The 57337-nt window shown below is 69.4% G+C and carries 49 protein-coding genes (2 of these 49 running past the window's edge); 27 read left to right on the top strand and 22 right to left on the bottom strand.

Annotation, left to right across the window (positions count from 1 at the left end; genetic code table 11):
• From ACQP2E_RS30315 to ACQP2E_RS30330, 4 genes are all read left to right on the top strand, one after another.
• A protein-coding gene (locus tag ACQP2E_RS30315) for a GH1 family beta-glucosidase (protein WP_433826352.1) crosses the window boundary here: on the top strand, window positions 1–1120 show its 3' portion. It extends 197 nt beyond the left edge of the window; the window shows 1120 of its 1317 coding nt (coding positions 198–1317); its start codon lies off the left edge, out of view; the stop codon is at window positions 1118–1120.
• The gene (locus ACQP2E_RS30320; protein WP_433826353.1) at window positions 1117–1944 is read left to right on the top strand and encodes a class I SAM-dependent methyltransferase; all 828 of its coding nucleotides are present in this window, start codon (window positions 1117–1119) and stop codon (window positions 1942–1944) included. Before ACQP2E_RS30315 ends, ACQP2E_RS30320 begins: the two co-directional genes overlap by 4 nt.
• A gap of 45 nt (window positions 1945–1989) precedes the next feature.
• Window positions 1990–2196 carry a hypothetical protein gene (locus tag ACQP2E_RS30325; protein ID WP_433826354.1) on the top strand — a complete coding sequence of 69 codons (207 nt, stop codon included), beginning with the start codon at window positions 1990–1992 and terminating at the stop codon, window positions 2194–2196.
• A 100-nt stretch (window positions 2197–2296) separates the two neighbouring features.
• Window positions 2297–3271, top strand: a complete 975-nt coding sequence (locus tag ACQP2E_RS30330; RefSeq protein ID WP_433826355.1) for an aldo/keto reductase — start codon at window positions 2297–2299, stop codon at window positions 3269–3271.
• Between the two features lie 264 nt (window positions 3272–3535).
• On the opposite strand, the gene ACQP2E_RS30335 is transcribed toward ACQP2E_RS30330, so the two are convergent.
• From ACQP2E_RS30335 to ACQP2E_RS30345, 3 genes are all read right to left on the bottom strand, one after another.
• On the bottom strand, window positions 3536–6055 hold the full coding sequence (locus ACQP2E_RS30335; RefSeq protein ID WP_433826356.1) for a DNA gyrase/topoisomerase IV subunit A: 2520 nt from the start codon (window positions 6053–6055) through the stop codon (window positions 3536–3538).
• Between the two features lie 10 nt (window positions 6056–6065).
• Complete coding sequence (locus tag ACQP2E_RS30340; RefSeq protein WP_433826357.1) at window positions 6066–8123, bottom strand: DNA gyrase/topoisomerase IV subunit B; 2058 nt, start codon at window positions 8121–8123, stop codon at window positions 6066–6068.
• A 116-nt stretch (window positions 8124–8239) separates the two neighbouring features.
• Window positions 8240–8848 (bottom strand): adenylate/guanylate cyclase domain-containing protein, encoded by a 609-nt coding sequence (locus ACQP2E_RS30345; RefSeq protein WP_433826358.1) that lies wholly within the window; start codon window positions 8846–8848, stop codon window positions 8240–8242.
• 177 nt (window positions 8849–9025) lie between these two features.
• On the opposite strand from ACQP2E_RS30345, the gene ACQP2E_RS30350 reads away from it, so the two are divergent.
• Window positions 9026–11857 (top strand): ATP-binding protein, encoded by a 2832-nt coding sequence (locus ACQP2E_RS30350; RefSeq protein ID WP_433826359.1) that lies wholly within the window; start codon window positions 9026–9028, stop codon window positions 11855–11857.
• Between the two features lie 176 nt (window positions 11858–12033).
• Entirely contained in the window at window positions 12034–12804 is a 771-nt protein-coding gene (locus ACQP2E_RS30355; protein ID WP_433826360.1) for a DUF5995 family protein, read from the top strand.
• Window positions 12805–12944: 140 nt separating this feature from the next.
• Here ACQP2E_RS30355 and ACQP2E_RS30360 read toward each other — a convergent pair whose 3' ends face one another.
• Genes ACQP2E_RS30360 through ACQP2E_RS30370 form a run of 3 tightly spaced genes read right to left on the bottom strand, consistent with a single transcriptional unit; the run spans window position 12945 to window position 15551 of the window.
• Window positions 12945–13439, bottom strand: a complete 495-nt coding sequence (locus tag ACQP2E_RS30360; protein WP_433826361.1) for a hypothetical protein — start codon at window positions 13437–13439, stop codon at window positions 12945–12947.
• 56 nt (window positions 13440–13495) lie between these two features.
• Window positions 13496–14851: an ATP-binding protein gene (locus ACQP2E_RS30365; RefSeq protein ID WP_433826362.1), complete on the bottom strand. Its 1356-nt coding sequence runs from the start codon at window positions 14849–14851 to the stop codon at window positions 13496–13498.
• Window positions 14844–15551, bottom strand: coding sequence for a response regulator transcription factor (locus ACQP2E_RS30370; RefSeq protein ID WP_433826363.1), 708 nt, complete (start codon window positions 15549–15551; stop codon window positions 14844–14846). Before ACQP2E_RS30370 ends, ACQP2E_RS30365 begins: the two co-directional genes overlap by 8 nt.
• Window positions 15552–16484: 933 nt before the next feature.
• On the opposite strand from ACQP2E_RS30370, the gene ACQP2E_RS30375 reads away from it, so the two are divergent.
• A complete protein-coding gene (locus ACQP2E_RS30375; RefSeq protein WP_433826364.1) occupies window positions 16485–17498 on the top strand; it encodes a glutathione S-transferase family protein in 1014 nt (337 codons plus the stop codon).
• Window positions 17499–17763: 265 nt separating this feature from the next.
• Here ACQP2E_RS30375 and ACQP2E_RS30380 read toward each other — a convergent pair whose 3' ends face one another.
• On the bottom strand, window positions 17764–18408 hold the full coding sequence (locus ACQP2E_RS30380; protein ID WP_433826365.1) for an epimerase: 645 nt from the start codon (window positions 18406–18408) through the stop codon (window positions 17764–17766).
• Window positions 18409–18458: 50 nt separating this feature from the next.
• Between ACQP2E_RS30380 and ACQP2E_RS30385 the strand changes: the two genes are divergently transcribed.
• From ACQP2E_RS30385 to ACQP2E_RS30405, 5 genes are read left to right on the top strand one after another with little or no spacing between them, the layout of a single operon-like run.
• Window positions 18459–21245: a DUF5691 domain-containing protein gene (locus ACQP2E_RS30385; RefSeq protein ID WP_433826366.1), complete on the top strand. Its 2787-nt coding sequence runs from the start codon at window positions 18459–18461 to the stop codon at window positions 21243–21245.
• On the top strand, window positions 21242–22303 hold the full coding sequence (locus ACQP2E_RS30390) for an ATP-binding protein (RefSeq protein WP_433826367.1): 1062 nt from the start codon (window positions 21242–21244) through the stop codon (window positions 22301–22303). The genes ACQP2E_RS30385 and ACQP2E_RS30390 overlap by 4 nt, the downstream gene beginning before the upstream one ends.
• Window positions 22296–24557, top strand: a complete 2262-nt coding sequence (locus ACQP2E_RS30395) for a DUF5682 family protein (protein WP_433826368.1) — start codon at window positions 22296–22298, stop codon at window positions 24555–24557. The genes ACQP2E_RS30390 and ACQP2E_RS30395 overlap by 8 nt, the downstream gene beginning before the upstream one ends.
• On the top strand, window positions 24554–25711 hold the full coding sequence (locus ACQP2E_RS30400; RefSeq protein WP_433826369.1) for a VWA domain-containing protein: 1158 nt from the start codon (window positions 24554–24556) through the stop codon (window positions 25709–25711). The genes ACQP2E_RS30395 and ACQP2E_RS30400 overlap by 4 nt, the downstream gene beginning before the upstream one ends.
• 14 nt (window positions 25712–25725) lie before the next feature.
• The gene (locus ACQP2E_RS30405; protein ID WP_433826370.1) at window positions 25726–26505 is read left to right on the top strand and encodes a class I SAM-dependent methyltransferase; all 780 of its coding nucleotides are present in this window, start codon (window positions 25726–25728) and stop codon (window positions 26503–26505) included.
• A gap of 91 nt (window positions 26506–26596) precedes the next feature.
• Here ACQP2E_RS30405 and ACQP2E_RS30410 read toward each other — a convergent pair whose 3' ends face one another.
• Window positions 26597–26821, bottom strand: coding sequence for a hypothetical protein (locus tag ACQP2E_RS30410; RefSeq protein WP_433826371.1), 225 nt, complete (start codon window positions 26819–26821; stop codon window positions 26597–26599).
• Window positions 26822–27084: 263 nt separating this feature from the next.
• Between ACQP2E_RS30410 and ACQP2E_RS30415 the strand changes: the two genes are divergently transcribed.
• Entirely contained in the window at window positions 27085–27798 is a 714-nt protein-coding gene (locus ACQP2E_RS30415; RefSeq protein WP_433826372.1) for a hypothetical protein, read from the top strand.
• A gap of 54 nt (window positions 27799–27852) precedes the next feature.
• Here the strand turns inward: ACQP2E_RS30415 and ACQP2E_RS30420 are convergent, their stop codons facing one another.
• Window positions 27853–29880, bottom strand: coding sequence for a S8 family peptidase (locus tag ACQP2E_RS30420; protein WP_433826373.1), 2028 nt, complete (start codon window positions 29878–29880; stop codon window positions 27853–27855).
• Between the two features lie 201 nt (window positions 29881–30081).
• On the opposite strand from ACQP2E_RS30420, the gene ACQP2E_RS30425 reads away from it, so the two are divergent.
• Together ACQP2E_RS30425 and ACQP2E_RS30430 are read left to right on the top strand one after the other, a co-directional pair.
• Window positions 30082–30861 (top strand): hypothetical protein, encoded by a 780-nt coding sequence (locus tag ACQP2E_RS30425; RefSeq protein ID WP_433826374.1) that lies wholly within the window; start codon window positions 30082–30084, stop codon window positions 30859–30861.
• 31 nt (window positions 30862–30892) lie between these two features.
• The gene (locus tag ACQP2E_RS30430) at window positions 30893–31678 is read left to right on the top strand and encodes a hypothetical protein (RefSeq protein ID WP_433826375.1); all 786 of its coding nucleotides are present in this window, start codon (window positions 30893–30895) and stop codon (window positions 31676–31678) included.
• Window positions 31679–31812: 134 nt separating this feature from the next.
• On the opposite strand, the gene ACQP2E_RS30435 is transcribed toward ACQP2E_RS30430, so the two are convergent.
• Window positions 31813–33411 (bottom strand): IPT/TIG domain-containing protein, encoded by a 1599-nt coding sequence (locus tag ACQP2E_RS30435; protein ID WP_433826376.1) that lies wholly within the window; start codon window positions 33409–33411, stop codon window positions 31813–31815.
• Window positions 33412–33676: 265 nt separating this feature from the next.
• Between ACQP2E_RS30435 and ACQP2E_RS30440 the strand changes: the two genes are divergently transcribed.
• The 7 genes from ACQP2E_RS30440 to ACQP2E_RS30470 all read left to right on the top strand — a co-directional run bounded on the left by ACQP2E_RS30440 (window position 33677) and on the right by ACQP2E_RS30470 (window position 38793).
• Window positions 33677–34429, top strand: a complete 753-nt coding sequence (locus ACQP2E_RS30440; RefSeq protein ID WP_433826377.1) for an NUDIX hydrolase — start codon at window positions 33677–33679, stop codon at window positions 34427–34429.
• Window positions 34426–35394 (top strand): molecular chaperone DnaJ, encoded by a 969-nt coding sequence (locus tag ACQP2E_RS30445; RefSeq protein WP_433826378.1) that lies wholly within the window; start codon window positions 34426–34428, stop codon window positions 35392–35394. The genes ACQP2E_RS30440 and ACQP2E_RS30445 overlap by 4 nt, the downstream gene beginning before the upstream one ends.
• A 19-nt stretch (window positions 35395–35413) precedes the next feature.
• Window positions 35414–36373: a hypothetical protein gene (locus ACQP2E_RS30450; RefSeq protein WP_433826379.1), complete on the top strand. Its 960-nt coding sequence runs from the start codon at window positions 35414–35416 to the stop codon at window positions 36371–36373.
• Window positions 36370–37560, top strand: a complete 1191-nt coding sequence (locus tag ACQP2E_RS30455) for an adenylosuccinate synthetase (RefSeq protein WP_433826380.1) — start codon at window positions 36370–36372, stop codon at window positions 37558–37560. The genes ACQP2E_RS30450 and ACQP2E_RS30455 overlap by 4 nt, the downstream gene beginning before the upstream one ends.
• Before the next feature lie 194 nt (window positions 37561–37754).
• Entirely contained in the window at window positions 37755–38048 is a 294-nt protein-coding gene (locus tag ACQP2E_RS30460; protein ID WP_433826381.1) for a DUF1540 domain-containing protein, read from the top strand.
• Window positions 38049–38149: 101 nt separating this feature from the next.
• Window positions 38150–38407: a type II toxin-antitoxin system Phd/YefM family antitoxin gene (locus tag ACQP2E_RS30465; protein ID WP_433826382.1), complete on the top strand. Its 258-nt coding sequence runs from the start codon at window positions 38150–38152 to the stop codon at window positions 38405–38407.
• Window positions 38392–38793 carry a PIN domain-containing protein gene (locus ACQP2E_RS30470; RefSeq protein WP_433826383.1) on the top strand — a complete coding sequence of 134 codons (402 nt, stop codon included), beginning with the start codon at window positions 38392–38394 and terminating at the stop codon, window positions 38791–38793. Before ACQP2E_RS30465 ends, ACQP2E_RS30470 begins: the two co-directional genes overlap by 16 nt.
• Window positions 38794–38857: 64 nt before the next feature.
• On the opposite strand, the gene ACQP2E_RS30475 is transcribed toward ACQP2E_RS30470, so the two are convergent.
• The 5 genes from ACQP2E_RS30475 to ACQP2E_RS30495 form a co-directional block, all read right to left on the bottom strand.
• Complete coding sequence (locus tag ACQP2E_RS30475; RefSeq protein WP_433826384.1) at window positions 38858–40060, bottom strand: hypothetical protein; 1203 nt, start codon at window positions 40058–40060, stop codon at window positions 38858–38860.
• Window positions 40057–40572, bottom strand: coding sequence for a SigE family RNA polymerase sigma factor (locus tag ACQP2E_RS30480; RefSeq protein WP_433826385.1), 516 nt, complete (start codon window positions 40570–40572; stop codon window positions 40057–40059). Before ACQP2E_RS30480 ends, ACQP2E_RS30475 begins: the two co-directional genes overlap by 4 nt.
• Window positions 40573–40682: 110 nt before the next feature.
• The gene (locus ACQP2E_RS30485; protein WP_433834098.1) at window positions 40683–41435 is read right to left on the bottom strand and encodes a 3-keto-5-aminohexanoate cleavage protein; all 753 of its coding nucleotides are present in this window, start codon (window positions 41433–41435) and stop codon (window positions 40683–40685) included.
• On the bottom strand, window positions 41432–42514 hold the full coding sequence (locus tag ACQP2E_RS30490) for a DUF5925 domain-containing protein (RefSeq protein WP_433826386.1): 1083 nt from the start codon (window positions 42512–42514) through the stop codon (window positions 41432–41434). The genes ACQP2E_RS30485 and ACQP2E_RS30490 overlap by 4 nt, the downstream gene beginning before the upstream one ends.
• Before the next feature lie 43 nt (window positions 42515–42557).
• On the bottom strand, window positions 42558–42992 hold the full coding sequence (locus tag ACQP2E_RS30495; protein ID WP_433826387.1) for a nitroreductase family deazaflavin-dependent oxidoreductase: 435 nt from the start codon (window positions 42990–42992) through the stop codon (window positions 42558–42560).
• 120 nt (window positions 42993–43112) lie between these two features.
• Between ACQP2E_RS30495 and ACQP2E_RS30500 the strand changes: the two genes are divergently transcribed.
• Genes ACQP2E_RS30500 through ACQP2E_RS30515 form a run of 4 tightly spaced genes read left to right on the top strand, consistent with a single transcriptional unit; the run spans window position 43113 to window position 46402 of the window.
• Window positions 43113–44762, top strand: coding sequence for a S8 family peptidase (locus ACQP2E_RS30500; protein WP_433826388.1), 1650 nt, complete (start codon window positions 43113–43115; stop codon window positions 44760–44762).
• Between the two features lie 36 nt (window positions 44763–44798).
• Entirely contained in the window at window positions 44799–45398 is a 600-nt protein-coding gene (locus tag ACQP2E_RS30505; protein WP_433826389.1) for a sulfite oxidase-like oxidoreductase, read from the top strand.
• A 24-nt stretch (window positions 45399–45422) separates the two neighbouring features.
• Window positions 45423–46148, top strand: a complete 726-nt coding sequence (locus tag ACQP2E_RS30510) for a ferredoxin reductase (RefSeq protein ID WP_433826390.1) — start codon at window positions 45423–45425, stop codon at window positions 46146–46148.
• A complete protein-coding gene (locus ACQP2E_RS30515) occupies window positions 46148–46402 on the top strand; it encodes a DUF6510 family protein (RefSeq protein ID WP_433826391.1) in 255 nt (84 codons plus the stop codon). The genes ACQP2E_RS30510 and ACQP2E_RS30515 overlap by 1 nt, the downstream gene beginning before the upstream one ends.
• Before the next feature lie 1028 nt (window positions 46403–47430).
• Here ACQP2E_RS30515 and ACQP2E_RS30520 read toward each other — a convergent pair.
• The 5 genes from ACQP2E_RS30520 to ACQP2E_RS30540 are packed head-to-tail and all read right to left on the bottom strand — an operon-like array spanning window position 47431 to window position 54616.
• Entirely contained in the window at window positions 47431–49503 is a 2073-nt protein-coding gene (locus ACQP2E_RS30520) for an alpha-galactosidase (protein WP_433826392.1), read from the bottom strand.
• The gene (locus ACQP2E_RS30525) at window positions 49500–50831 is read right to left on the bottom strand and encodes an ABC transporter substrate-binding protein (RefSeq protein WP_433826393.1); all 1332 of its coding nucleotides are present in this window, start codon (window positions 50829–50831) and stop codon (window positions 49500–49502) included. Before ACQP2E_RS30525 ends, ACQP2E_RS30520 begins: the two co-directional genes overlap by 4 nt.
• A gap of 52 nt (window positions 50832–50883) precedes the next feature.
• Entirely contained in the window at window positions 50884–51720 is an 837-nt protein-coding gene (locus ACQP2E_RS30530; RefSeq protein WP_433826394.1) for a carbohydrate ABC transporter permease, read from the bottom strand.
• A complete protein-coding gene (locus ACQP2E_RS30535) occupies window positions 51717–52586 on the bottom strand; it encodes a carbohydrate ABC transporter permease (RefSeq protein WP_433826395.1) in 870 nt (289 codons plus the stop codon). Before ACQP2E_RS30535 ends, ACQP2E_RS30530 begins: the two co-directional genes overlap by 4 nt.
• On the bottom strand, window positions 52583–54616 hold the full coding sequence (locus tag ACQP2E_RS30540; protein ID WP_433826396.1) for a beta-galactosidase: 2034 nt from the start codon (window positions 54614–54616) through the stop codon (window positions 52583–52585). Before ACQP2E_RS30540 ends, ACQP2E_RS30535 begins: the two co-directional genes overlap by 4 nt.
• A gap of 142 nt (window positions 54617–54758) precedes the next feature.
• Between ACQP2E_RS30540 and ACQP2E_RS30545 the strand changes: the two genes are divergently transcribed.
• Window positions 54759–55778 (top strand): LacI family DNA-binding transcriptional regulator, encoded by a 1020-nt coding sequence (locus ACQP2E_RS30545; RefSeq protein ID WP_433826397.1) that lies wholly within the window; start codon window positions 54759–54761, stop codon window positions 55776–55778.
• Window positions 55779–56349: 571 nt separating this feature from the next.
• On the opposite strand, the gene ACQP2E_RS30550 is transcribed toward ACQP2E_RS30545, so the two are convergent.
• Both ACQP2E_RS30550 and ACQP2E_RS30555 read right to left on the bottom strand, forming a co-directional pair.
• On the bottom strand, window positions 56350–56643 hold the full coding sequence (locus ACQP2E_RS30550; protein ID WP_433826398.1) for a PLD nuclease N-terminal domain-containing protein: 294 nt from the start codon (window positions 56641–56643) through the stop codon (window positions 56350–56352).
• A gap of 652 nt (window positions 56644–57295) precedes the next feature.
• Window positions 57296–57337: the final stretch of an SGNH/GDSL hydrolase family protein gene (locus tag ACQP2E_RS30555; protein ID WP_433826399.1), read on the bottom strand. 738 nt of this gene lie beyond the right edge of the window; 42 of the gene's 780 nt are visible here — the last part of the coding sequence; its start codon lies beyond the right edge, outside the window — the gene reads right to left on this strand; its stop codon occupies window positions 57296–57298.

The raw sequence follows: 57337 nt of genomic DNA on the forward strand, positions 1-57337 counted from the left end.
TTTCTCGGTCTCCTGGACCCGGGTGCAGCCCGGCGGCCGCGGTCCGGCGAACCCGGCCGGGCTGGATTTTTACGACCGGCTGGTGGACGAGCTGCTCGCCGCCGGGATCGACCCGTGGCTCACGCTGTACCACTGGGACCTGCCGCAGGAACTGGAGGACGCCGGCGGCTGGCCGAACCGGGACACGGCGTATCGGTTCGCCGAGTACTCCGGCCTGGTCTTCTCCAGACTGCAGGACCGGGTCCGCAACTGGGGAACCGTCAACGAGCCGTGGTGCGTGGCCTATCTCGGCTATGAGCACGGGGTGCACGCGCCGGGCCGTCGCGACTTCGGGGCGGCGCTCGACGCGACGCACCACCTGCTGCTTGGGCATGGGCTGGTTGCCGGACAAATCCGGAATGAAAGAAATATCGTAGGACCGGCCCTCAACATCGGCACTGCCACACCCGCTTCCGACGATCCGGTGGACATCGCGGCCGCCCGGCTCGCCGACGGGATGGGCACCCGGATCTTCCTGGACCCGATCGCCCGCGGCAGTTACCCCGACGACGTGCTCGCCCATCTGGACGCGCGCGGTTTCGCCCTGCCGATCCGGGACGGCGACCTGGAGATCATCTCGGCGCCGATCGACATCCTGGGCGTCAACTTCTACTTCGGACAGGACTTCTCCGGGTACGACCTGAACGGCAACGCGGTCGACGAGGCAGGGCTGCCCGTGGTCCGGGAGATCTACCCCGACGTTCCGCGGACCGCTCTGAACTGGCCGATCACGCCGGACCGGTTCACCACTCTGCTGCGGCGCCTGCACGACGATTACGGCATCCCGCTCGCGGTCACCGAGAACGGCGCCGTCTACGACGACGTCCCCGACGCGACCGGATTCGTCGCTGATCACGAACGGACCGCGTACATCGCGGCCCACGTCGACGCGGTCTTCGCGGCTCGCGCCGCCGGCGCGGACGTGCGCGGTTACTTCGCCTGGTCGCTCATGGACAACTTCGAATGGGCCGAGGGGTACGCGAAACGGTTCGGCCTGGTGCACGTCGACTACGAGACCCAGGTACGCACGCCGAAAAGGAGCGCGCTGTGGTTCCGTGACCGCGTACGCTCCGGCGCATGACCGAGTATCTCGACGTCAACCGGGCGAACTGGGACGAGCGCGCACCCGCACACGCCGCCTCCCCCGACTATCACGTCGAGGACTTCGCGAACGATCCCGCGTACCTCAGCGAGGTCGTCCGGTTCGATCTGCCCCGCCTCGGTGACATCGCCGGGCTGCGCGGCGTGCACCTGCAGTGCCACATCGGCACCGACACGGTCTCGCTGTCGCGGCTCGGCGCCACCATGACCGGCCTCGACTTCTCCGGCGCCTCGCTGGAGCAGGCCCGGATCATCGCGGAGCGGGCCAAGGCTTCCATTCCGTACGTGCAGAGCGACGTCTACGCCGCCCGTGATGTGCTCGACGGCGAGTTCGACCTGGTCTACACCGGGATCGGCGCGCTCGGCTGGCTGCCCGACATCCGGCGCTGGGCGCGGACCGTGGCGTCGCTGCTCGCCCCGGGCGGACGGTTGTTCATCCGGGAAGGTCACCCGGTGCTCTGGTCGCTCGACTATTACCGTACCGACGGGGTGCTCGCCATCTCCGAGCCGTACTTCGAGCAGGCCGAGCCGCAGATCTACGACGAAGCCGGCACGTACGTGGCGACCGAGAGCGAGTTCCAGCACACCACGACCCACGAGTGGAACCACGGACTCGGTGAGATCGTCACCGCGGTCCTCGACGCCGGCCTGGTGGTGACCGGTCTGGAGGAGCATCAGTCGGTCCCGTGGGACGCGCTCCCCGGCCGGATGCACCCGATCGGCGGCGGCGAGAACCAGCTGATCGAGAAGCCGGAACGGTTGCCGCATTCATACACGTTGCAGGCGCGCCGTTTAGGGAACTGACGCTGCGGGGTATCAGCCGCGCATCCCCGGCTGAGGAGGTCCCCGATGCGTATCGGTGCGGTCATAGTTGTCATCTGGCTCGTTCTCGGTGTCGTTGCGGCATTCGAACGTGGCTACTTCAAGGACTCCGGCGACGCGAGCTGTGCGGAGGCGGGCACCGTCATCGTCACCACGCTTGCCGGGCCGCTCAACTGGATGGGCGTCAACCCTAAGATCACCTGCGATGTTGATGTTCCGGCGCCCAGCGAATAGGCGTACCCACGCTTGGAGAGCGGAAGGCGCGGCAGAAGCCCGCGTTTTCCGCTCTTTTGGTCTGGACCTGGAGTGCGCTCCAGGTTCTAGCGTCGGGGTCATGGAACGCAGAGATTTCGGCAGGCTCGGGCAGATCAGCGCTCTCACCCTCGGTGGTGGCGGGCTCGGCGGCGTCTGGGGAAGCACCGACCGTGACGAGGCGGTGGCGACCGTGCACGCCGCTGTCGACGCGGGGATCACCATGCTGGACGTGGCGCCGAGTTATGGCGACGACTTCGAGGCGGAGCGGGTGGTGGGTGCGGCGCTGCGGGCGCGGCCGGCGCCTGATGTCCTGGTCACCACGAAGGTGCAGGTCCACGATGTGCCGCCGGGTGGCGACTTCGACGGGCTGATCCGACGCAGTGTTCAGGGGAGCCTCTCGCGGTTGGGGCGCTCGCATCTCGATCTTCTGCTGCTGCACACCCAGTTGCTGCCCCGGGACGGGTCGGCCACGGCTGCTGGGACGATCCACTTCTCGTCTTATCAGGATGCCGTGGTGCCGGTCTTTTCTCGTCTCCGGGACGAAGGGGTGATCCGGGGATGGGGTATCACGGCGGTCGGGCATCCTGCGTCGGTGCTGGAGGCGCTGACGTCGGCGCCGCAGCCGGATGCCGCCCAGGTGATCGTGAACGCGCTCGACCTGAACGGCGACATGTGGATTTATCCGGATGTAGCGCCAGCAAATGAGGCGCTGGTCTCCACGGCGGTTTCGCAGGGCGTGCCGGTGCTGGGCATTCGGGTGGTGGCGGCGGGTTCGCTCGCTGACTCGCTGGATCGAGAGCTTCCGGCTGACCACCCGGCCGCTGTGGATTTCACCCGGGCGGCGGGGTTCCGCAAGCTCGCGGCGGAGTGGGGGTCGTCGGCTGCTGTGCTCGCGCATCGTTATGCGCTGAGCGTGCCGGGGGTCTCCAGCGTGGTGCTCGGCGTCAAGAACCGTGCCGAGTTGGCGGAGTGCGTCGCGGCGGAGTCCCGGGAGCGGCTGACGGCGTCCGAGCTGGCGGCGATCCAGGCGCTCGCGGGTCAACGCTCTTTCTGACGGCGGCACGCTGTGGCCAGCCGAGTCCAGCGCATGTCATGTCCGCTTGTGCGGACTTGGGTAGCCGAGCCGTAGCCCACGTAGGTCATCAGCGTGAATGACCTCCATGAGCTACGGCCGGCGGGTGCGGTGTGGCGAAGCAAGGCCGCGGAGCGGGATCGCACGCCGGGCCGAGAGGGTGCCAACGCCAGGCGAGGCTGTGTGGGCGGGGATGGCGGTGCTGTGGCCGCCGGGTGCACCCACCCGGCGGCCGCGAAGGGCAGGTCAGTCGCGTTCGATCAAATGACCGATCAGCTGTGGGCCCATGATTACTGCCGTCCCTGAGCCGTCCCGGCGCGCGTCTGCCTCGGGCAGCTCCACCGGGTCGCCCGTGGCTGACGCTCCGACCGGGCGCGGGCCGACCCACGCCACGGCCAGCTGCGTCTCGCCCTTGAGGAATCGCTGCACCCGCACACCGCCGGTCGCCCGGCCCTTGGCGGGGTAGGACGCGAAGGGTGAGACCTTCACCTGGGTGCCGGTCGAGGTGACAACCATCGGTTCGCCGTGCTGGGGGTCCGACGTGGACACCGCGTTGAAGGACAGCACCTCGGACTCGGCCCCGAGGCTGATGCCGGCCATGCCGCCGCCCTTGAGGCCCTGCGGGCGTACCAGTTTGGCCGGGAAGCGGAGCAGCGACGCGTCGGAGGTGACGAAGACCAGGGCTTCGGCGCCGTCGGTGAGCCAGGTCGCCTGCAGGAGTTCGTCGCCCTCTTTCAGCGTGATGACCTCGAACTCGTCGGAGCGGACCGGCCACTCCGGTGCGCACACCTTCACGATGCCGAGTTTCGTACCCATGGCGAGGCCCGGCGAGTCGCCGGGGGTGAGCGGGGCCATGCCGACGACTTTCTCGCCCTTGTCGAGCGGCACCAGCTCGGAGGCGGACATGCCGCCGCGGATCGAGACGGTGCCGGACTGCTCAGGGAGGACCGGCAGGGTCAGCACGTCGGTCTTGAACGCCCGGCCACGGTTGGTGACCAGCAGGATCCGGCCGCGGGCGGTGGAGTGGATGACAGCGCGGACCGCGTCGTGCTTGACCCGGCCGCTGCGCTTGCGTGCCTCGGTGCTCTCCTCGCTTTCCGCGGCGGTCCGGGCGATCAGCCCGGTCGCGGAGAGGATCACCTGGCAGGGGTCGTCGGCGACCTCGAGCGGGCCGGCCGGGACCGAGGCGGCGAGGACCTCTTTCAGGTCGCCGTCGATGAGCGTGGTGTGCCGGGGCCGGCCGAACTCGGAGGCGACCTCGGCGAGCTCGTCGGAGACCAGCTGCTTGAGCACGTCCTCGTTGTCGAGGATCCGGGAGAGTTCGGCGATCTCGCTGCGCAGGCGTTCCTGCTCGGTCTCCAGCTCGATCCGGTCGAACCGGGTGAGCCGGCGCAGCGGGGTGTCCAGGATGTACGTCGCCTGGATCTCGGAGAGCCCGAACTCGCTCATCAGGCCGGCCTTGGCGGCCGTCGCGTCGTCGCTGGACCGGATCAACGCGACCACCCGGTCGATGTCGATCAGGGCGATGAGCAGGCCGTCGACCAGGTGCAGACGGTCCTCGCGCTTGGTACGCCGGAACAACGTCCGCCGCGTCACCACCTCGTAGCGGTGCTGGACGAACACCTCCAGCAGCGCCTTGAGACCGAGCGTCCGCGGCTGGCCGTCCACCAGCACCAGGTTGTTGATGCCGAACGAGGTCTCCAGCGGGGTCAGCCGGTAGAGGTCGGCGAGCAGCGCCTGCGGGTTGACGCCGATCTTGCACTCGATGACGAGCCGGGTGCCGTGCTCGCGGTCGGTCAGGTCCTTCACGTCGGAGATGCCGACCAGCCGGGCCGCCTGGCGCTGGCCGCGGCGGGGGCCCGAGGTGATCAGCTTGCCTTTCACCTCGTCGGTGATGGCTTCGATGATCTTCTCGGTGCCGATGCCGTAGGGCAGCTCGGTCACCGTGATCGCCTGACGGCCGCGGCCGCCCTCCAGCAGGCCGGTCTGCGCGCGAGCACGCATCCGCACCACGCCACGGCCGGTCTCGTACGCCCGCCGCACCTCGTCGAGCCCGAGCAGCTGACCGCCGGTGGGCAGGTCGGGGCCGGGCACGAAACGCATCAGCTCGTCGAGATCGGCGTCCGGGTTGGTGATCAGGTGCCGGGCGGCGGCCACGACCTCGCCGAGGTTGTGCGGGATCATGTTGGTCGCCATCCCGACCGCGATCCCGGACGTGCCGTTCACCAGGAGGTTGGGGAAGGCCGCCGGCAGCACCTTGGGCTCCTGCTCGGAGCCGTCGTAGGTGGGCTTGAAGTCGACGGTGCCCTCGCCCAGCTCGCCGACCAGCAGCATCGCCTCGGGCGACATGCGCGCCTCGGTGTACCGGGCGGCGGCCGGGCCGTCGTCGGGTGAGCCGAAGTTGCCGTGGCCGTCGATGAGCGGCGTGTTGAGCGAGAAGTCCTGGGCGAGCCGCACCAGGGCGTCGTAGATCGCCACGTCACCGTGCGGGTGGTATTTACCCATGACGTCGCCGACCACCCGGGCGGACTTCACGTACGGCCGGTCGGGCCGGTGGTTCTGCTCGGACATCGACCAGAGGATCCGCCGGTGCACCGGCTTGAGGCCGTCCCGGGCGTCGGGCAGTGCCCGGGAGTGGATGACCGAGTACGCGTACTCCAGGTAGGAGTCCTCGACCTCGGTGGTCAGCGGGTTGTCGATGACCCGGGCGCCTGCCTGATCGAAAGCGGACAGGTCGACGCGGTTCTCGGACTTGCGGCGTGCCATCAAAAACCTCTCAGGCGTCGATCGTCTCCTGGTCGATCCGGCCGGCGGCCTCGATCAACCAGTTCTTGCGGGGTTCGACACGCTCACCCATGAGCAGTTCGAGGGTGGCCTCGGCGCGTTCGGCGTCCTCGATGGTGATCCGCCGGACGGTGCGGGCCGCCGGGTTCATCGTGGTGTCCCAGAGCTCGTCGGCGTCCATCTCGCCGAGGCCCTTGAACCGGGGCACCGGTTTCTGCACCTGGCGGCCGGCGCGCTCGATCTTGGAGACCGTGCTTTCCATCTCCTGCTGGGTGTAGGTGTAGAGCGTCTCGCCGTTGCGGCCCTTGGTGACCACTTTGTGCAGCGGCGGCATCGCGGCGAAGAGCCGGCCGTGCTCGATGACCGGCCGCATGTACTTCGCGAAGAGCGTGATCAGCAGGGTCCGGATGTGCGAGCCGTCGACGTCCGCGTCCGCCATGATCATGACGCGGCCGTACCGCATCGCGCCGATGTCGAAGGTGCGGCCCGAGCCGGCGCCGAGCACCTGGACGATCGCCGAGCACTCCACGTTGTCCAGGACCTGCTGGAGGCTGGCCTTCTGCACGTTCAGGATCTTGCCGCGGATCGGCAGCAGCGCCTGGTATTCCGAGGAACGCGCCATCCGGGCGGTGCCGAGGGCCGAGTCACCCTCCACGATGAACAGCTCGGAGCGGTCGATGCCGATGGCCCGGCAGTCGACCAGTTTGGCCGGCATCGACGCGCCCTCCAGGGCGGTCTTGCGGCGCGCGGCGTCCTTCTGCTGTTTCTGGGTGAGGCGGACACGGGCCGCGTCCACCACTTTCTGCAGGACGGTACGCGCTTCGGCCTTCGTCTTCCGGTTCTCGATCCACTCCTTGACGTACGCCTCGACCAGGCTCTGCATCACCCGGGTGATGCCGGCCGTGGAGAGCTCGTCCTTGGTCTGCGAGGTGAACTGCGGCTCCGGAACCCGCACGTGGATGACCGCGGTCATGCCCTCCAGCAGGTCGTCCAGGACCGGTGGCTCCTCCTTGGGCTTGAGCAGGCCACGCGTGTTGCGGATGGCCTCGGTCAGCGACCGGACCAAGGCACGCTCGAAACCCTTGCGGTGGGTGCCGCCGTGCAGGTTGCGGATCGTGTTGGTGAACGTCTCGACGGTGCGCTCATAACCCGTACCCCAGCGGAACGCGACCTCGATCTGCGCCTGGCGAACGACGTTCGACTGCATGACGCCGTTGGCGTCCGCGGCGTTCTCCTTGTAGGTCCCCTCGCCGTTGACCATGAGGATGCCGGAGACCGGTTTCTCGTTGGACGGCGTGAGGAACTCGACCATGTCGGTGAGCCCGTTGGGGTAGTGGAACGTCTCGGTGGCCGGTTCCTCGGCGGTCGCGTCGAAGATCGTGTATTGCACGCCGGGGACCAGGAACGCGGTGTTGCGCAGCTTGGCGCGGACGGCGTCGACGTCGAGGCGGGCGCCGGTCTCGAAGTAGCGGGCGTCGTACCAATAGCGGATCGACGTGCCGGAGGGCTCGCCGCGTTTCATCCGGCGGGCGACGCGCAGGCCGGGCTCGCGGGTGAACGTGGCGTCCGGGCCGGGGCCGTCGAAGACGCCGGGCACACCTCGCTGGAACGAGATCTCGTGGACCTTGCCCTCGCGCTTGACGGTGACGTCGAAGCGCAGGGCCAGGGCGTTGACCGCGGAGGCGCCGACGCCGTGCAGACCGCCGGAGGTCTTGTAACCGGAGCCGCCGAACTTGCCGCCGGCGTGCAGCCGGGTGAGCACCAGCTCGACGCCGCTGAGGCCGGACTTGGCATGCACGTCGGTGGGGATGCCGCGGCCGTCGTCGTCGACCTGGAGCGAGCCGTCGGAGTGAAGGGTCACCGCGACCTTGGTGGCGTGGCCGGCGACGCCCTCGTCGGTCGAGTTGTCGATGATCTCGTTGGCGAGGTGGTTGATGCCGCGGCTGTCCGTGGAACCGATGTACATACCTGGGCGTTTCCGGACAGCGTCCAGCCCTTCCAGGTGCGTGAGGTCGTCAGCCCCGTACAAGGTCTCTGGCTGTGCGGTCACGAGGCAGTACTCCCGATCGGCCCATGGGTGGTCAAGACGGCGCGAGCCTACCCGTCGCCTGTGACACTTCTGCCCCAGGCGAGCCAGGTCTCAACCACACCGTGGCCTAAATCAGCCTAAACCGGGGCGTAAACCGAAAGAGTCTGCGGCTGGAGCGCTCGGAACAAATCAAGAGGGTACGGCTTGCCGGGAACCGACACGGGCGGAAGCTCCTGATAGGCGATCAGCGTGTCCGTCACCTCTCGTGTCGCCGCGCAGACCACGACGGTGTCGTGCGGCGCGTACGCCTGCAGCCGCGCCGCCGTGCTCACCACGCTCCCGCTGACCATGGCGTAACCGCCGTCGAAGGCGGCCAGCGGATCGACGATCACTTCGCCGGTCGCCAGGCCCACCCGGGTACGCACCGGGAACCTGCCGGCCAGGAGACGCCCCCTCAACGACTCCTGGACCGACAGGCCCGCCCGTACGGCGCAGGCGGCGGCGTCCGGCCCGAAGCCGTCGTCCCCGGCGCCGAACACCGCCATCACCGCGTCACCGACGTACTTCTCGACGATGCCGCCGCACTCACGGACCACTGCGGACACCGTGGAGAAGTAGTCGCGTTGCAGCGCACGGACGTCCGCACAGTCCAGCCGGTCGACGAGCGTGGTGAAGCCCACGATGTCGATGAACAGCACGGTGACGGTCTGGCGCCGCTCCTGTCCGGCCATGGTGATGGTGGTCATGCGTCTCACGCTCCCCCAGATCACTGCGTTGACCGGGAGTACGGTGCCAGCCCTGGTGAAGACGCGGATCCGCAGAACGACGTATCTCTGACAGCATCGTCACTCGTCGTTTTTGTGACGCAGAACAGGCCGAACCGACGACAACGTGCTACGCCGTTTCGCATTAGGCTGCCGGTCATGGCCAGCCAGGGGGACGACGGGCCGCTTGTCGGACGCACCGACACGCTGACCGACATCCAGTCCGACCTGCGCAACGTCGGTTCCGGTGGAACAGCCGCGGTCTTCGTGACCGGGGAGAGTGGTGTCGGCAAGAGCCGGCTGCTTCGCGAGACCGCCGACGCCTTGCGCGAGACGGGCTTCGCCGTGCTGTCCGGCACCTGTTTGGACATCGGCGACGCCTCGCCCCTGCACCCGGTGCTGCAGGCCCTGCGCCGGCACGACAGCACCACGAAGACCCCCGCCACCAGCACCGCCGCGGCCGGCGTGGACGACGCCGGCGCCCTGCTCGACCGGGTGTCGCACGACCTGCGCGCGATCGCCGGCGACAAGCCGCTGCTGCTCGTGCTCGACGATCTGCAGTGGGCGGACCGCAGCACCCGGCAGTTGTTGCTCTACCTATTGGCCGGCCTCGGTGACGTACGCATCTCGGTGCTCGCCGCGATCCGGGCCGAGGCCCTGCACGGCACCCACCCGTTGCGCCGGGTCCTGGCCGAGCTGCGCCGCCTGCGTTCGGTCCGGGTCGTCGACCTGGCCCCGCTCAACCAGGACCAGACCCGCGAGCTGGTGACCGCGATCGTCGGCGGCAACGTCGCGATCGAGGACGCCGACCGGGTCTACAAGCGCAGTGGCGGCAACCCGTTCGTGGCCGAGGAACTCGCTCGTGACCTGCGCGACGGCCAGGTCGAGCTCTCCGACACGCTCCGCGAGATCTTCCTGACCAGGGTGGACGAACTCCCGCCGAACGCACACCAGGTCGTGCACGCGATGGCGGCCGGTGTGGAGCCGGTCGACCACGCGGTGCTGGCCCGGGTCGTGAAACTGCCCGAGGACCAGCTGCTCGAAGCGATCCGGGTCGCCGTGGCACACCGGTTCGTGTCGAGCGACGGCGACGGTTACCGGCTGCGTCACCGGCTGGTCGCCGAGGTGCTGGAGCAGGAGGTGCTGCCCGCCGAGTCCGCCGCGCTGCACCGGCGTTACGCCGAGTCGCTGGAGTCCGAACCCGGGGAGCCGGACCACGCACGCCTGGCTCACCACTGGCAGCGTGCGGGCGTACCCTCGCGGGCCTTGCCTCCGGTGGTGGCCGCCGCGCACTCCGCGGAGGCGATGTACGGCTTCGCCGAGGCGCATCGTTACTGGAGCATCGCGCTGCAGCTGGTGGGTCAGGAGGACGCGGACCGCACGCCGCTGCTCGGCAACGCCGCGGAGTCGGCACACCAGTGCGGCGAGCACCTGCTCGCACTCTCCCGGCTGGAGGAGCTGGCCGGCCGCACCGACGCGCCCGGTCAGGGCGAGCTGCACCTGCGCCGGGCCCGTTACCTGGCCGCGGCGGGCCGCACGGCGACCGCCGAGACCGAGTACGAACTGGTCCTGGAATCCCCGGACTGCACCCCGCAGCTGCGCGCCTCGGCCGCCGCGTTCCTGGCCGAGCTGCTGGTCCAGCTGGCCAGGTACGCGGACGCCCACGAGCGCGCCCGCGAGGCTCTCGAGCTCGCCGCTGTCCAGGGCACCACTGCCGACCTGGTCCGGGCCAGTGCGGCTCTCGGTTTCAGCGCTGCATTCCGGGAGGACCCGGACGCCGGGCTCGCGGTGATCCGGCACGCCGTCGAGATCGCCGAGCGCTCCGGCCACCCGGACGACCTGGGCGTGGCATACCTGCACCTCGCGGAGCTGCTGACCGGCCCGCTGAACAGCATCGAGGAGGGCGTCCTGGTGGCCCGCCGCGGTGCCCAGCGACTCTCCACGCTCGGCGGCGGCCGTGCTCACCAGAGCCGCCTGCTGGCGATCGCGGCGAACGGTCTTTTCCGGATCGGGCAATGGACCGAGGCGGACGCTGTCCTGGAAGCCGCCATGCGGCACCGCCCGTCCGGCGCCGAGGCGGTCGAGCTGCTGCTCGCCCGCTGCCGGCTGCTCGTCGGTTACGGCGATCTGGAAGACGCCGCCCGCGACCTGGACTCGGCCGCGACCCTGCTGGCCGGCGGCGGCGCCCGGCACGTGCTGCCGATGCTGACGCTGCGGGCCGGCCTGGCGATGTGGCTCGGTGAGCACGCCGACGCCCGGGCCGCGGTGCAGCGCGGGCTGACCGAGACCCGCTCCGACGACCTGGTGCTGCTCGGCGTCCTGGCCTGGCACGGCCTGCGCGCCGAGGCCGAGGCGCACGTGGCCGGCAAACCGGTCGATCCGGGCGCGATCCGCCGGCTGCTGATGGTCCGCGACCGGATGGCCTCGGGAGCCGGCAACGCAGGCCCGGCCGCCCGCGCGATCATCGACGCCTATCTGGATCTCTGCGCCGCCGAGCTGAGCCGGATCGAAGGCCGCCACGACCCGGAACCGTGGGCGCGAGCAGCGGCGATCTGGGATCGGCGGCAGCAGCCGTACCCCGCCGCTTACGCGCGCCTGCGGCACGCGGAGGCCTCCCTGCAACGCAAGGTCCGTCGCGCGGCAGCGGTCACCGGGCTGCGCCAGGCGTACGCGACAGCGACGGCGATGGGCGCCCGCCCGTTCGCCGCCGAGATCGTCGGGATCGCCCACCGGTTCCGCGTGGTGCTTGCCGACGACATGCCGACCGTGCCGATGTCCCTGCCCGACCAGCCGGTCGACGAGCTGGCCCTGCTGACCGGCCGGGAGCGCGAGGTCCTGGCCGCGGTGGCCGAGGGTCTCACCAATCGTGAAATCGGCGAACGTCTTTTCATCAGCGAACGTACCGTCGGTGTCCACCTAGGACATATCTTCGACAAGTTGCAGGTACGTACCCGGGTGCAGGCGAGTCGCGTCTACTTAACAGCGGCCTGAGCAGGCATTCGTTATCCGCGCGTGACATACGTACGCAGAATACGTCGTTCTACCGATCCGCCGGCTCGGCCCCGGTGGAAGGGTGGGCGTCACGGGGGAGCACCACCCGGCGGCATAACCGCCGGGTGGTGCTGGGGGCCCTCCGCTGTTCTGCATTACCCGTGGAGGATCCGAAAATGACCCAAGCCATTTGGGGCCCCGTCCAGCAGGAGATGTCCGACCTGCTCAAGCGGCACCCCGACGACGTGCCCGGCGTCGTCGATCAGCTGACGAAGCTGCAAGAAGTCCTGTGCCGAGTGCCGCCGCTGCTGACCAGCAACCCGCTCGCCGACTTCAACCAGCTGTACCTGACGATCACCGAGAACGTGCTGGAGCGCCTGTACGACGGCAAGTTCAAGGACCCGGGATTCCTGTCCCGGCTGGACGTCGAGTTCGCCGCGCGGTACTTCGACGCGCTGCGGTACTGGACCGACGGGAGCCCGGCGTGCCCGGGCGTGTGGGCCGGCCTGTTCGGCCGCATCCCCGGCCCGGACGCCCGTCCGCTGCCGTCAGCCGTCGCCGGCGTCAACGCGCACATCAACTTCGACCTGCCGTTCGCACTTGTCACCACGTTCGACCACCTCGGCACCGACCCGATCGACGGCAGCGACCAGCATTACGACTACCTGCAGGTCAACGACATCTTCAACGAGGAGATCCCGGGCCTGCGCCGCGGTTACCTGGACCGCTGGCAGCTGCTCATCGACACGATGAACGGCGAGCTGGACGACTGGTGGCAGGGCGAGATGGTGGAGTACACCCGCAACGTCGCCTGGCGTAACTCGCAGAAGATCTGGGCGATCCGGCACGACATGATCGCGCTGGACAAGCAACGCCGTCGTCTCGACGACACCGCGACCGGACTCGGCAAGCTGCTGCTGTCACCGTTCGCTGATTTTCTCCAGTGACACCGTTCTTGCAGTGAAACCCGCTGATCCTGGGGGCAGGATCAGCGGAAAGTCACTGCGTGGGCGCCCATTTTCCGGCCTTGGGGGCAAGGCCGGCCGGGCGTTGCTCCACCGTCGTCCGCTGGCCCTGGGGGGCAGGGTCAGCGGACGACGACGAGCCGGGCAGTGGTGACCGCACCCTCGCTCGCTCCCCCGACAGCGACCTGCACACCGGTGGTGACCGCACTGCGCTCGGCCTTCTTGCGGTCCTGCACCACCCGCAGCGGCTCGCCGAAAGTCCAGGTCAACTCGAAGCCGTCGGTGGATTTCACGGTGAATCCGGCGGCGTCCGCGGCGGTGACCTCACCCCGCTGCACCACGATGGTGCGTTCTTCCCCGTCGCGGCCCTGCACCACGACCTCGCCGTGCAACGTGTTCTTGCGCAGGAGTTTGCGAACGGCTCGCGGCCGCAGCTTCTCGGCGGCCGGCGTTGACGGTGTCGACGGTTCGGCCTCGTCCAGGCCCTCCGCGAATCCGACGGCCCGCAACGCGACCGCCTCAAGACCGCTGTCCGGCGCGGCCTCGGCGACCCCACCCTCGGCGCATCCGCCGAGCGCGAGCACCACACAAATTCCCAGAGCCACTTGGGTACGCACAAAGCCAGGTTGACGTCTCATACCGGTGAGTCTCGGCCCGCGCCGATCGACGAACGTCAGCCCGATGTTCGCGTTGTGTAAGGGAGCTCGACGGTGAACCGGACCCCTCCCTCCGGGGCGTGACCCGCGGTGATCCGCCCGCCGAGCCGGCCGACCAGCCGTGCGGCCAGTGCCAGCCCGAGCCCGGAACCGGTGGCCCGCACGTTGCGGTAACGCCTGTTCAGCTCGCCGCGCTGGAACGCGACGGCGAGGTCGTCGTCGGTGAGCCCCGGCCCGCCGTCGCGTACCTCGACGACACCGGACGATGCGCCGGCCTGGACCGACAGCACCAGCGGGGCGCCGGGCGGGATCACGCGCAGCGCGTTCTCGCAGAGCCCGTCGACGACCTGCCGGATCCGGCCCGGATCGGTGTCGACGGTGACCGGCACCTCCGGCAGCTCGACGATCAGGCGCGGGCCGCCGGTTCCGCACCGGGCCCGCCACGCCTGGCCGGCCTCGGTGACCAGCTCGGTCAGGTTCACCGGTACCACGTCGAGCGGCAGGTCGGCCGCTTCCAGCCGGGCCAGCACCAGCAGGTCCGAGACGAGCCGGTCGAGCCGGTCCGCCTCGGCGAGCATGGTGCTGCCGGCCTCGGCGGCGCCGTCCGCCTCGATCACCCGGTCGGCGAGCGCCTCGGCGTACCCCCGGATCGTCGCGAGTGGCGTACGCAACTCGTGCGAGACCGACAGCAGGAACTCCCGCTCGCGTCCCTCGCTGGTCCGCAGCGCCTCGGCCAGCTGGTTGATCGCGTCAGCGAGGCGGGCGGCTTCGGCCGGTCCGCGCCGGGAGATGCGTACCGTCCGGTCGCCGGCGGCGAGCCGCCCTGCCGCGGCGGCGGCCCGTTCGATCGGCCGGGTGACGAACCGGGCCAGCAGCGCGCCGGCCACGATCCCGCCGAGCAGGCCGGCCAGCAGCGCCACCCAGATGCTGCCGAGTACCCGCCCGGCCGTGCCGCTGGATGCCTGCTGGGTCAGGATCACGCCGGCGTCGCGGCCGGTCAGCGGGCGGCCCGCGACGAACGAGGACCGCCCGCCCACCAGGGCACGGGTATCCACGAGCGTGCCGCCGGCGACCGCGCGCACCACCCGGTCGGGCAGACCGGGCCGGTCCGGGACACCCCGCCGGATCAGGTAGATCTCGATGTCGTCCTCGCGCAGCCGGGCCGCGATCCGGGCCCGCGCGGCGGGGCGCTCGTCGGCGAGGAGTTCCTCCGCCAGGGTCGTCTTGTCCATCAGCTCAGCGCGGCTCTGCTGGTTCACCGAGCGGACCGCGACCGGCACCGCGACGAGCGACGTCACGATCACGGCGATCACCGCGGTCGCGGCGGTGACCAGGACGGCGCGGCCGGTGAGCGTACCGAAGAAGTCACGCATCGGCCGTGTACCCGACGCCGCGGACCGTTCTGATCAGCGCGGCCGCACCGCCCAGCTTGGAGCGCACCTGCGCCACGTGCACGTCCACGGTCCGGGTTCCGGCGGCGGACGCGTAACCCCAGACCGCGGCGAGCAACTCCTCCCGGGTGAAGACCCGGCCGGGCCGGCCCAGCAGGTGTGCGAGCAGATCAAATTCGGTCGCGGTGAGGACGAGCGCCTGCCCGTCCACGGTCACCGCACGACGTCCGGAGTCGAGCGTCAGCGGGCCGAGTACGCGTACCCCAGCGGTGTCGCCGGCGGAAACGGCCGCGCGGCGCAGCAGCGCCTTGACCCGGGTCACAAGCTCGCGGGGGCTGAAGGGCTTGGTGACGTAGTCGTCGCCGCCCAGCTCCAGGCCGAGGATCCGGTCGACCTCGTCGTCGCGCGCGGTGAGGAAGATGACCGGCGTCCAGTCACCGTCGGCGCGCAGGCGGCGGCAGATCTCGGTACCGTCGAGACCGGGCAGCGCGATGTCCAGCACACAGGCGACGGGCCGCAACCGTCGCGCCGCGGCGAGCCCGGCCGTGCCGTCGTGCTCGACCTGTACGCCGAAGCCCTCCCGGCGCAGATAAAGCCGCACCAGGTCGGCGATCGGCCGCTCGTCCTCGACCACGAGGACGAGCCCTTTGCCTTTCTCCGGCGTGTCGGTCACGGCGTTCATCATGCCGCCGTGCGCCGAGCGGCGGTGTTCGAGGAAGGTAAAGGCGCCTGTCGCCCGATCGGAGGTTTGTCCGGGAACGCTCCCATAATCCGGAAAGCGCTCTCCGAAACGTGCTATAAAGGCGAACGTGCACGCTGCCGGCGGGTGCCGGCCATGGTTTCCCACGGGTTTCGAGGTTTCGAAGCGCCGGCTTGTGAACGTGCGCCGGGCAGAGTTGTCGCCCCGAGAGCCGGGCGAGGCGTCACACACGGGGGGATGCCTCGCCCTCCCTCCCCCCACAGCGCTCCCCGTGACGACGCCGGGGTGACCACCGCTCGCAGATCTTGTGAGCTTGCGCCGCCCCGACAGCCGCAAACTCACAAGAAGCTCCACGCCCGAAGTCCACACGCCTGCCGGAAATCGCGCGCCTGCGTCGACTCCGGGCCCGAGCCGCACGCCTTGCCGGGTCGCGCTGACCCGCCATGCCCGGGATCAAGTCGCACGTAACGGACGGGCAGCGTGGATGAGGTCGCACACGACTGCACTGTGCGGCTTTGTCTACGCCAGGGCCGGGACAGGAGCGCACACATGCAATCGGTGAGACCTCATCAACGTGGCCGGTCCCTTACGTGCGCCCGCGTCGAGGTCGCGCCGACCCGCGAGTGGCGACAGCCAGTTGACTGCCCCGATCAACCGCGCGGCTGCCCCCGTCAGCCGGGCGACCGCCCATTCAGCCGGGCGACCGCCCATTCAGCCGGGCGACCGCCCATTCAGCCGGGCGACTGCCCGCCAGCCGGGGCTGCCCTGCCAGCCAGGGGGCTGCCCCGATGCTGGGCGACCAGCCCCCCGCCGGGGACGACGGCTTGGACGGCGGCCCTCGGCGTCGGCGACCTGGGAGAGGGCGAGATGGCGAGATGGGCGAGATGGCTGGGGGTTTGGGGGTATGGATGAGGCATGGCCTATGTGAATCCGGCGGGGGAGTTCACCCGCGACCAGCGTTACATCGCCACCCGGATCACCGCGGACGGTCGTGACGGGTTCCCCGTGGAGGCGGGGCGGTATCGGCTGGTGGTGAGCCGCGCGTGCCCGTGGGCGAACCGGGCGATCATCGTGCGCCGGCTGCTCGGGCTGGAGGACGCGCTGTCGATGGGCATCGCCGGGCCGACGCACGACGAGCGGAGCTGGACGTTCGACCTGGATCCGGGCGGCCGGGATCCGGTGCTCGGCATCGAGCGGTTGCAGGAGGCGTTCCTGGCCCGGTTCCCCGAGTACGACAAGGGGATCACCGTGCCGGCGATGGTGGACGTGCCGACCGGCCAGGTGGTGACGAACGACTTCGCGCAGATCACCATCGACCTGTCGCTGGAGTGGACGGCTCATCATCGGCCCGGCGCGCCGCAGCTCTACCCGGAGCACCTGCGCGCCGAGATCGACGAGGTGAACAAGGGTGTCTTCACCGAGGTGAACAACGGCGTCTACCGTGCCGGTTTCGCGGGGTCACAGGAGGCGTACGACCAGGCGTACCAGCGGCTTTTCGGCAAGCTCGACTGGCTGTCCGAACGGCTCGCCGGCCAGCGGTACCTCGTCGGCGACACGATCACCGAGGCGGACGTCCGGCTGTTCACGACGCTGGCCCGGTTCGACCCGGTCTATCACGGCCACTTCAAGTGCAACCGGTCGAAGCTGGCCGAGATGCCGGTGCTGTGGGCGTACGCAAGGGATCTTTTCCAGACGCCGGGCTTCGGCGACACGATCGACTTCGTGCACATCAAGCAGCACTACTACCAGGTCCACCGCGACATCAACCCGACCGGCGTCGTCCCGCAGGGCCCTGACCTGGGCGGCTGGCTGGAGCCGCACGGCCGCGAGTCGCTGGGCGGCCGCCCCTTCGGCGACGGCACTCCCCCGCCCGCGCCCAAACCCGAGGAGACCGTCCCCGCCGCCCACGGAGCTATCAACGGCCGGTGAGGGCGGCCTGGAGCAGAGCGCTCAGGTCGGCCTGCTGCCGGGACGACAGGTGGGCGATCAGCTTCTGCTGCTCGGCCCAGGCCGGCGGACACCGCGGCGTCCGCTATCGCCCGGCCCTTGTCGGTCACGTTGACCAGGACGCCCCGGCGGTCGTCAGGGTCGAGGGTTGCTGCTGGTCCCGGTCGTGCTGGTCGCGGAAGGGTCGCTGACGCCGGTCCAGCTGGCCGGGATGACGATCGCGTTCGCCGCGGTGGTCTGAGGTCGGTCAGTGCATGTCCGCGTTCGTCACGATGCGGCGCGGGAAACCGGTGCGGGCCGCGCGCAGCATCGCCCGGCCGATCGCGTCGGTGGTGGTGACCTGGCCGGGAGCGACCCTGCGGAAGAACGGCACGAGCGGGGCGGTGAGCGCGTAAGCGGTGTTGTACCAGCCGGTCTTCGATCGAGCGCCGTGCGTGGGCTGGATGAAGCCGGGACGGAACGCGTACCCGTTCGGGAAGGTCTCCATCACCTCGTTCTCGGTGCGGCCCTTGACCCGCGACCACATGATCCGGCTGTTCGCGTCGGTACCGGCACCCGAGACGTAGATGAAGACCATGTCCGGATTGAGCGGAGCGAGGGTACGCGCGGCGGCCATCGGATAGTCGTAGGAGACCCTGGTGTACGAGGCCTCGTCCATGCCCAGCGACGAGACGCCGAGGCAGTAGAAACACGCGTCGTACCCTGACAGCTCCCCCTCGATCCCGCTGAGGTCGGAGAAGTCGGCGAGCGTGACCTCGCGCAGTTTCGGATGGTGCACCCCGGTCGGTGTACGCGTCACCACCAGCACCTCGGTCACGTCCGGCGCGAGCAGGGACTCCCGCAGCACACCCTGACCCACCATTCCGGTCGCTCCGAAAACAATCACCCGCATGCCCGCTCCTCAGCGCCGGAAACGTCGTACCCCCGGCCTAGGGTCTCACCGTGGGATTGGAACGATGGTCAACCGCCCAGGTCGAGGCTCTCGCACCCGACGCGAGTTCGCTGCGTAACGCCCGCGGCGTCACCAGCCAGATCACGTCGTCAGGCCGGATCGACGACATCGTCTGGGGTGTCTGCCGGGGTTATCAGGTGGCGGCCGACCTGGCCGGGCCGGCGTTCACGTGCTCCTGCCCGAGTCGCAAGATCCCTTGTAAGCATGTGCTGGCGTTGCTGCTGCGCTGGTCGTCCGATGGTGTTTCCGATCGGGCGGCGCCCTTGTTCGTGACGGCCTGGCAGACCGCGCGTGCCCGGCCGGCCCGATCCGGCCCTCCCGATCCGGTCGCCGCCGCCAAACGGGCGCAGGATCGCGCCGAGCGGGTCGCCGGTGGCATGGCTGAGCTGCGGCGCTGGCTCGACGACCAGGTTTCCCAGGGTCTTGCTTCGTTCGCGCGCAACGGCCGGCAGGCCTTCGAGTCGATGGCGGCCCGCCTGGTCGACGCTCAGGCGCCGGGCGCGGCCAGCGCGGTGCGGCGGCTGGCCGGCGTCGCGGGCGCCGGCCCGCACTGGGCCGACCGGGTCCTCGGCGAGCTGGCCCTGCTGCGCCTGCTGGTCGACGGCCACGCCCGGCTCGCTGAGCTCGATCCCGCCCTCGCGGCCACCGTCCGCTCCCGGATCGGCTTCCCCACCGCGACCGACGACGTGCTGGCCGGCCCCCGGCTCACCGACCGCTGGCAGGTCCTCGGCCAGGTCGAGTTCGACGAGGGCGCCCTGACCACCCGCCGCACCTGGCTGCACGGCACCGGCTCCGACCGGTTCGCGCTGGTGCTGGCGTTCGCCGCGCCCGGCCAGCCGCTCGTCTCCGATCTGGTGCCGGGCACCGAGTTCCGCGGCGACCTCTGCTTCTATCCCGGCTCGGCCCCGCTGCGTGCCCTCGTCGCCGACCGCGCCTCGGCCGCCGAGCCTTTCGGCTCGCCATCGGGCGCCGGCTCCATCAAGGCGGCTCTCTCCCGCTGGGCGGGCCTGCTGTCCACCGAGCCATTTCGGTACGACGGACCGATGCTTCTCTCGGGCGTCCGTTTCGGTGAGGGTTGCCTGGTCGACGAGGAGGGTTCGGCGTTGCCGCTCGCTCCCGGCCACCGTGAGCCGTGGTGGCTGCTGGCCGCTGCCGGTGGGCGACCGGCCGATGTGGCGGCGGAGTGGTCACCGGCCGGGTTGCGCCCGCTGGCAGCCTGGGCCGGCGGCGATTTCGTGGTGGCCGGCGGCCCGGTGCCGGACCCGGGGGCGCGCGGTGAGCCGGAGCTCCCCGCGGAGCTGCTGGCCGCGGCGCTGGTGGGGACAGCGCGGAGGCCCTGGGCGGGCGAGTCGGTCGCGGCGGGCTCGCTGCGCATTTCGCTGGGGGCTCCCGCCGAGCTTCTGGAGGCGGCGGCTGTCGCGCTGGTCAGCCGGCGGGCCGGGGTTGAGCCGGTGGCCGGGCGGCAGCCGGTGAGTGCGGCGCCTGAGGAGGTTGTTCCTGCTCTGCCGGGCGCTGCCTCGCTGCGCCTGGCCCGGATTCTCGCCGGCGGGGCACCCGGTGGCGGCCATCTGGAGCAGGAGCTGCTCACCCAGTGGCTGGACGCCGCGGCCGCCCGGGGCGGGCTGGTCCGGCCGGCGCTGCTGCCCGCGCTGCTCGACGCCGGGCGGCGTAACACGACGATCCGTGGTTCCCTCGCCCAGGTCGCGGGCGCTCGCGGGGTGTGGCTGGCCGGGCAGCGCGGCGACTGGCGGTGGCTGCTCGACGAGGCCGTTCCGGGCAGCCTGCCACTCTCCGGGGTCGGCGACGAGTGGCGGACCGGCACCGGCAGCGTCCGGCTCAACCTGCTGGTCACGCTGCGCCGGGCCAGTCCTGATCGGGCACGCGAGCTCCTGGAGAGCACCTGGGACCAGGAGTCGTCGGACGACCGGGCCCGGTTCCTTCAGACGTTCGGGACCGGACTGTCCCTCCGGGACGAACCGTTGCTGGAGCGCGCCCTCGACGACCGGCGCAAGGAGGTCCGCGAGTCGGCGCTCGACCTGCTCCGCGGGTTGCCGGGCGCGGCCCTCGGCGTCCGGATGGCCGCGCGGGCCCAGGCGGCGGTGCGCTGGGACGGTTACCGGTTGACGGTCGAGCCGCCCGAGGAAATCGACACCGGCCTGCGCCGCGACGGCGTCAGCGCGGCGCCGCCACGGGGTGTCGGAGCGGGCGCGTGGCTGCTGGAGGAGGTCGTGGCAGGCACTCCCCTGGACACCTGGACCGGGCTCGACGCCGCCGGGTGGGTCGGGGTGGCCCGGGGGCACGACTGGGTGAACCCGCTGCTGCACGGCTGGGCCAAGGCCGCCATCAGCCGGCGTGACCCGGTCTGGGCGGCCGCGCTGCTCGCTTCGGACGCGGCCGCGCTGCGCGAGTCGGTGCGCTGGGACCTGCACCTGGTGCTGCCGGCCGGCCAGCTGGCGCGGCTCGCCGCCGAGGCGCTGCGCACCGAGGACGGCGCCGCGCACCGGCTGCTCAGCCTGCACCCGGGGCCGTGGCCGGACCGGCTCGCCGTGGCTGTGCTGGAAACGGTGGCGGCGCGGGCGCGTACCGATCGGCACACCTGGCAGCTCGGTGAGCTGTGCCGGACCGCGGCGCTCGCGATGCCGCCCGATTACGCGGACCTGGCCGGGCGCCTCGCCGCCGAGCTGGACCAGTCCGTTGATCCGTCGCGGGTGCGGCCGGTGGCCGACCTCGCCCGCACTCTCACCTTCCGCCACGAGATGCTTCAGGAGCTCCAGTGACCGCACTGCGACCGCACGCCGAGGACCAGTACGCCGAGGAGCTCGCCCTGCTCGCCGCCGCGGACGACCGGGGACGGCCGCCGGGCTGGCGGCTGTCGCCGCACGCCGTGGTGACCTACCTGCTCGGCGACGGCGCGAAGATCACCCCGAAATACGTGGGGCCGCGCCGGCTCATCGAGGTCGCCGTCGCCACGCTCGCAACCGACCGGGCGTTGCTGCTGCTCGGTGTGCCCGGCACCGCGAAGACCTGGGTCTCCGAGCATCTCGCGGCGGCGATCTCCGGTGACTCCACGCTGCTGGTGCAGGGCACCGCCGGCACGGCCGAGGAGTCCATCCGGTACGGCTGGAACTACGCCCGCCTGCTCGCTGAGGGACCCACCGACGCGGCGCTGGTGCCGAGCCCGGTGATGCGGGCGATGCGGCTCGGCTCGATCGCCCGGCTCGAGGAGCTCACCCGGGTGCCGTCCGACGTGCAGGACGCGCTGATCACCATCCTGTCCGAGAAGACACTGCCGGTCCCGGAGCTGAACACCGAGGTGCAGGCGGAACGCGGGTTCAACCTGATCGCCACGGCGAACGACCGGGACCGCGGGGTGAACGAGCTGTCCAGCGCGCTGCGGCGGCGGTTCAACACGGTGGTGCTGCCGGTTCCGGCGAACGCCGACGACGAGGTGGAGATCGTCGCGCGGCGGGTGGCGCAGCTCGGCCGGTCGCTCGAACTGCCCGAGGTGCCGGAGGCGCTCGACGAGATCCGCCGGGTCGTCACGATCTTCCGCGAGCTGCGGAGCGGGGTGACCGAGGACGGGCGTACCAAGCTCAAGTCGCCGACCGGCTCGCTCTCCACGGCCGAGGCGATCTCGGTGATCACCAACGGGATGGCGCTGGCCGCGCACTTCGGCGACGGCACGCTGCACCCGGGTGACGTGGCCGCCGGCATCCTCGGCGCGGTGGTCAAGGACCCAGTGTCGGACGGGGTGGTCTGGCGCGAGTACCTGGAGACGGTGGTCCGGGAGCGCAGCGATTGGCTCGACTTCTACCGGGCAGCCCGCGATGCCTGAACGGCTCTACGGCGTACGCCATCACGGGCCGGGGTCGGCGCGGGCCGTGGTGCGCGAGCTCGAACGCCAGCGGCCCGGCGTGCTGCTGATCGAGGGCCCGCCGGAAGCCGACGACCTGGTCCGCTGGGCGGCCGACAGCGGGCTGAACCCACCGGTGGCGCTGCTCGGTTATGCCGTGGACGATCCGGGGCGGGCTGCCTTCTGGCCGTTCGCCGTCTTCTCACCGGAGTGGCAGGCGATCAGCTGGGCCGTGCGAAACGGTGTTCCGGTTCGATTCTTCGACCTGCCTTACGCGTACCAAATAGATCTTGATCTGGAAGGGCGTGTGGGACGGCCTGTCGATCCGATCGGGGAGCTGGCGGCCGCGGCCGGTTATGACGATCCGGAGCGCTGGTGGGAGGACGTGGTCGAGCATCGCGGGGTGCCGGTCTTCGAGGCGATCGAGGAGGCGATGACCGCGATCCGGCACGGCGCTGTCCGGGGTGGCGCTGTCCGGGGTGGCGCTTTCCGGGATGGCTCTGACGAGGAGGGCGAGGATCCCCGGGATCTGGTGCGGGAGGCCTTCATGCGGCAGGTGCTGCGGGAGGAGCGGCGGCGGCACGACGACATCGCGGTGGTGTGCGGGGCGTGGCACGTTCCGGCGCTCGCCCGCAAGGTGCCGGTGAAGGACGACGTCGCGCTGCTCAAGGGCCGGAAAAAGGCGAAGGTCGCGTTCACCTGGGTGCCGTGGACCTATGGGCGGCTGGCGTCCTGGTCCGGTTACGGCGCGGGTGTGCGGTCGCCGGGCTGGTACCACCACCTGTTCACCGCCGCGAGCGACGTGGTCCCGCGCTGGCTCGTCGACGCCGCCGGGGTGCTGCGGTCCGAGGGTGTGCCGACCTCATCGGCGCACGTGATCGAGGCGACCCGGCTCGCCGAGGCCCTCGCCACGCTGCGCGGACGGCCGCTGGCCGGGCTGACCGAGGTCACCGAGGCCGCCGAGGCCGTGATGTGCGACGGCGAACCGCTGCGCACCGCGCTGATCGACCGTCGGCTCGTGGTCGGCGAACGGCTCGGCACGGTTCCCGACGAGATGCCGGCCGTCCCGCTGGCCCGCGACCTGGCCGCGCAGCAGAAATCGGTACGCCTCAAGCCCGAACCCACCGAGCGCGCCCTCGACCTGGACCTGCGCCGGGAGATCGATCTGCGACGCAGCAGGCTGCTGCACCGGCTGCGAACCCTGGACCTGGCGTGGGGCGAACGCACCCCCGGCCGGCGGGGCACCGGCACGTTCCGTGAGGAGTGGCGGATCTGCTGGCAGCCGGAGTTCGCGGTCCGGCTCGTCGAGTCGAGCATGTGGGGCACCACTGTCGTCTCCGCCGCGACGGCCCGGGTCACCCGGCGCGCGCACGCCGCCACCACGCTCGCCGAGGTCACCGAGCTTGTCGAGATCTGCCTGCTGGCGGACCTGGCTGACGCCTATCCGGCGGTGCTCGCGGCGCTGGACACCCGGGCCGCGCTCGACGCCGACGTGCACCATTTGATGGCGGCTTTGCCCGCTTTGGCGCGGACTCTGCGGTACGGGGACGTCCGGCGTACCGATGTGTCGGGTTTGTCGGTGGTGACCGCCGGCTTGCTCGGGCGGATCTGCGCGGGGCTGCCGTCGGCGGCCGGTTCGTTGTCCGACGAGGCGGCCAAGCAGCTGCGTGACGGCATGGACGGCGTGCACCAGGCGGTTGGCCTGCTCGACGACGAACGGTTGCGCGACCAGTGGCTGGCCACGATTTCTCTGGTGGCGACGCGGCCCGGCCTGCACGGGCTCCCGGCGGGGAGGCTGACCCGGTTGCTGCTGGACGCAGGACGGCTGGACAGCGCCGAGGTGCGCCGGCGGCTCCGGCTGCCGCTGACCGTCGGTGGTTCACCGGCGAACGCGGCGGCCTGGGTGGAGGGGTTCCTGGCCGGCGGCGGGCTGCTGCTGGTCCATGACGAGGCGCTGTTGTCGCTGGTGGATGAGTGGATGGCGGACATTCCGGCGGATTCGTTCGAGGACGTTCTTCCGTTGTTGCGGCGGACGTTCGGCGGGTTCGACGCCGGTGAGCGCCGGGCCATCGGTGAGCGGGTGGCTCGCCGGGTTCGGGGTGGTGACGGGCCGGACGTGGCGGTGGAGCTGGATCGGGAGCGGGCGGTTTCGGTGCTGCCGGCGCTGAGTGCGCTGCTAGGCCGATCGCTCTCTTCCGGGTTTGCTCCGCTTTCTTCGGGGAGGGAAGGATCATGACCGAGGACGCTTCCCGGGAACGGCAGCGGCGCTGGCGGCTCGCCCTCGGCGGTGAGGCCGACGAGTCACTCGGCAAGGCGGCCGCCGGCAAGGACGGCGCGATGGACGCGGCGCTGGCCGCGCTCTACGACGGCGGCGGTGACTCCGGTTCCGGCAAACAGCGGTCCGCCGGGCTCGGCAGCTCGGCACCAAAGGTGGCGCGCTGGCTCGGCGACATCCGGGAGTACTTCCCGAGCACTGTCGTGCAGGTCATGCAGGCCGACGCGATCGAACGCCTCGACCTCACCCGGCTGCTGCTCGAACCCGAGATGCTCGCCGCTGTCGAGCCCGACGTGCACCTGGTCGGCACGCTGCTCTCGCTCAACCGGGTCATGCCGGACGCGACGAAACAGGCGGCGCGGCAGGTGGTGCGTACCGTCGTCGAGCAGCTGGAACGGCGGATCACCCAGCAGACCCGCTCGGCGGTGTCCGGTGCGCTGAACCGGGCGTCGCGCATCAACCGGCCCCGGCACGCGGACATCGACTGGGACAAGACGATCCGGGCCAACCTCAAGCACTACCAGGCCGAGCACCGGACCGTGATCCCGGAACGGCTGATCGGTTACGGACGGCGGACCACCGCGGTGCAGCGCGACGTGGTGCTCTGCGTCGACCAGTCCGGGTCGATGGCGTCGTCCGTGGTGTTCTCCGGGGTGTTCGCGGCGGTGCTGGCGTCGATGCGGTCGCTGCGGACCTCGCTCGTCGTCTTCGACACCTCGGTGGTGGACCTGACTCCGCATCTCAGCGATCCGGTGGAGGTGCTCTTCGGGACGCAGCTGGGCGGCGGGACGGACATCAACCGGGCGATGGCGTACGCACAGCAGCTCATCACTCGCCCGCGGGACAGCATCTTCGTGCTGATCAGCGATCTGTACGAGGGCGGCGTCCGGGAGGAGATGCTGCGCCGGGCCGCCGAGATGAAGGCGGCGGGTGTGCAGGTCGTGGCGCTGCTGGCGCTCTCTGACGAGGGCGCCCCCAGTTACGACCATGAGAACGCGGCGGCTCTCGCGGCCCTGGGTGTTCCGGCGTTCGCGTGCACGCCGGACGCCTTCCCCGAGCTGATGGCTGCGGCGATCGAGAGGCGGGATCTGATGGCGTTCGCCGCCCGAATGTAACTACCCTGAGGGGCATGAGTGCTTACCTAAATGTTTGGCAGCAGTCGTGGGATCGGCAGCAAGAGGCGTTCATGCCGGACCGGGAGCACCGGTTCGAGGCCATGCTCGACGCCGTCGCCGCTGTTAACGACGGCGTTTCCCCGCGCCTGCTCGATCTCGCCGGCGGGACCGGATCGATCAGCCTGCGTACGCTCGCCCGCTTCCCCGGCGCCCAGGTCACCGTGCTCGACCAGGACCCGGTGCTGCTGACGATCGCCGAGTCCTCGCTGCACGCGTTCGGTGACCGCGCCACCATCGTCGACGCCGACCTGAGCGACCCGGGCTGGCGGTCCAAGCTGCCGGCCGATGGATTGCCGGCCGGCGGATTCGACGCGGTGCTGACCGCGACGGCGCTGCACTGGCTGCCGGCGGCCCGGGTGAGCGCCCTCTATGCCGAGATCCGCGAGGTGCTGCGGCCCGGCGGCCTTTTCGCGAACGCCGACCACATGCCCCAGGAGGGCCTGCCGGAACTCTCGGGCAAGCTGCGTGATCACGCGCGGGTCCAGCGCGAGGCACAGTACGCGTCCGGCGCCTCGACGTCGTGGCCTGACTGGTGGGACCGCGCCGCCGCCGACCCGGTGCTCGCCCCGAAGTCCGTCGAGCGGGCGCGGATCTACCCGGCGCGCGAGCACGACGCGGAGGAGTGGACGCCGCCGGCCTCGTGGCACGTGCAGGCGTTGCTGGCCGGCGGCTTCCGCGAGGCCGGCGTGATCTGGCGAGGCGGCACCGACGCGGCGGTGGCCGCGGTTCGCTGAGCGATCTGGTCGGTCCGGGGGCCTTTTCCCCGGCTTAACGCCAGGGCCGCCGTGGATGACAGCCGGGGGCCCTGGCGTTAAGCCGGGCTTGTCAGTCGGTCCAGCGCAGGAATCGGTCGAACAGCTCGGACGCCGGGGACTGGGGCATGTCGCGGGCCGCTTCCTCGATGTGGTCCCACATCTTCACGGCCAGTTCGACGCGGCCGTTCTCGCGGGTCAGCCGTTCCCGGGCGGGGTCGCAGGGCCAGGGACGGCCGCAGACCTGGCAGTCCCAGGACGGCCGCGCGGGGGTGTGCTCCACCTGGTCGCCGGGCACGTGCCCCTCCTCCCCGTCATCCGGGCATGAGGGAACGGCTCGAGTCCGCCGCCATCGCACCCGTATCCCCACACCATGGAGGGCGATCCGGTACGGGGTCAACCGCACGTCCCTGAAGAAGGTGACCTCGGAACCCGCTTGCGACCACGATCCGACAGTGCTGCGAGACGGGTCACGCTCGGCGGGATCTTACGGATTTTCCGGGCGATATGTCCTCATATTTGGGAGCATGGGGATTCGCTCACGACCGGGAGGACGGTGACATGGCCAACGACGAGCAGGTCGATCCCGAGACCAGCGGCGGCATCTACGCCTCGGCGACGGCCGACACTCCGGAACGCCGTAATCAGCGTCGCAAACAGGCCGTCGTGGCGGTCGTCGGCGCGGCTGCGGTGCTGGCCGGCGGCGGGTTCCTGGCGCTGCAGCTCACCGGCTCCGGGCAGCCGGCTCTCCCGGAACCCGCAGCGCTCGCCCCGCTCACCGATTCGCCGGCGCCGTCCAGTCCGGCCGCTGTGGAGCCTTCGGTTTCGCGTACCGTCACCAAGGCTCCCAAGCCGGCGGATGCGGTCGAGATCAGCCCCGCGCCCTCGCCGTCGCCGAGCGCGGAGGCGGAAGCCTCCGGCTCGGCGGAAGAGCAGCTCAGGGCCGCCGGCACGGAGTCGCAACCGGTGACCGAGCGCACCGAGCTGCTGGAGAACGGCACGATCCGCATCGTCTCGGCCCCTCGCGACCTGACCGGCGAGCGCGAGCTTTCGCTCGCGACCGACAAGGGAAAACCCGCGGGCCAGGGCGTCAAATGCACCACAAAGGTACGCGTGAACTCCAGCACTCCGGTGAGCGTGCGCCCTACCTTGCTGCTGTGCTGGCGGACGTCAGAAGCGCGCAGCGTGGTCACGATGGCCGTCGTCCCGTCCGGCGAGCCGCCCACGAGTTCGAGCGTCGAGATCATCGGCAAGGAGTGGGCGCGGCTCGGCTGAACGTGCGAAAGGGGCAGGACCACTGCGGTCCTGCCCCCTTTTTGATCACAACCGTCAGGCAGTGACGGTGGCGCTCGTGGTGCCGAGAATCTCGGTCGTGTCCGCAACCACGACCCGGTACTTCTGTCCCGTGACCAGCCCACTCACCGCCGCCTTGGCGGTGGTCGCGGAGTAGGTGCCCACCGTCCGCCAGGCGCCGGAGACGTACTGCTGCACCTCGACGGCCTGCCCGGCGTGACCGGTGAGGACCACCGTCATGACGCCCTTCGCGGTGCGGGTGGCGGCAACCTTGACCCGTACGGTGTAGCTCGCCGTGGCCGACGTGACCGCCGTGGTCGTCTCGGTCTCCGGAACCGTCAGGTAGACCTGGTAGGCAGCCGTCGCCACGCGGGACACCAGCAGCGTGCCGGCGGTCGTGGTCTTGGTGTCGGTGCAGGAGAACGCGCCGCCGGCTTCGGACAGGCAGACCGATACCGACTTCGCCGCGTACGCCTTGCCGGAGGCCTTCACCGTGAACGTGGTGACGGTCGATGTGCCGTAGGAGACCTCACGGGCGCTGACACCCACGGTCACCACCGGGGTCACCTTGGCAACGGTCTTGCTCGGGGTCGGAGTCGGGCTCGCTGTCGGCGACTTCGTCACCGGAGCGGTCGTCGGTGCGCTGGTCGGAGCGGTCGTCGGCGTGGTCGTCGGCGTCTTTGTTGTCGGCGCCACGGTGGGCGGTGTGGTCGTCGGAGCAGTGGTCGGGGCGCTCGTCGTCGGGGCGCTCGTCGTCGGGGCGGTCGTCGTCGGGGCGGTCGTCGTCGGGGCGGTCGTGGTCGGGGCGGTCGTTGCCGGGGCGGTCGTTGCCGGGGCGGTCGTCGGCGCGGTCGTTGCCGGGGTGACGGCGGCGAGGGCGGCAGCGGCGTCGATCCGGCCGTACCCGAAGTCGGTGTCCTTGCCGGCGGTACCGAGGTCCACGGCGGACTTCTCCAGCGCGGCCTGGATCTGGTCCGGCGTCAGGGCCGAGTTGTATGCCTTCAGCAACGCGGCGGCCGCGGCGACGTGCGGCGAGGCCATCGAGGTGCCGTTCATGTTCATGTACGCGTTGCCCAGCGCGGTGGGGTACGTGCTGAGGATGGCGCTGCCCGGCGCGGCGACGTCCACGTAGCTGCCGGCGTTCGAGTACGAAGCGACCTTGTCGGCGGAGTCGGTCGCGGCCACCCCGATGACGCCCTCGTCGGCGGCCGGGTAGTTGGTCGGGCTGCCCGAGGCCCGGCTGTTGCCGGCGGCGGCGACGACGGTGACGCCGCGGCTGCGGGCGTACGAGATCGCGTTGGTCACGGCGGCGACCTTCGCGGACGAGCCCAGCGACATGTTGATCACCTGTGCGCCGTTGTCGGCGGCCCAGATGATGCCCTCGGCGGTGTCCGACATGTACCCGCTGCCCTTGGCGTCGAGCACCTTGACCGGCAGGATCTTGACGTCCGGGGCGATCGCGGAGATGCCCACGTTGTTCCCGGTCACGGCCGCGATCGTGCCGGCCACGTGCGTACCGTGGCCGTTCGCGTCGGTGCTCTTGCCGGCCGTGTTGGCGATGGCGTCGTAACCGCTGAGGACATTGGCGGCCAGGTCGGGGTGGTTCGCGTCGACACCGGTGTCGATGACGGCGACCGTGACACCGGCCCCTGTCGACTTCTGCCAGGCGTTCGCCACGTTCATCTTGGTGAAGTCCCACTGCTGACTGCGGTACGTGTCCGAGCCGGTCGGCACACCGAGCGCTTTCACTGGGGCATCGATCTCGACACCGACCGCGTTCTTGGCCTTCTGCGCCTTCTCGACGATCTTCGCGGCGTCAGCCTTGTTCGTCGCCTCCTGAACGGTGACGACCGGACGGCCGCTCTCGTCGAGGGTGGTGCTGACGACCCGGGCCGGTTCCGCCTCGGTGACGGTCGCCGGAAGGATCTCCTGCGCGCTCTCGGTCAGTCCGTAGGTGACCGGCTGCCAGTCGTGACTTCCCAGCGGCAGAGCGACGGCACCCACGGCCGCGAGCGCTCCTGCAGCAACGGCACCGGCAGCGTACTTGCGCAGCTGAACCTTCATCCTCGTAGTCCCCTTCGTTGGCGTCGGGTTCGAGAATCGACGAACGAGGGTCGGTCATGAGATCGCATCCGGTTGCGGCTGGGTAGCAGCGGGCCAGACCCTGGGGATTGGCTGGTGATTATCCAGATTCCATGCGATATGTCCTCATCTCTTGGAAGCATGGGTGGTTGAAAACCGACAAATACCCCGGAGGACGGTGACATGACGGAGAACGAAGCGCCCACGCCCACCTCACAGGCGAGCAATCGCCGCCGGCGCACCCTGCTCGCAGCAGGCGGCGCGGCAGCAATCGTCGCAGGCGGCGCGTTCGCGATGACCCAGACGAACGGTTCCGAGCAGCAAAGCCTCCACGAACCACCCGCCCCAGCAGCGATCGCGGCCATCTCCGCTGAGGTATCGCCGGCACCCGACGTGTCGCTTGGGTCCTCGCCCACCTCAGCACCAGCCTCGAGTCCGGCTCCGACCTCGGCAGCTGCGAGTTCATCGGCAAAGCCCACGTCCAAGCCGGACAAGGGTGACGAAGAGCGGAAGGAATCGCAGACGGAGAGCCGGAACGGCGGAAGAAGCGACGAAGAGATCCGCAAGGAAATCAAGAAGGCCAGGGCCGAGGCCGCCGACGAGGGGGTGCCCCTCAAACGACCTCTCACTGCGAAGAAGGACGTATCCACCGATGTGAGCCGCCGGACCGAAACCCTCAAGAACGGCACAGTCCAGGTGGAGAGCTCCCGGTCCGATCTCACGGGTCAAGGTCGTCTGCTCCTTGCCGGCGCAGAAGGCGAGCCGGTCGGCAGCGGCATCAAGTGCACGAACAAGGTGCGATTCAGTTCAGGGACACCGGCGACAGAGCGACCGACACTACTTCTCTGCTGGCGTACCTCGTCCGACCGCAGCGTCGTGACGATGGCGGTCGTACCCAAGGGCAAGCCCCGAGCAGCCGACAGCATCGAAATCATCGGCAAGGAGTGGTCACGGCTCAGCTGATTCGGCGAGCCTCAGCACGATGCCCTGATCTGTGAATCTGAAAGTCGAAATCGGCAAGGAATCCGAGATGACGGACATGACAAAGAACGGAAAACGCAGAACCGCTACGGCAGCCGCCCCCGCAAGTCGCCAGCGTCTGCAGGCCGCCACCGGGCTGGTGGGCATCGCCCTGCTCGGAACTGGCCTCATTGGCGCGTGCGGAACGGGCGATGATCGAGACGCGCTCAGTAGCAGCACCCCCGCTGCCGCACAGCGGGACCAATCAGAACCCGCGGTTCCACCCGGCAGCCCTTCACCGACCCCGGGTGACTCCGTGAGCAAGCCGGCCGCGACGGATCTGTCCAGCACAGAGGCCAAGCCGTCGACAACCGTCTCGCTCTCGGCCGCGGACCAGGAGCGTGTGGAGGCCGCCCGAGAGAACGGTAAGAAGAACAGCACCAAGATCACTCGGCCGTACACGGTCAGCCGGCAGGGTGGCGCTTCGCCTGGATATTACCCGCAGGCCGTCGATCAGGACGTCATCGGTGATCTCAAGAAAGACGGAGAGACGATGCGGGTCTATACCTCACGACAGGACCTCACGGGATATCAGGAACTGGCGTGGGTAGTCAACGGTGAGCGGATCGGCGAGGCGTTCTGCACTCAGACGATCAAGCTGTCGAGCGATAAGAAAACGAGAACACGTCCCACCCTTCTGATCTGCTGGCGCACCAGCGCGGAAAAGAGTGTGTACACGGTTCTCGTCGACGTCGACAAGAAGCCGTCGAAGAACAAGAGCCTGTCGGTGATCAAGAAAGAGTGGGCGAGGCTGGGCTGAACCTCCAGTAAAAATCGGCGGTCGCCCCATCAGGGCGACCGCCGATTTTCGAGCAACCCGCATAGCAAGGGAAACGAGAAACCAGCCCGGGCCGGGCCCGGGCTGGTTCTGACTCTCGAAGTGCCGGTGACGACTTAGTAGTCGGCCACCGTGAAGGTCGAACCGCTGGACGGAATCGACTGGCTGTACGTCGACACGACCGGCTCGGTCGCACCGGTGCTGACCACCGTCAGGTTGTAAGCACCACGCGGCACATGCGGGGACGAGAACGCCGCAAGGTCAGAAGGCGTCCCGGCCACCGGCGTGGGAACCGAGATCGTGATGGTGGCACCACTGTTGGCGACACCGGTGATGGTGGCACCCTTCGGAATGCCGGTACCGGTGATGAGGCTGCCGACAGCAACCACGTTCGCGGCGGTGAAGCTGGAAACACCGGTGATGACATTGCTGCCCGCAACCAGTGTGCCTGTGCCCGCCGTCGCGCCGGTGTTGGTCCGGCCGACGGTGAAGTCACCGGCGACCGTCGTCGCACCCGTGGCAACGTTCGAGACGCGGATCGCCGTGGTGCTGATCACATCCGAGACATAGGTGCCACTCGGGAAGAGAGAGGCGCTGGTGCCGGTGATAGGGAGGCCGATGTGCTGTTCCTTGATGATGCCCGCAGCAAGGCCCGAGATGATGTCACTGCCCTGAGTGATGACCGCGGCGTTGGTGTTGTCCGGGTTCAGCGCGGTGGCCTCAGCGACCCAGTTTCCGTCCGTGCCGATACGCGAAGTCAGTTCCAGCGTGCAGATCAGTTCAGAATCGCTGATCACCAGAATGTTGTGGCATTCGGAGATCGGCCCGTTGGGCTTGTCACCCGCGGGAACAGCAGCAGTCGAGCGGTACGGGTTGTAGATGCCGCGCGTAAGGAAAACCTTCGCGTAGGCAGCCGTGCTCGCCGAGTTTGCAGCCGTGTTGCTGACATTCAGGCTCAGGAAGTTCATTCCGATGACGTCGACATCCACCGGCCCAGAGTTAGGTGCGGTGTTCGGCGTCACGACAATGCCGTTGGTGTATGTGTACGCACTGGTCAGGGTCGACTGACCGTTGGACGACGTGACGAGAATCGGCACAAGGCCTGCCGCGTGCGGAGGCGCCGTCGCAGTGAAGCTCGTGCTGGAGACCGGCGTGATGTTGGTCAGCGCCAGACCGCCCAGGGTGGCAGTGATGGAGCCCGCCGTGGTGGGGAAGCCCGTACCGACAACGGTGATGGTACCGCCACCGAGAGCCGGGCCACCAGACGGAAGAATGCTGGTGACGGACTGGGTCACGTCGGTAGTGACGTAGGCGCCGCTACCGATCAGGGTGGTGCCGTTGTAGAAGCAGAGCTTCTTCGACGCCGTTGCCAGACCCGACAATGCCGGGAACGTCACCGAGGCCTTGTAGTTCGACAGCTTCTTGACGGAGGGGACAGAGACCCAGGTGGTACCCGCCGTGCCGGGTGTGGCCGGGCATGTCGTCGCGTTCGTCACGGCTGCTGTCGGCGACGTGATGCCGTTCAGCCAGGCCACCGAGGTCGAGTTCGCCGTGATGGTGTTTCCACCCGCAGACGAGCCACCCGCACTGCTGAGGGTCAGGATCGGCTCTGCGAAGGCCGGTGTTGCCATGCTCAGTACTGCGGCAGTCGCCGCGCTCGTCGCGATTACGGCGCGCAGGCCGCGGCGACGAGCTGTGGACTTCGTCTTACTCATGCGTTGTCCTCCTGCGGTCCTACATGGCCGCATCGGTCGGGTCGTTGAGGCCCGGTCGAGGGGATCCGCCGCCGGGCCGTCTCGCTGAGGAGCGTAACTTGCGGCATTCGCGCAAATGCGGAGAGTTATGAATTTCGTTCCGAATGCCCACTTGATGACCTGCCGGACGCTCAACCACCGCTCCCGTTGACAGCGGCCACCTCGCGCGCTACGTTGTTCTCAGATCGAGTAATACTCAACTTGAGACAAACCAAGGGAGGCCGCCATGCAGGACCAGGACAGCTACCTAGCGGGCTACAACCCCAGCAAATACCCCGCGCTGGCGGTCACCGTCGACGTGGTCGCCCTGACGATCCGGGACAGCAAGCTCTGCGTCCTGCTCGTCGAGCGCGGTGCTCAGCCCTTCGCCGGGCACCGCGCCCTCCCCGGCGGCTTCGTCAAGGAGGAGACGCTGGACGACGCCGCGCGACGGGAGCTGGCCGAGGAGACCGGCCTGACACCGGGCCACGGCGATCTTGACCGGGTGCATCTGGAGCAGCTCAAGACCTACGGCGACCCCGGCCGCGATCCCCGGATGCGGATCGTCTCCGTCGCGTACCTGGCGTTCGCGCCGAGCCTGCCCGAGCCGACCGCCGGCAGTGACGCGGCTGTCGCCTACTGGGTGCCGGTCGACGAAGCGAAGGATCTGGCGTTCGACCACGACGACGTGCTCGCCGACGCCCTGGAACGTGCTCGGGCCAAGCTCGAATACACCCCGCTCGCGACCGCCTTCGTCAACGAGGAGTTCACGATCGGTGAGCTGCGGCAGGTCTACGCCAGCGTCTGGGGCGAGGATCTGCACGCCGGGAACTTTCATCGCAAGGTTCTCAGCGTCCCCGGCTTCGTGGAGAGCACCGGGACCACCACCTCGCGAGGGGGCGAGCGCGGCGGTCCGAAGGCGAAGCTCTACCGGGCCGGTGACGCGAAGCTGCTGCACCCGGCGCTGCTGCGGCCGACCCGTGAGGACCGGGTCCGATGAGCACCCTGGTGGGTGCCGAGCGGCGACGACGGCACGAGGAGAGAATGACGACGACCTTCGAGGACGCGGTCGCCCAAATACAAAGAGCACGAACGAAGCAAGATCTCAGCGGTCACTCGTACCGTCAATGGGCGAAGATCGTGCACCCGGATGCCGCCGGCGCGGGGCGGCGCGCAAGTGCGACGGAGGCCTTCGCCAAGCTTTCCGCTCTCTACCAAACCCCCACCGAAAAAAGCGGAACGACGCTCAGGACGAAAACCGCGACATATCGGGTAGGACCGGTCTTCGCGAGCGGCGACATCGCCGAGATCTACGCGGACGGCCCGGCCCTGTTGAAGATCCCTCGCGACCCGGCGGACAACGACCTGATGGACGCCGAGGCCGAGGCGCTCAGACAACTCGACACCACCGGTGATCCAAGATTCCGTGCCTACGCGCCCATTCTGAGAGAGAGCTTCACCCACGAGGACCAGGCAAAACGCCGCCGGCGGGTCAACGTCCTCGAACGACAGCGCGGCATGCTGCGCCTCGATCAGATCGGCCGCATCAACACCGAGGACGCCATCTGGATCTGGCGGCGGCTGCTGATCGCGATCGGCTGGGCGCACCGCGCCGGCGTCATCCACGGCGCTGTCCTGGAGAGCCACATCCTGATCCACCCGGAGCGCCGCGGCCTGGTGCTTCTCGACTGGTGCTATGCCGGGAATCGACCGCGAGCGATAGTGAGTGCAAGCAAGGCGGTCTATCCGCCTGAGGTGCTTCACGAAAGGACCGCGAGCCCGGCCACTGACATTTACATGGCGACCGGCTTGATGACCCGGGTCATCGGCCCGTCCCGACTGCCCGAGCCGCTGCGGCGGTTCGCCGCGGGCTGCTGCTACAGCGCCCCGCGGATGCGGCCCCAGGACGCCTGGGCGCTGCTCGGCGAACTCGACGAGCTGATCCCCGCGAAATTCCGGAACTGAAGGACTGAAGGAGTAAACGATGGGAAGCGGACACTGGTCCACCGACGTCTACACCGCCGCGGCGAGTTACCGCGCCGCGACCGGCCGGAGCGCCTTCGACTACAGCGACAGCGGCGCCCGTCGCACCCACCCGGATCTGGACCCCAGCGGCGTCTTCATGCGCGAGGCCCGGGACTCCGACGAGCACCCCTTCAGTACGCCGATCACGGTCCTGTTCGACGTGACCGGCTCGATGGGCAACGTGCCCCGGGTGCTGCAGACCAAGCTTCCGCAGCTGCTCGGGCTGCTGACGAGGAAGAACTACGCGATCGATCCGCAGATCATGTTCGGTGCGATCGGCGATGCGACCTGTGACCGGGCGCCGCTGCAGATGGGTCAGTTCGAGTCGGACAACCGGATGGACGAGGACCTCGCCAAGATCTGCCTGGAGGGTGGTGGCGGCGGGCAGAAGCACGAGTCCTACGAGCTGGCCCTGTACTTCATCGCCCGGCACACGATCATCGACTCGATGATCAATCGCGGTCGTCGCGGTTATCTGTTCCTGATCGGCGACGAGATGCCGTACCCACGGGTCAAGCCGCGCGAGGTGAACGCGGTCATCGGCGACACGATCAAGCAGCCGATCGAGATCGAGGAGATCATCGCCGAGCTGCAGCGCAAATGGGACGTCTACTACATCCTGCCGACGGCGGCCGGCTGGGGCGGCGACGCCGAGGTGCTGGCCCGCTGGCGTGAGCTGCTCGGCCAGAACGTCCTGGAACTCGACGACCTGGACGCGGTCTGCGAGACGATCGCGCTGACGGTCGGCCTCGGCGAGGACGCGATCGACCTGGACGAGGGCATCGCCGACCTGGAGGACGTCGGTTCGCCGGCCGGCAGCTCGGTGGGCCGGGCACTCGCGCCACTGCAGCGCAACGCGGTGGTTCGCGGCGAGGCGTTCGAGATCTCCGCTGGTCAGGGTGGGAATCAGCGGCTGTGAGAGAGCACGTCGCGGTCGTAGATCTTGGATATGGCGACGCCGGCAAAGGAACCATTGTCGATTTCCTGTGCACCACCTCCAAGATCAACGCCGTCCTCCGTTTCAACGGCGGCGCCCAGGCCGCTCACAACGTGATCACCGAGGACGGCCGGCACCACACGTTCGCACAGTTCGGGTCGGGCACGCTGCGTGGCGTACCGACCCACCTCACCCGCTTCATGATCGTCGACCCGCTGGCACTGGCCTCCGAGGCGGCCGCGCTCGGCAACCCGTTTCACCTGCTCACGGTGGATGGGGACGCACTGCTCGCCACTCCGTGGCATCGCGCCGCGAATCAGCTCCGCGAGACCCAGCGCGGTGCCTCACGTCACGGTTCGTGCGGGATGGGCATCGGCGAGACCATGGGGTACGCACTGGAGCACCCCGACGCGCCCCGAGTCGCCGACGTCCTCTCGCCCACACGGCTACGGCGCCGCCTCTCCGCCCTGCAAGCCGCACTCCCCTGTCCCGATATTTCGTTGGATGACGTGATCGATGCCTTCACCGCGTTCGGCGACGCCGTCCGGATCGTCGGCAGCGACCACACCGGCCGTCTGCTCAGCGAAGGCCCGTGCGTCTTCGAGGGCGCCCAGGGAGTCCTGCTCGACGAGTGGCGGGGCTGGCACCCGTACACGACCTGGTCGACCACGACGTTCGACAACGTGGCCGAGCTCTGCGACTCGTTCCGGCGGCTGGGGGTCGTCCGCACGTACACCACCCGGCACGGCGCGGGCCCGTTCGTCACCGAGTCGCCGCTCGGGCTCGACGAGCCGCACAACGGCCGAGGCGTTTGGCAGGGCGCTTTCCGTACCGGCCACTTCGACGCGGTGGCCCACCGGTACGCGGTCGAGGTGGCCGGCGGCGTCGACGCCCTGGCCGTGACCCACCTGGACGTCAAGGACCTGAAGATGTGCACTGCGTACCGCACCGGCGAGGAGATCTGGGACCGCATCGAGCCCGGCCCGCACCGCGATCTGGACTATCAGGAACGGCTCACCGAGCGCCTTCACCGAACCGTCCCGGCCACCGTGCGCCATCCGGAAAACTGGACGGAAGAAATCGCTGAAACACTTGATGCGCCGGTGGTGATCGAATCGCACGGCCCGCGTTCCAGCGATAAAAGAATTGCTGTCGGAATTCGCGTCTGACGGGTTACCCTGAGGTTCACAGCGCCAAACAAGCGCAGGTCACGGCAGAGGGAAGCCTTACCTAAAAGACAATAAGGCATGGCTTACCTAATGTAACGAACCTTTTACGGCAACATCACTTGATAACTGGAATAGACGCCGCCAATGGGGTTATGGTCGAGTCGAGGCCAATAACAATCAGGGGAGTCGAAATCATGACGCAGATGATGAACATGCCGCGGGTCCAGACGTGCACGGTCGCCGCATGCGGTTACAACCACGACGGCTGTACCGCCTTTGCGATCACCATCGGCAGCCTGCAGACCGCCGAGTGCGACACCTTCATCGGCTCGGGCGAGAAGGGCGGCATGGGTGTCGCCACCGCCCAGGTCGGCGCCTGCAAGCGGGCCGACTGCACGTACAACGAGAACCTCGAGTGCCGCGCCCCGGCGATCACCGTCGGCGCCTCCGCCGACAAGGCCGACTGCCTGACGTACGCGCGCGCCTGAGTTCACCAGCCTCGCAACAGGCCCGCCACCGCTACCGGTGGCGGGCCTGTTTCGTACGCAGCGCCTGACCAGCAATCTGATTATCAGATAGGGTAGGTGGCATGCGGACAATGACCGCCACTGAGGCCTCGCGGAACTTCTCCGTCCTGCTTGATGCCATCGAGCAGGGCGAGACGGTGACCATCACCCGGGGCAACCAGCCGGTGGCCGAGATCGGCCCGGCCCGCCGGCGAACCGGTTCGGACCTTCGCGCGGCGCTCGCCGGCATCCCGGCACCCGACGACCAATTCGCCGGCGACATCGCTGCCGCGGTGTCCCTGCTGGAGTCCGAGCGAGGTGATCCGTGGGCCGACGCCTGATCTTGGACACCAACGTCCTGATCGCTTACGAGCGCGGGACCATCGACCGCTCCGCCCTCGACAACGACGAACTTGCCGTCGCTGCGATCACCATCGCCGAGTACCGCGTCGGAATCGAACTGGCGGACACCGCCGAGCGCGCGGCCTCCCGGGCTCGCGCCCTGGCAGCGATCCAAAGCGTCGTCGACGTCCTGGCTTACACCGAGTCGACAGCTGCCCAGCACGCTCGCCTGATCGCCCACGTGCGCAGAAGCGGCACCCCACGCGGCGCCCACGATCTCATCATCGCTGCGCACGCCGCCGAGTCGGGACGAACTGTCCTGACTCGCGACCTCAAAGCCGGCTTCGCCGGGCTGCCCGGGGTCCTCGCCATCGACGCCGCCTGAGGCGCCTACCGGTGCCCGGACCGGCGCCGCCCCGAGCCGGCGCCGGTCCACTGGGGCCCGCTGGTCAGCACTGCCAGGTGCGCGGGTACTGCGGGGTGGCCGGGATGGTGGCGCCGGCGTCGACGAGGGCCTGGTCCTCTTTCGCGCTGCGCGGCACCGTCACGCTGCCGACCAGCAGGCCGGTGTCCGAGAGGTCGGTGGCCTGGGCCTCCTGCTTCTTGTCCGGCACCGGCAACTCGGTGACCTTTCCGTCGCGCAGCAGCCGGCCGGAGGAGTCGACCACCCAGCCTGAGGCGTTGACCGCGATGCCGGGGTTCTGGTCGCCCTCGACCTGGGTCAGCTCTCCACTCCGCAGATTCCAGAGGCCCACCGAACCGGGCTCCCAGATGCCTCCGGTGACCCAGTCGCCGCTGATCGAGTACGCCACGGCCTTGTGACCCGCCGGCACGGCCAGCTTCTGACCCTTGCCGTCCTGACTCCAGACCCACGGCTCGGAGCCCGACCCGTCGACGTAGATGCCGCCGGCCACCCGGCCGTCGTCGAGGATCTCCTGGACGTGCCCACCCTTCGGCAACGGCAGCTTGACCGGTGTGGTCGAGCCGCTCGGCCAGAGCAGCGCGATCGCACCCTTGCCCTCGATGTTGCCCTGCGGCTCGGCGTTGATCACCACGTCTCCGGCCGCGTTGATCGCCGGTTCCGGGTACGGGTGCCAGTCGCCTTCCGGCAGATCAAGCTCCGTATAGGCCCCGTTCTCGTACCGGAAGACGGTGTCCTCGTTGTTCCGGGTCGCCAGTCCGACCACCACGCCGGCGGCGTTGACCGCGGTGAGCTGGACCGAGTCGGCGATCACCGGCAGCGCTTCCGCCGTGCCGCCGGTCCAGAGCACCGGCCGGAAGTCCTGGCCCTTCGTGCCGTTGCCGACGATGTACCGGCCGGTGGGGTCGACCGCGAACGCGACCACGTTCTTCATACCTTTCGGCACCGGCAGCTCGGCGATCCGGCAGGCCGCGGGCGACGCCGGGGCTTCGCTGGCTCGCTGCAGAGCAGGCTGGATCACCATCGGTGCCGTCGCCGCGGTCGGCCGCAGCAGGACCGACGGAACGGCAACCAGCACACCCACGGCCAGGGAGGCGCCGACCACAGCGCGGGTGGCGGTGCGGCGGAATGCCTGCTTACGGGCCGCCGGCAGGACGGACTCGATCTGGACCAGGCTGGGTGGCACCGCGATCGCCTCCAGGCCGTCCCGCACCTTCTGCTCGTCGCTCATGCCTGGTACCTCGTTCCTTCCAGAGTCGTCGTCTCGCCGAGAACCGCGCGCAGGGCTGTCAGGCCGCGGGAGCACTGACTCTTGACGTTGCCGGTGGAGCAGCCGAGCGCCTCCGCGGTCGCCTCGACCGACAGATCGCTGAAGAAGCGCAGCACGATCACGGCGCGCTGGCCTTTCGGCAGCGATCGGAGCGCGGCCATCAACGAGTCGTGCTCCTCGACGTCCCGCTCGGCCACGGCCGGCGTCTCCGGAACCCGGTCGCCGAGAAGCACCCGCGTCCACGGGCGTCGGCGTTCATCGAGGAAGCGCCGGATCAGAATGCGGTGCACGTACCCGTCAAGGTTGTCGGCACGGACGGCCCGGCGCCATCCAAGGTAGAGCGAGGTGAGTGTGGCCTGAACGATGTCATCGGCCTGGAAGCTGTCGGCACAGAGCAGGTAAGCCGCGCGATGCAGGCGCGGCAGGCGCCCACTCACGTACTCGACGTACTCACGTTCCTCGTCGGAGCGCATCCCTCTCCCCCGTCGGCATTGTCCCCTGTCGCTCTACTGTCGCGGCGGGCCAGGCGGGAGGTTGCACGACGTCAATGCCGCCCTGTGATCGGGCCGGTTCGAGGCGCGCTCTATGCGGATGCCGCGGTCCAGACCGCCAGGGAATCGTGGACCAGGGCGGCGTTGCCGGTGGCCGGGCCGCCGTCTGGGCCGACCAGGGTGTCCTCCAGGCCGATGCGTGTGGGAAGACCCAGCCGGCCCGCGTGAGCGACAAGCGGCCAGCACGTCGCGTCCTCGCCGTGCAACAGGCGCGGTGCGGTGACCCCGAGATCGTCGAGGCTGGTGAGGATCGCGTCCGCCTCGGCCACGGCTGTCTCGGGCGTACCGTCGATGATCTCCACCAGGATGCGAAGCCAGGAGCCCGCGCTTGCGGCCAGCTTTAGTGCGTCGGCCGGCGACCACACCCCCGCCTCCACCCCGATGCCGGCCCGCTGCAATACCTCGGCCAGGTCGGCGAAGCCGGGCTCGCTGACGTTGACCGAGGCGAAGTCCGGCCGTGCCGCCGGTGGCAGGTCGGCCCAGCGGGTCACCGTCGCGAGCCGCCGGCCGGCATCGCCGTCGCTGATCCACAAGCCGGTTGTCACCCCCACCGGCACGCCCGGACAGGCCCGGCGCACCGCGGTGACGGCTGCGGCAACGTCGTCGGGATGCAGTGACTGCGCGCCGCCCTGCTCGCGCGGGTGCACGTGCAGTGCCTCGGCGCCGGCCGTCACCGCGGCGGCTGCCTCAGCGGCCAGTTCGGCGGGCGTGATCGGTACGGCCGGATGGTCGTCGCGGAGCCGGCCGCCGTTGAGGCACGCCTTGATTCGTTCAAGCGCCTTCAGAGGTACATGCCGATCGGGGAGGGCTGCTGCGGGACGGTGACCGGCTTGGCGCCGGTCTTCAGGGCGTACAGCTCCGCCAGTGTCGCGCCGTCCGGGGAGACGCCGGTGGGTGAGCCCAGCCAGGAGACCGCCTCCTGGTACGGCAACCGGCCCACCTCGATGCTGGCCAGGCACCGGCCCGGACGGATCACGGCGGGGTGCATCGTGGCGAGGTCTTCGTTCGTGGTGATGCCGATCAGCGCGTTGCGGCCCTGGCCGAGCATGCCGTCGGTGAGGTTGAGCAGCCGGGACAGGGCCTGGCCGGCGCTGGCCTTGGCCTCGCCGCGGATCAGCTCGTCGCAGTCCTCCAGCATGAGCAGCCGCCATTTCGGCTCCTCGTCGTCGCCGCTGCCCAGGGCCACGCTCATCAGGTACGCCGGATCGGCGAAAAGCCGCTCCGGATCGAGAACGCAGTCGACCTGGCACCAGGAGCGCCACTGCTGGGCGAGCGCCCGCAGCGCGGTGGTCTTGCCGGTGCCGGGCTCGCCGTGCAGCAGCAGGATCCGGCCGGTGATCGCCGTGTTGTCCAGCGTCATCAGCTGTTCGAGCGTGGAAGCAACAGGCGCCGCGTAGTTGCGCCGGATCTCCTCCCACGGCTCCGCCTCGATCTGTCGCTCGGCGCGGCGTGGGCCGTGCTGGCCGAAGTGCCAGAACCCGATCGGCACCGTGCCGGCCTCGGCCGGTGGCTCCTCGACCGCGTCGGCCACCGCCTCGCCGAGCAGCTTCTCGGCCAGTTCGGCGCTGGTCGCGGTGATCGTCACCCGGGCGCGGCGGCTCTGCTTCCAGCGCATCACGTGCAGGGTCCAGCCCTCGCCCACGCTGATCCGGTTGTGGCCGTCCTCCTCGACAGCGTCGCGAAGCACGGTCCCGTCCGGCACGCTCAGCAGCGCGTCCGGGCGGACGTTCTCCAGGTGGGTGGTCCGGCCGTACGGCTCGCGGCCGGTGACGAACGGGTCGAGGGCGATCAGGTCGACGATGTCCACCAGCCGGTCGCCGTCATCCACGGTGCCGGCGACCGGAAGCTGGTGGGGGGTGTCCATCACTTCATGATCCGCGTTGCGGCCTGCTGGGGCATCCGCTTTTTCAGCGGGGTGTCAGGACGAAGACCGGGATGAGCCGGTCGGTTTTCTTCTGGTAGTCGGCGTACGGCGGGTACGCGGCGACGGACCGCTCCCACCAGATCTCGCGCTCGGCGCCCTCCACCTCGCGGGCCGAGTAGTCCCGCTTGGTCTCGCCGTCCTGAAGCTCCACGTGCGGGTTCTTACGGACGTTGTAGACCCAGACCGGGTTCTTCGGAGCGCCGCCCAGCGAGCCGACGACGGCGTACTCCCCGTCGTGCTCGACGCGCATCAGCGCGGTCTTGCGCAGTGCTCCGGTTTTCGCCCCGATGCTGCTCAGGACGATGATCGGCATTCCCTGGATGTCGTTCGCCTGTGCGCCATCCGTCGCTTCGTACTTCTCGGCCTGTTTGCGTGCCCAGTCCGACGTGCTCGGCAGGTACTCACCACTCAACGGCATGATGGCGACTTTAGCCGCACCCGGACCGCACCCCGGGCCTGCCCGTAACGCTCTCTGCACCACGGACCGTGGTGGGTGCCGGCTCCAAAGGTCGGACCGACGAGCGGAAGGCGGCTTTACGTGCGGTTGTTCACCGGCACCCTGGCGATCTCCCTGGCGGCCGGGCTGGGCGCGATCGCCCTCCCCGGCGTGTCGTACGCGGGTGTGCCCGCGACCGTCACCGAGGCACAGCCCGCACGGGTGGTCGGCACGACCGTCGACGCGCTCGGCCGGCCCGTGGTCACCGTGCATGAGGCGACCGACCGGGCCGAGACCGCCGAACTGCTGGCGAAGATGCCGAACGCGCAGCTCGACGTCCCGGTGAGGGTGGCCGCCGCGCCGACCGGCTCCGACCCGTACCGCAAGCAGCAGTGGGGGCTCACCAAGATCAAGGCGCCGACGGCCTGGGCGAGGTCGACAGGCGCCGGGGTGACCGTCGCCGTGATCGACACCGGCGTCGACGCCGCCCACCCCGACCTGGCCGGCAAGGTGCTGGCCGGGTACGACGCGCTGAAGGGCAAGGCCGGCGGCACCACCGACGCGAACGGGCACGGCACTCACGTGGCCGGCATCATCGGCGCGGTCACCGGCAACGGCGTCGGCGTCGCCGGCGTCGCCCCGGACGCCAAGATCCTGCCGGTACGCGTCTTCGGCGCGAACGGTGCCGGATACATGTCCGATGTCGTCGAAGGCATCGTCTGGGCCACCGACCACGGCGCCAACGTGATCAACATGTCGCTCGGCTCCCCCACGAAACTCGGCGCGCTCTCCGACGCTGTCGCGTACGCCCGGGGCAAGGGCGTCACCGTGGTCGCCGCCGCCGGCAACGAGCGGGAGGACGGCAGCCCGATCAGTTACCCGGCCGCCGACACCGGGGTGATCGCTGTCGCCGCGACCGATTCCGCCGACCGGTACGGGTCGTACTCCAACTCCGGCGGCTATGTCGACGTGGCCGCGCCGGGCAGCAGCATCGTCAGCACGTACCCGACCGCCCTGGCCGGCGGCAATTACGCCGTGATGAGCGGTACCTCGATGGCCGCCCCGCAGGTCGCGGCGGTGGTGGCGCTGCTCGAGGCGTACCAGCCGGCGCTCAACCCGAGCCAGATCGAGAAGATCCTGGAGGCGTCCGCTGCCGACCTCGGTGCTGCCGGGTTCGACTACGACTACGGCAACGGGCGGGTCGACGCGGTGGCCGCACTCGCCGCCGCCGGACAGTACGTCACGTCGACAGTCAGCACCCGCACGGTCGGGTACGGGACGAAGACCACGACCACGTTCACCGCCATGACCGGTGGCAAGCCGCTCGCGAACACTTCGGTGTCGGCGTGTCTCTCGGTGGCCGGCGCCGCGTTCACGTGCACGCCTGTCACGACAAGCGCAGCCGGGACGTACACGTTCACCAGGGTGGCGAACGCGCACTACCGCGCTCGTTTGTTCGTACCCTCGTCTGTTGATTTCGCTGCGGCCGCAGCGACCGCGAGTTACACGGTGAAGGCCAAGGTCACGGCGGTTCGTGGCAAGAAGAGTGTGATCCCGGTGAAGGTGGCCGGAGCGTCCGGCCAGACCATGACGGTGCAGCGGTATCAGAACAAGAAGTGGAAGACGGTGATGACGTTCCGCACGACCGCCACCCGCACGATCACCGGCTTGGTGAGCGGCGCGACCTACCGCGTGGTGATCGCCGGCACCAAGACTGTGGCGGGCGTAACCAGCGGCACGGTCAAAGCCTGACCCCGCGGGTAACGCGAGTGCTGTTTACTTCCAGTCATGGGCATCATCTCTCGCGGCTTCGGCGGGCGGCGGCGTGAGTCGCTGCCCGGCCTGCCTCCCGGCCAGTACCTGACTCACGACTTCCCGGTGCTCTCCGCCGGGCCGACCCCGCGCATCCCGCTGGACCGGTGGAAGTTCACGATCACCACCGAGACCGGCGAGAAGCACTCCTGGGACTGGAAAGAGTTCACCGCTCTGCCGTCCGAGGAATTCACCGTCGACATCCACTGCGTCACCAAGTGGTCCAAGCTCGGCACCACCTGGAAAGGCGTCTCGCTCGACACCCTCTTCGAGGACGTCGAGTCGGCCGCCGATTACACGATGGCGCACAGCTACGGCGGTTACACCACGAACGTGCCTCTCGACGATCTCCTCGAGGGCAAAGCCTGGCTTGTGTACGAGTTCGACGGCGAGCCGCTTCACCCGGAACACGGCGGACCGGTCCGGCTGATCGTGCCGCACCTGTACTTCTGGAAGTCCGCGAAGTGGGTCAACGGCCTCGAAATGCTCAACGACGACGAGCCCGGCTTCTGGGAGGCCGGCGGTTACCACATGTACGGCGACCCGTGGCGCGAGCAGCGCTACCAGGGCGACTGATCGCCGCATGATGCTGATCGCCGCATGATCAAGCGCATCACCTGGCGGGCCGCGACTGTGACCGCGGTCCGCTGGGAGACGAGCACGTCGCGCACCCTGGTGCTCGACGTGCCGGAGTGGAGCGGGCATCTGCCCGGTCAGCACGTCGACATCCGGCTGACCGCGGATGACGGATATGTCGCCCAGCGCAGCTATTCGATCGCGTCGGCGTGGTCACCCTCGTCCCCGCATGTGGAACTCACGATCCAGCGCCTCGACGACGGCGAGGTGTCGCCCTACCTGACCGACGTGGTCGAGGTCGGCGACAAGATCGAGGTGCGCGGCGCGATCGGCAACTGGTTCGTCTGGCGCGACACCCAGACCGCGCCGGTGCTGCTGATCGCCGGCGGCTCCGGCGTGGTGCCGCTGATGGCGATGATCCGCGCCCGCGGCCGTCAGCCTTTCCGGCTGATCTACTCGGTGCGCACGCCAGAGGATGCCGCTTACGCTGAGGAATTGCGCCTTCGGGTACGCGAGAACCCCGGCCTCGACGTGCACTTCGTCTATACGCGCAAGACACCGGACGGCTGGCCTGCCCCGCCGAAACGGATCGACGTCGAGACAATCAACTCGCACGGCTGGCCGCCGGATTTCGAGCCGGACTGCTACGTCTGTGGCCCCACCGGTTTCGTGGAAACTGCCGCGGACATCCTGGTGGCGCTGGGCCACGCCGCTTCCCGGGTGCGGACCGAACGCTTCGGCGGCGCGTGATGGAACTCGACGGGAACGCTCTGGGCGGCGATCTGAGCTCGGTCTTCGCCGCTGATGTAACCGGCGCGGTCTTCGTCTGCGCGGGGTGCCAGCATTCCGGGGTGGTGGCGAGTTTGCGGGTGTGGGTACCGGCCCCAGGCCTGGTGGGCCGCTGCCCGAACTGCACCGACGTGGTCCTACGGCTGGTCCGAACCCCAACCCGCGCGTTCCTGACGCTGACCGGAGCCAGCCGGCTGGAACTCCCACTGGATTAACCCCACCCCTGCCGGCGGCCAGCGACTGACGGGCTGCAACTGGCGGGCGACCGGCGACCGGCGGGCAGCGACCGGCGGGCAGCGACCGGCTGGCGGCTGGCGGCGGGCAGCGACCGGCGATTGGCCAGCAACTGGCGGGCGATGGCCAGCAACTGGCGGGGTGGCGGGCAGCAATTGGGCGGCCGGCGGCCGGCGGCCGGCGGCTGGCGGCTGGCGGCTGGCGGCTGGCGGCTGGCGGCTGGCGGCTGGCGGCTGGCGGCTGGCGGGCGATCTTGGCAAGTTCTGCCCTCATCGCGCCCGGCCACGCCAAGATCGCGCAATGCTGGGGCCACTCCGCCCCCACCTCAGCGTTCTTGAGCGAATTTCCACATCAGAGGGTGCAGAATCGCTCAAGATCCGGACGCAGGCCGCGAGCGCCCACCGCGCCCACCACCACCGCCAGCCACCATCCCGTCCGGCCCATCACGCGGGACGGCTCACCAGGTCGGGTATCTCGCCATCCGGTAGTCGCGGAGACGGCTTCAGCGTGTCGAGTTCGGTGCGGTTCATACCTTCGCTCGACACGCACGGGCGGACCCACGCCAGCGTGTCGAATTCAGGCGTCCACCGCACTGCCCACCGCACCCAACTCGACACGCACGCACGCACGCGGATGCGGGGCCGACACGGGCCAGCACAGGACCGGACCGCGACCAGCTGAGGACGAGGCGAAGGCAGGCCACCGATCTTGTGAGCTTGTGGTCGACATGACGACTCAACCTCACAAGTTCGGGCGAGGGCGGGCCCCAGTCGACGCCCCCCGCGCCCCGCGCCCCGCGCCCCGCGCCCCGCGCCCCGCGCCCCGCGCCCCGCGCCCCGCACCCCGCACCCCGCACCCCGCACCCCGCGATCTTGAGTGATTTTCTACATCGGGGCGTCGAGAATCACTCAAGGTTCACAGCGGGCGCAAGCGCGAACCGGCGAACACCGCAGGAGCGGCGAGACAGCACCCGAGCGTCACAGCCCACGAGCAACACCCCTTGGCGGTGTCAGTCGACGGTCAGAAGGAGGGCCTGTTCTGGGGCCAGCAACGGCGCCGGTAAACCTGCCTCGGACAGCACCCGGCCGGGCAACGTGATCGAGCCCGCCGCCAGCCACCCCGGGGGTGCGTCCTGCACCATCTTCGGCTGCGTTCCGATCGGGCGGACCGTGTAGACCCGGTTCGGGTCCAGGCCGGGGAAGCGGACCGGTGGCGGCAACGCGGACCGCGGAGTGCCGAGCGCCACCAGGGCGAACACCGCCGACGCCCGGTCCTGCGCCACCACGCCGTGTACCTGGTACGCCGGATCGGCGGCATCGGCCCGGACCACCACACCGGTGTGCAGCAGCGGGCGCAACCGCTTGTACTCCGCGATCCACTCCGCGATCAGGACCAGCTCGGACGAGGACGCCGCGTTCAGGTTCCACTCGATGCCGGCGCTGCCGAACAGCGCTGTCGCCAGCCGGAACCCGAGCGCCGAACTCCGGCCCGTCACATGGGCGGCGCCGGCGCCCAGATGACCACCCAGATACTCCGGTGGGATCAGGACGCTGGTCCAGCGCTGAATCTTCTGCCGGTCGAGCGGGTCGTTGGTGTCCGAGGTCCAGAACCTGTCGACCAGTTCGAGGATGCCCAGGTCGACCCGGGCGCCGCCGGACGCGCAGCTCTCGATCTCCACGTTCGGAAAGGTTGCTCGCAATTCCGATAGAAGGCGATACAGCGCGCGAGTCTGGCGATGTGCCACGCCCGGCGTCAGCAGGTCCCGGTTGTGGTCCCACTTGAGGTACGCGATCGGGTACTCGTTCAGAAGCGCGGCCAGCCGATCACGCACAAAAGCGAACGCATCCGGATTGCTGAGGTCGAGAACCCGCTGCCAGCGCCACGTCAGCGACGCGTCCAGCATCCACGACGGATGCGAGCGAGCCAGCGACGAGTCCGGGCTGATCATTTCGGGCTCCACCCAGAGGCCGAACTCCATCCCGGACGACACGACTCGGGAGATCAGCGGGTGCAGGCCGTCCGGCCACACCGCGGTATCCACATACCAGTCGCCGAGCGCCCGCTTGTCGTCACGACGGCCGGTGAACCAGCCGTCGTCCAGCACGAACCGCTCGACGCCCACCGAAGCGGCCGCGTCCACCAGACGACCCAGAACCGAGAGGTCGTGGTCGAAGTACACCGCTTCCCAGGTGTTCAGCACGACCGGCCTGGGCAGACGCAGCGGCGACCGCGAGCGGATCCACGGGTGCAGCCGATCGGAAATCCCGTCGATGCCGTTCTCCGAGAAGACCGCGATCAGCCACGGCGTCTCGTAGCAAGCCCCGGGCGCCAGCCGGATCTCGCCCGGTGCGAGCAGCTCGCCGGCGCCGAGAGCGCCGTAACCGAGCGAGGACCGTTCCGCCCAGATCTGCTTGTCGCCGCTCCACGCCAGGTGCGCGGCCCAGACCCGGCCGCGCCGGAACCCGAAGCCGGGCTCGCCGGCCATCATCAGGAAGGCGTCGTCGTGCCCGGGACGGCCGTGCCGGCTCTCCCGGCTCCACACGCCGTGCCGCAGGGAACCGCGCTGCGGCTCCCGCTCGTGCGCCCAGAGTCCGGTGAAGTCGAGCAGTTCGGAGGCTTGCTCCGGAATCGGGAGCAGCATGTTCAGACCGGAGAGTTCGAAATCCCTGTCGCCGAGGTTCACCAGCCGGTGCCGGATCCGCAGGACGCCTTCCGGGGTCAGCTCCAGCTCGGTGGTCAGCTCCAGCGAATCATCGGCGCTCTTAGCGCGTACCGAAGAGCCGCGTACCGAAGCGGGCGAGAGGGCGACCAGACGCAGAGCCGGCGCCGGAACGCCCTGGCGGTGGCCTGCCAAGGCAGGCCTTCCGGTCCAGCCTTCTGCAAGGCCAGGCCAGAGAGAAAACCGCAGGGGTACGTCGACCGAGCTCGGCGGCACCGCGGGAACTGCCGCATCGGCGAGCGATTCGAGGGCCGCGAGATCGAGTTCACCGAGGTCAGCGCCCCAGTGGATGACGCAGGGAACGCCACCGCGGGCGTCAAGCACAAGGCTGACGCCCGCGGCGCGGAGGTGGAGCACGGTCACTCGGCGACCGGGATCGACTGAGACTTGAGGGTCTCGACGGTCGAGGTCTGCGCCTTCTTCAGCGCATCGATCAGGGTGCCGCTGCCGGAGACGGCGGCCTTGAAGCCGTCCGAGGCGGAGGTGTACGTGGAGGTCATCGTCGGTCCCCAGACGAAGTCGGCCGCGACCTGGCCGGAGGCCTGCGCGAACACATCGTAGATCGCCTGGCCGCCGTAGAAGTCGACTCCCTGCTTCAGGGCGGGCAGCGACGCGCCGGCCTTGGTCGCCGGGTAGAGCTGCGCCTCCTTGTTCAGCAGGGTCAGCGCCTCCTCGTTGGTGTTCAGCCAGAGAGCGAACTTGGCAGCCTCGTACGGGTGCTTCGAGCCCTTGAAGACCGCGGTGGCCGAGCCGCCCCAGTTACCAGCGACGGTGCCGCCGGCGGTCCACTGCGGCATCGGGGCGACCGCCCACTTGCCCGAGGTGTCCGGCGCGCCGGAGATGATCGAGTTGGCGCCCCACACCGCGGAGACCCAGGTCCACGCCTTGCTGGTGTTGTACGCGTTGTCCCACTCGGTCGTCCACGGCGGAACCGTCGAGACGAGCTTCTTGTCGAGCAGGCCCTGCCAGTAGTTCGCGACCTTGGTGGTGTTCTCGTCGGCCAGGTTCACTGTCCACTTGGAGCCGTCGTTGCTGAACCAGCGGCCGCCGGCCTGCCAGGCAAGACCCGCGAACTGGTTGATGTCGCTCTGCGAGAAGTTGGTGATGTAACCACCGGCGGCCTTCACCTTCTCGGCGGCAGCGGCGTACTCGTCCCAGGTGGTCGGGATCGCGATGCCGTTCTTCTCGAACAGATCCTTGCGGTAGAACAGCGCCATGGGGCCCGCGTCCTGCGGGATGCCGTAGACCGAGTTCTCCTCGCCGAAGGTGACCTGGCCCCAGGTCCAGTCGACGAACTGGTCCTTGGCCGCGGTCACCTCGGAGCAGCCGGCCAGGTTCTCCAGGCCGTCCTGCACCCGGAAGCTGGGCAGCGCGTCGTACTCGATGTGGCCGAGGTCGGGCGCGTTGCCGGCCTTCAGCTGGTTGAAGAAGTTCTGGTAGGTGCCGCCGTTGCCGTTCGGGCCGGTCTGCACCTTGACCTGGATGTTCGGGTTCGCGTCGTTCCAGACCTTCACCACGTTCTCGATCCCGGGGATCCAGGTGGTGTAGTTCAGGGTGACCGGGCCGGAGGACGGGGCGCAGCTGGCCGCCCCGGCCGAGGTGGCCGCGTCGTCGTCGCCGCCGGACGAGCAGGCGGTCAAGGCAAGTGCTGAGGTCAGCAGGATGCCGAGTGAGCGCATGGGAAGGCGCATTGACTTCTCATTTCTCGTTTTTTTGGATGGGGTGAGAGGGGTTTGGTGCGACTTACTTGATGGCGCCCGAGCCGAGGCCGTTGCGCCAGAAACGCTGGAGAAGCAGGAATGCGATCACCAGCGGAATGATCGAGACGAGTGCGCCGGTCAGCACCAGCATCCGGAGCTCCGGGATCTGGTTGACCTGCGTGTTCCAGGAGTAAAGGCCGAGGGTCACCGGGAAGAGCCGCTCGTTGCCGAGCATGATCAGCGGCAGCAGGAAGTTGTTCCAGACGGCGACGAAGTGGAACAGGAAGATCGTCACGAGGGCCGGGAACATCAGCTTGGTGGAGACCGTGAAGAACGTCCGTACCTCGCCGGAGCCGTCCAGCCGGGCCGCTTCGAGCAGCTCGTCCGGGACGCTGGCGGTGGCGTAGATCCGTGCCAGGTAGACACCGAACGGGTTGACCAGGCTGGGCAGGAACACCGACCAGAAGGTGTTCGTCGCGTTGAACTGGCTGAAGATCAGGAACAGCGGCAGGGCGAGCGCCGTGGCCGGCACCAGGACGCCGCTCAGCACCACGTTGAAGATCGCTTCCCGGCCGGGGAAGCGGTACTTCGCCAGGGCGTACCCGCACATCGCGGCCAGAACCGTGCCGAGCAGGGCCGCACCGCCGGTGTAGACGACACTGTTCAGCATCCAGCGCAGGAAAACGCCGTCCCGGTACGAGAAGAGTTCGTTCAGGTTGTCGAACAGGGAGAAGTCGGCGAACCAGAGCGGGTCGGTGCTGCTGAACTGGGACCGGCTCTTCGACGCCGCGACCAGCAGCCACCAGATCGGCACCAGGAAGTAGAGAGTGCAGGCGCCCATGACCAGCATGGGGGCGATGCGGTTCACATTGTTTTTCACTTGTCGCCTCCTCGCTGGGTGACCTTCAGGAAGGCGAAGGACAGCACGCAGGTGGCAAGCGCGAGGACCACCGAGAACGCCGCCGCCAGGTTGAAGTTCGGAATGGACGAGGTGGAGTACACGGTCAGGTTCGGCGTGTACGCGCTGGTCACCGCGGAGCTGAAGGTCCGGAAAACGGCCGGCTCGGCGAGCAGCTGCAGGGTGCCGATGATCGAGAAGACAGTGGTCAGCACGATCGCCGGCATCACCAGCGGGATCTTGATGGACCACGCCGTGCGGATCGCCCCGGCGCCGTCGATCTTCGCCGCCTCGTAGATCTCCTGCGGGATCGCCAGCAGCGAGGAGTAGATGATCAGCATGTTGTAACCGACGTAGACCCAGGTCACGACGTTCGCCATGGCCCAGAGCACGAGGTCGGCGGAGAGCAGGTCGACCGCGCTGGTCACGCTGCTGAACGGCGACAGGTTCGGCGAGTAGAGGAAGCCCCACATGATCGCCGCGACGACACCGGGCACTGCGTACGGAACGAAGAACGCGAGCCGGAAGAACCGCCGGCCCTTCACCAGTCCCGAGTCCAGCAGCAGAGCCAGGACCAGGGCGAGGCCGAGCATCACCGGGACCTGGACCACGCCGAACAGCAGCACCCGGCCGATCGACTCCCAGAACGGACCGTCCGCGAAGACGCGCTCGTACTGGGCCAGTCCACCGAAGACCTCGCGGGCCGGGCCGAATGTCCCGGTGCGCTCGACCTTGTACAGGGACTGCTTGATCGCGTACCCGATCGGCGCCAGGTAGAACGCCGCGAAGAGCAACCCGAACGGGAGGATGAAGAAGAGTAGTGCGCCTACCGGCCGCTTCCTGGTCATTTCCTCTCCTCCTTGATCGTTGCTTCCTTGACAGTTGCTTCCTTGATCGCGGCTTCCTTGACAGTTGCTTCCTTGATCGCGGCTTCCTTGATTACGGCGACGCCGCCGCCGGCGACCTCTGTCACGGGCGCGCCGGTCACCAGGTCATGACCGCTGATCGCCACGGCCTGGGTGCCGTGGTTGACCACGAACAGGTAGGAGCGGCCGTCGCCGGAACGCCGGACCACCTCCAGGTCACCGTTCGACTCCGGCCCGGCCGGTGTCACACCGGCCTGTTCCACAGCGCTGCGGACCAGCTCGCGCAGGCTTCGGGGGTCCAGATCGGTCGCGACGTACCAAGCGGTGCCGTTGCGGGTGATCGCCGGAACGCCGGGCAGCGGCCCGTCGGAATAGGTCGCGATCGTCTCGGCCGTCGTGGTCCGCAGGCGCTCGGTCCAGAGCGAACCGGTCGCGCCGTTGCTGAGCTTCACCTGGTGGCCGGGCTTCAGCGGGGCGAACTCCTCGCCGTGCACGCCGAGCACGTTCTTGAAGGCGCCGGGGTAACCGCCGAGGCGGATCCGGTCCCGCTCGTCGACGATCCCGGAGAAGAAGGTGACGAGCAGGCTCCCGCCGGCCGACGCGTACTCCTCGAACTTCTCCGCGTCCGAGTCACTCACCATGTAGAGGCACGGGGCGACAACCAGCTTGTACGCGCTGAGATCGGCGCCCGGGGCGACCACGTCGACGGTGACGCCCAGTTCGCGCAGCGCCCGGTGCGCTTTGTGCACCTGGTCGAGGTAGGTGACCGCCTGCGACGGGCGGGCCTCACCCTCCGCCGCCCACCAGGACTCCCAGCTGAAGACGAGCGCGACGTCCGACTCGACCCGCGTGCCGGCAACCTCGCCGATCCGGTCCAGGGTCTCGGAGAGCCGCAGCACCTCGCGCCAGGCGATCGTGTCGGTGCCGGCGTGCGGCAGCATCGCCGAGTGGAACTTCTCGGCGCCCTGCGCCGACGCCCGCCACTGGAAGAAGCAGAGCGAGTCGGCGCCGCGGGCCACGTGGGTGAGCGAGTTGCGGATCATCTCGCCCGGCGCCTTGGTGAGGTTGTGCGGCTGCCAGTTGACCGCGCCGGCCGCCTGCTCCATCAGCATCCACGGCTTGCCCGCGGCCAGGCCACGGGTCAGGTCGGCGGCGAAGGCCAGCTCCGCGACCGGGTCGCCGAGGCGGTGGTCCAGGTAGTGGTCGTTCGCCACGACGTCCATCTCCGGCGCCCAGGACCAGTAGTCCAGGTTCCGGATGTGCGCGGTGACCATGAAGTTCGTGGTGACCTTGGCCGGTGACCAGCGGCGCAGGATCTCCGTCTCGCCGCGGTAGTAACCGAGCAACTCGTCGGAGCTGAACCGGTGGAAGTCGACGATCTGGGCCGGGTTGCGCAGCGACAGCGCGAGGCGCGGCGGCTGGATCTCGGACCAGTCGCCGTACCGCTGGCTCCAGAACGACGTGCCCCAGGCCTCGTTCAGCGTCTCGATCTTGCGGTAGCGCTCGCGCAGCCAGCTCCGGAACGCGTCCGCGCTCGCCTCGCAGTAGCAGAGCGCGTTGTGGCAGCCCAGCTCGTTGGAGACGTGCCAGAGCGCCACGGCCGGGTGCTCGCCGTACCGCTGCGCAACCTGCTCGACCAGGGCGAACGCGTGCTCCCGGAAGACCGGCGAACTCGGGCACCAGGCCTGACGACCGCCCGGGAACCGCAGGGTGCCGTCGGCCGCGGCCGGCAGGATCTCCGGGTACAGGGTGCTGAGCCACGGTGGCGGCGATGATGTGCCGGTGCCGAGGTTGACCTTGATTCCGTTGTCGTGCAGCAGGCCGACGACCTCGTCGAGGTCGTCAAAGTGGTACCGGCCGGGGCTCGGTTCCAGGTTCGACCAGCCGAAGATGTTGACGGCCACGAGATCGACGCCGGCCCGGCGCATCAACGCGACGTCCTCGCGCCAGACATCAGGCGACCACTGCTCCGGGTTGTAATCACAGCCGAGGCTGATTCCCGGTATGGGCATGGTGAACATAAAACTCCTGGTCACAGGTGTGTGCACGTGCACACATTTCCGCGGACCTAACCGGCCGTTACGGTTGTGTGAACGTGCACACAGTAAGACTGGCCTGGCACTCGGTCAATAGCTGCGGCGCTACATTGATCGCATGTCCCGGCCGAAGCCCCAGAAACGCGCCACCGTGCACGACATCGCGGCCGCCGCGGGCGTGTCCCGAGGCACCGTGAGCCGGGTGCTGAACGGCGGATATGTCTCGGCCGAGGCGCGCGCGGCGATCGAAGCCGCCATCACCGACGTCGGCTACGTGCCGAACAACGCCGCGCGTACGCTGAAGATGCGCCGCTCGCAGGCGGTCGCGTTCGTCGCCCTGGAGCCGCATTCGCTCTTCCTCGACGACCCGAACATCGGCGCGATCATGCTCGGCGCGAACGCCGCGCTCTCCCTCGCCGACCACCAGATGGTCAGCCTGGTGGTGGAGTCCGCGCGCGACACCGAGCGGGTCGCCCGTTACCTCAGCGGAGGCTTCGTCGACGGTGCGATCGTGGTGTCGGCCCGGACCCGGGACCCGATCATCAAGGTAATCGCCGATCTGCGAATTCCGGCGGCATTTGTGGGTCATCCGCCTGAATTGAGAGACAGCATCCCGTTCGTCGGGATAGACAACGTCGGCTCGGCACGCTCGATCACCGCGCGCCTGGCCGCAAGCGGCCGGCGACGCATCGGCATGATCGCTGCCGCTCTCGACCGCGACTCCGGCCTGGACCGCCTCACCGGCTTCAAAGAAGCCCTGGGTACGGAATTCGACAGCAACCTCGTGGCGGACGTACCGCACTACGACTACGCATCCGGAGTCAAGGGAATGCGGCTCCTGCTCGAACGCGAGCCCGCCATAGACGGCGTCTTCGCCGCGTCCGACGCGATAGCGGCCGGCGCCCTGGAAGCGCTGCGCGAGGCCGGCCGGAGCGTCCCCGGCGACGTGGGCGTCGTCGGCTTCGACGACAGCACCTGGGCGGTCCGCTGCCAGCCACAGCTGTCAACGGTGCACCAGCCGGCAAAGGAGCTGGGCTCGTTCGCGGCCCAGCTGGTGCTCCGCCAACTGGCCGGCGAACAGGTCGAACACCACGGCGAGCTGCTCGACACCCCAATCGTCTGGCGCGACTCCGCCTGACCCCACCCCGCCGCGCCCCCCTTGCCAAATCTTGAGCGATCCTCCACCGCGCGGTGCCTGCGTCGCGGGGTGCATGCGCCGCGGGGTGCAGGCGCCGCGGGGTGCAGGCGCCGCGGGGTGCAGGCGCCGCGGGTGTACAACATCGCTCAAGATCGGCGGTTGGCACCCTCGGCCAGGTGCCCGGCCGGCGATCTTGCAGGGCTGACCCTTCTGACGGTGCTGCGGGACCCGCGAGGCCCGGCACGTCCAGCGACCCGGCACGTCCAGCGGCGACGAGAACACACATAAGGCGCGATCGGCGTGGATGAAGCAGCACACAACGACTCGGTGCGACCTCATCCACGCCATAGCCGAGCCAGGAGCTCGCATACGCATTGCGTGGGGCCTCGTCACCGCCGCCGACCCGTTGCGTGCGCCGCCGTCTGCGCTGCCCCATTGCCTGCGCTATCCCATTGCCCGCGCTGCCCCATTGCCGGCCCGCACGCTGGTGCCCGGAGCACGCCCGCCCGCACCCCTGGTTCCCGGAGCACGCCCGCCCGCACCCTGGTGCCCGGAGCACGCCGCCTAAGGCCTAGGCGCCGGAGATTCGGGTGGCCAGCATCTTGACGAATTCGGGGTCGTCCTCCGGGCCGACGGGTCCGCCGCCCGGCACCGGCATCGGCCCCTCGATGTCGCTCGCTGAGGTGGCGCGGCCCGCGCGGAACCAAGCGATCGCGCCGGCCACCGGGCAGAGCAGGATCAGCACGATCCAGGCGCCCCGCGGGAACGACCTCAGCCGCGTCCCGTCGGTCGACAGGCAGTCGATCAGCGCGATCACGCTGAGCGCGACGACGACCAGGAAGAGCAGCGTGTTCAGTCGGGCCATGGACAAAGATCCTGGCAAGCCGGGGCATCGTTTCCGGTCCGCGCGGGGTGCCGCTGGGTTGCACGTCACCGCAGAAGCCGAGCGGTTGCAGCGCTCACGCCGCAAGCACCCCACCGATGCGTGTCGAATCAAGGCGCGTACCGAACCCGAAATCGACGCAGGAGTGCGAGGCGCGGCGTGCGTGTCGCGCTTCGAGCCAGGGGGCACGGAAGGAGACAACCCGGCGTTTCAGGCCTTACCGCCCACCGCCGCGAGTTCCCAATGCCGGCTGCACACCACGGCCGCCATAGGTGACAGCCGACAGCCGTACGCGACAGCCAACAACCGCGGTGTACAGCCAGCGCAAACCGGCTGCACACCACGGCCGGCTTGCGCTTGTGGTCGTATTTGCCCGGTCAACGACCACAAGCGCTAGCCGGCGCGCCGCGCGCGTTCCGGGGCACGATCGCCGCGGATGGCCGGGACGGAAAGCAGTCGACCACGCCGGCGAGTACCCGGTCATTGACCGGCGGGACCACTGCCGTCTCGACCGACCAGCAGGACCACTGCCGTCTCGACCGACCAGCAGGACCACTGCCGTCTCGACCGACCAGCAGGACCACTGCCGTCTCGACCGAGCTGAGACGGCGGTGACCCCGCTAGGCGTGATCTTTCAGCCGGCCGCGCCGGACAGCGCCGGCAGGTAGCCGTTGGA

The sequence above is a fragment of the Actinoplanes sp. CA-015351 genome, assembly GCF_050955685.1.
In the GTDB taxonomy this organism is placed as follows: domain Bacteria; phylum Actinomycetota; class Actinomycetes; order Mycobacteriales; family Micromonosporaceae; genus Actinoplanes.

Excerpts from the sequence above, each read along its gene's own strand:
- ACQP2E_RS30320 (WP_433826353.1), top strand. The coding sequence starts at position 1,117 with ATGACCGAGTATCTCGACGTCAACCGGGCGAACTGGGACGAGCGCGCA.
- ACQP2E_RS30325 (WP_433826354.1), top strand. The coding sequence starts at position 1,990 with ATGCGTATCGGTGCGGTCATAGTTGTCATCTGGCTCGTTCTCGGTGTC.
- ACQP2E_RS30330 (WP_433826355.1), top strand. The coding sequence starts at position 2,297 with ATGGAACGCAGAGATTTCGGCAGGCTCGGGCAGATCAGCGCTCTCACC.
- ACQP2E_RS30335 (WP_433826356.1), bottom strand. The coding sequence starts at position 6,055 with ATGGCACGCCGCAAGTCCGAGAACCGCGTCGACCTGTCCGCTTTCGAT.
- ACQP2E_RS30345 (WP_433826358.1), bottom strand. The coding sequence starts at position 8,848 with ATGACCACCATCACCATGGCCGGACAGGAGCGGCGCCAGACCGTCACC.
- ACQP2E_RS30350 (WP_433826359.1), top strand. The coding sequence starts at position 9,026 with ATGGCCAGCCAGGGGGACGACGGGCCGCTTGTCGGACGCACCGACACG.
- ACQP2E_RS30355 (WP_433826360.1), top strand. The coding sequence starts at position 12,034 with ATGACCCAAGCCATTTGGGGCCCCGTCCAGCAGGAGATGTCCGACCTG.
- ACQP2E_RS30365 (WP_433826362.1), bottom strand. The coding sequence starts at position 14,851 with ATGCGTGACTTCTTCGGTACGCTCACCGGCCGCGCCGTCCTGGTCACC.
- ACQP2E_RS30370 (WP_433826363.1), bottom strand. The coding sequence starts at position 15,551 with ATGAACGCCGTGACCGACACGCCGGAGAAAGGCAAAGGGCTCGTCCTC.
- ACQP2E_RS30375 (WP_433826364.1), top strand. The coding sequence starts at position 16,485 with ATGGCCTATGTGAATCCGGCGGGGGAGTTCACCCGCGACCAGCGTTAC.
- ACQP2E_RS30380 (WP_433826365.1), bottom strand. The coding sequence starts at position 18,408 with ATGCGGGTGATTGTTTTCGGAGCGACCGGAATGGTGGGTCAGGGTGTG.
- ACQP2E_RS30395 (WP_433826368.1), top strand. The coding sequence starts at position 22,296 with ATGCCTGAACGGCTCTACGGCGTACGCCATCACGGGCCGGGGTCGGCG.
- ACQP2E_RS30400 (WP_433826369.1), top strand. The coding sequence starts at position 24,554 with ATGACCGAGGACGCTTCCCGGGAACGGCAGCGGCGCTGGCGGCTCGCC.
- ACQP2E_RS30405 (WP_433826370.1), top strand. The coding sequence starts at position 25,726 with ATGAGTGCTTACCTAAATGTTTGGCAGCAGTCGTGGGATCGGCAGCAA.
- ACQP2E_RS30415 (WP_433826372.1), top strand. The coding sequence starts at position 27,085 with ATGGCCAACGACGAGCAGGTCGATCCCGAGACCAGCGGCGGCATCTAC.
- ACQP2E_RS30420 (WP_433826373.1), bottom strand. The coding sequence starts at position 29,880 with ATGAAGGTTCAGCTGCGCAAGTACGCTGCCGGTGCCGTTGCTGCAGGA.
- ACQP2E_RS30425 (WP_433826374.1), top strand. The coding sequence starts at position 30,082 with ATGACGGAGAACGAAGCGCCCACGCCCACCTCACAGGCGAGCAATCGC.
- ACQP2E_RS30435 (WP_433826376.1), bottom strand. The coding sequence starts at position 33,411 with ATGAGTAAGACGAAGTCCACAGCTCGTCGCCGCGGCCTGCGCGCCGTA.
- ACQP2E_RS30440 (WP_433826377.1), top strand. The coding sequence starts at position 33,677 with ATGCAGGACCAGGACAGCTACCTAGCGGGCTACAACCCCAGCAAATAC.
- ACQP2E_RS30445 (WP_433826378.1), top strand. The coding sequence starts at position 34,426 with ATGAGCACCCTGGTGGGTGCCGAGCGGCGACGACGGCACGAGGAGAGA.
- ACQP2E_RS30450 (WP_433826379.1), top strand. The coding sequence starts at position 35,414 with ATGGGAAGCGGACACTGGTCCACCGACGTCTACACCGCCGCGGCGAGT.
- ACQP2E_RS30460 (WP_433826381.1), top strand. The coding sequence starts at position 37,755 with ATGACGCAGATGATGAACATGCCGCGGGTCCAGACGTGCACGGTCGCC.
- ACQP2E_RS30465 (WP_433826382.1), top strand. The coding sequence starts at position 38,150 with ATGCGGACAATGACCGCCACTGAGGCCTCGCGGAACTTCTCCGTCCTG.
- ACQP2E_RS30475 (WP_433826384.1), bottom strand. The coding sequence starts at position 40,060 with ATGAGCGACGAGCAGAAGGTGCGGGACGGCCTGGAGGCGATCGCGGTG.
- ACQP2E_RS30480 (WP_433826385.1), bottom strand. The coding sequence starts at position 40,572 with ATGCGCTCCGACGAGGAACGTGAGTACGTCGAGTACGTGAGTGGGCGC.
- ACQP2E_RS30490 (WP_433826386.1), bottom strand. The coding sequence starts at position 42,514 with ATGGACACCCCCCACCAGCTTCCGGTCGCCGGCACCGTGGATGACGGC.
- ACQP2E_RS30495 (WP_433826387.1), bottom strand. The coding sequence starts at position 42,992 with ATGCCGTTGAGTGGTGAGTACCTGCCGAGCACGTCGGACTGGGCACGC.
- ACQP2E_RS30505 (WP_433826389.1), top strand. The coding sequence starts at position 44,799 with ATGGGCATCATCTCTCGCGGCTTCGGCGGGCGGCGGCGTGAGTCGCTG.
- ACQP2E_RS30510 (WP_433826390.1), top strand. The coding sequence starts at position 45,423 with ATGATCAAGCGCATCACCTGGCGGGCCGCGACTGTGACCGCGGTCCGC.
- ACQP2E_RS30515 (WP_433826391.1), top strand. The coding sequence starts at position 46,148 with ATGGAACTCGACGGGAACGCTCTGGGCGGCGATCTGAGCTCGGTCTTC.
- ACQP2E_RS30525 (WP_433826393.1), bottom strand. The coding sequence starts at position 50,831 with ATGCGCCTTCCCATGCGCTCACTCGGCATCCTGCTGACCTCAGCACTT.
- ACQP2E_RS30535 (WP_433826395.1), bottom strand. The coding sequence starts at position 52,586 with ATGACCAGGAAGCGGCCGGTAGGCGCACTACTCTTCTTCATCCTCCCG.
- ACQP2E_RS30540 (WP_433826396.1), bottom strand. The coding sequence starts at position 54,616 with ATGCCCATACCGGGAATCAGCCTCGGCTGTGATTACAACCCGGAGCAG.
- ACQP2E_RS30545 (WP_433826397.1), top strand. The coding sequence starts at position 54,759 with ATGTCCCGGCCGAAGCCCCAGAAACGCGCCACCGTGCACGACATCGCG.
- ACQP2E_RS30550 (WP_433826398.1), bottom strand. The coding sequence starts at position 56,643 with ATGGCCCGACTGAACACGCTGCTCTTCCTGGTCGTCGTCGCGCTCAGC.